Raw genomic sequence first — 57,304 nt, 5'->3', positions numbered from 1 at the left:
GAGTACGACCCCGAGGTGCTGCTCCGGCGCACCCGGGTCTCGGCCGCCCAGCTCCTGGCGGCCGGCCTCGACCCCGACCGCTGCACGCTCTTCGTGCAGAGCCAGGTCTTCGAGCACGCCGAGCTGCAGTGGGTGCTCAGCTGCCTGACCGGCTACGGCGAGGCGTCCCGCATGACGCAGTTCAAGGACAAGTCCGCCAAGCAGGGCGCGGCCGCGGCCAGCGTCGGCCTGTTCACCTACCCGATCCTGCAGGCCGCCGACATCCTGCTGTACACCCCGCAGGTCGGCGAGAAGGACTTCCAGGTCCCGGTCGGCGAGGACCAGCGCCAGCACCTGGAGCTCACCCGCACCCTGGCGGGCCGGTTCAACCACCGCTTCGGGCCCACCTTCGTCGAGCCCAACGCGCACATCCTCAAGTCGGTCGCCAAGATCACCGACCTGCAGGAGCCGGAGAAGAAGATGTCCAAGTCCGCCTCCTCCCCGCAGGGCATCATCAACGTGCTGGACGAGCCGGGGCCGCTGCGCAAGAAGATCATGCGCGCGGTCACCGACACCGGCACCGAGATCAAGTACGACCCGGAGACCAAGCCGGGCGTCTCCAACCTCCTGACCATCCTGTCCGCGCTGAACGGCACCCCCGTCCCCGACCTGGAGGCGCACTTCGCGGGCGCCGGCTACGGGCAGCTGAAGAAGGAGCTGGCCGAGGTCGCGCTGGAGACCTTCGGCCCGATCAGGGAACGCACCCTGGAGCTGATGGACGACCCCGCCGAACTCGACCGGATCCTGGCCAGGGGCGCCGACCGGGCGACCGAGGTCGCGGCGGCGACCATGGCCGCCGTCCGCGAGCGCGCCGGGCTGCTCAGCCGCGGTGGCTGATCTGGTCATCGGGGTCTCGGTCGCCATCCCCGAGCCCCACGCGGGAGCCCTCCAGCGCGCACGCGAGGTCTACGGGGACCCGCTGGCGGCCAAGGTCCCCCCGCACATCACCCTGGTGCCGCCCACCCCGATGACCGACGAGGAGATACCGGTCATCGAGAACCACCTGACCCGGGTCGGCGCGACGACCGCGCCGTTCCGGGTCCGGCTGCGCGGCACCGGGACCTTCCGCCCCGTCACCCCCGTGGTGTTCGTCACCCTCGCCGAGGGCATCGGCCCATGCGGGCTGCTGCAGGAGAAGCTGCGCAGGCCCCCGCTGGACCGGGAGCTCATGTTCCCCTACCACCCGCACGTGACGATCGGCCACCACCTCGACGAGGAGCGGCTCGACCGCATGTTCGACGAGTACTACGACTTCCACGCGCTCTTCGAGGTGCGGGAGTTCTGGCTCTCCGAGCACGGACGGGACGAGGTGTGGCGCCCCGTCCGCGCCTTCCCGCTCCTGGGCGCTACCTGGTGACGGTGGCCTTCACCTTCGCGGTGTTGTTCTTCTTGTAGGGGTCGAGCGCGCCCGGTGCGCTGATCGACAGCCGCAGCACGGGCTTGGCCCCGGCCTTGAGGCCGTTGGTGACCTTGACGCGGTAGGTGAACTTGACCAGCTGGTCGTCCTTGAGGTTCGACCACGTGCACTTGAGCCCGTAGGACGTGCGCTTGCACGCCTTCGTCCCGGCCTTCTGGTGCTTCACGCCCTTGGGCAGGCGGACGTTCACCGTCACCTTGCCGCTGTCGTCGGGACCGCCGTTGCCGACCTGGATCGTGTAGGTGGCGCTCTTGCCGCGGCGGAACTTCTTGTTCGCCTTGCCCTTCACCCCGACGTACGCGACGGGCTTGTCCGCCTTCCTGGCGAAGGCGAGGAGCTGCTTGTAGGTGCCGGGGAAGAGGTTCTGGTCACCGGGGAACAGCGGCTTGTCGTTGCCGTTCCAGAACTGCCAGAAGGTGTACTTCTCGAACCCGCCGGGCATGGCGGGCACCGTCACCTTCTCCTTGTAGTTCGCCACCCACAGCGGGTTGGTGAGGTTGAAGGCCGCGGTGCCGTTCGGCTCCGCCTCCGAGGACGTGCAGTTCTTCCACCACGACTGGTTGGTGTAGATCATCGGGTAGCGGCCGGTGCGGACGAAGTACTGGCGGCTGAAGTCCCGGATCCAGTTGATCATCTGGTCGGGCTTCAGGTTGTAGCAGTCCTGGCGCACGCCCTTGACCTTGGGCAGGTCGGCGTACGGGTCGCGCTCCATGTCGAGCGCGCCCGGCAGGCTCTTGCCGTCCCGGGTCCAGCCGCCGCCGTTGTCGACGAAGAAGTCCGCCTGGGGGGCGCCGCCGGAGCGGTGCGGCGAGGCGAAGTGGTAGGCGCCCTGCAGGATGCCGTTGGCGCGCGCGCCCGCCTGGTTGACCGCGAAGTACTTGTCGACGTAGGCGTTCGGGTCGCCGTCGACGGGGCTGACGCCGCGCGTCGCGCGGATGATGGCGAACCTGGCGCCGTCGTCGGCGATCTCCTTCCAGTCGACGTTCGGCCCCTGCCATTCGCTGACGTCCAGGCCGGGCACCGTCCCCTTGGGCGCGACCGGCGCCGCGTGCGCGGCCGACCCCGGAACTACCGCCCCCAGTACCAGTCCGGTGACGAGCAAAACCCTTCCGGCGGTACGCAACACACCAAACTCCTCAGTCAGCCTTAGGAAGGTGCAAAACAGTAACGCAAGATCACTTCCCGTAAGCCGCCTTGGCCGGAATCACCGGCGAATGATCCGAATCGTAGTAATCGCCGAGTTGTTCGCGGGAAGGACGTCACCCGTGCGGTCCGCTCCGGCCGTCGCGTAGACCTCGGCGCTGCGCCTCGCGTCCGCCGGCACCCGCAGCGTGAAGCTCCGCCACGCCGACTCCCCCGGCATGAGCGTCCCGATCCGCCGCTCACCCCGGCGTGCCTCGCTCCCCGCCGCCAGCCACACGCCCCGCGCCGTCCGCGGCCCCCGGTTGACGACCTGCGCCCGCAGGACGAAGTCCCGCCCGGCCACCACCTCCCGGGGAGGCCGCACCCGCACCGCCAGGTCGGTGCCGGGCCGCACCCGCACCACCGACCTCGCACTGGCCCCGCCCGCCCGCGCGACCAGCAGCTGCCGCCCCCGCGCGTCGGCGTCCACGATCCCCCAGATGGGGACGTCACGGCGGGCGTGCGGCGGCAGCGCGCCCAGCTCGCACACCACCCGTCCCGCGTCCTCCCGGCAGCCCCGCCCCAGCCCGATGACCGACACGCCCTCCGGCTTGCGCACGGTCATCCGCGCCCGCGGCAACCGCGACTCCCCCGGATTGCGCACCTCGATCCGGTAGTCCACGAGCCCTCCCGGCCGCACCGCGCCCCGCGGCCGCGCCTCCACCGAGAGACGCACGCCCGACCGCGCGCTGCCCGCGGCCGAACGCGAGCCGTCACGCGCCGCACGATCCGCTGAGAGACCCACGCCTGACGGCGCGCTGCCCGCGGCCGAACGCGAGCCATGCGCCGCGTGGTCGGCCCGCGCCGATCCCGACAGGATCCCTCCCAGCACCACCGCCGCCAGTCCCGCCCCGACCCGCCCGCCCCACCGCATCCGACACCCTCCACTCCGCGATCACGGCGGGCAGGCTACCGATCACGGCGGGTACCGGCGGGCACGACACTCCGTCTCTTGTCCTTCGTTGGCCCGGCACCGCACAAGAACGGCGAGAATGCTTCCGTGCAGGAAATCGACCCGATGATCCCTTGGCTCTCCCTCGCCCCTGGCGGGCCTTGCGTCCCCGGCCCCCTCGCCGGGCTGAGTTTCGCGGCCAAGGACGTCATCGACGTGGCGGGCCTCCCCACCGGCGCGGGCCACCCCCTCTGGCTCGAAACCCACCCCGTGCCCGACCGGGACGCCGCCGTCGTCACCCGCCTCCGCGAAGCGGGCGCCACCTTCGCCGGCAAGACCCACACCGACGAACTCGCCTACAGCCTCGCCGGCACCAACCACCACTACGGATCGCCCCGCAACCCCGCCGCCCCCGGCCACCTGACCGGCGGCTCCTCCAGCGGCTCCGCCTCCGCCGTCGCCTCCGGCCTGGCCGACATCGGCCTCGGCACCGACACCGCCGGATCCTGCCGCGTCCCCGCCGCCTTCACCGGCCTCTACGGCCTGCGCCCCACCCACTCCCGCGTCCCTCGCACCGGCTGCGTCCCCCTCGCCCCCTCCTTCGACGTCCCGGGCGCGATCACCCGCACCCCCGACGTCCTCCGCCGGGCCGCGGAGGCCCTCCTGGACCCCCGTCCCGAGCACCCCGCCCCGACCTGGCTCCTGCTCCCGGACGACCTGTGGCATCCCGTCCCGGCCCAGCTCAGGGCCGCCCTGCGCCCCTCCCTGGACGCCCTGCGCCGGCTCCTCAGGACCGACCGCACCCCGCTGTTCCGCGGCCCCGACGCCTGGCGCGCCGCCGTCGCCGCCCACACCACCGTCCAGGGCAGCGAGGCCTGGGCCGCACACGGCGACTGGATCACCCGCGAGTCCCCGGAGTTCGGTCCCGGCGTGGCGGCCCGCCTCGACCGCGCCTCGAAGATCACCTCCGCCGAGGCGGCCCGCGCCCGCGCCGCGCTGGCCGATACCGCGGCCCTGCTGCGCGCCCGACTCCGCGACACCGTCCTGGTCGTCCCGACCGCCCCCATGACGCCCCCGCCCCTGACCGCCCCGGGCGACCGCAGCCGCCTCCTGCCCTACGCCTGCCTGGCGCCCATCGCCGGAGCCCCCGCCCTGAGCCTGCCCGCGGGCACCCTGGACGGCCTGCCCGTCGCCCTCTCCCTCATCGGCCCGCCCGACTCCGACGAGCGCCTCCTGGCCCTCGCCGAGGCCCTGCGGGACGCCGCCTGACCCGGGACCGCGCCCCTGACATGGGAAAAGCCCCGGAACACCGTTCCGGGGCCCTGCTGCCGAAGCCGGCTCAGATGAGGCCGAGCTGCTTGACGGCGTCGCGCTCCTCGACGAGCTCGGCGACCGTGGCGTCGATGCGGGCGCGGGAGAACTCGTTGACCTCCAGGCCCTGGACGATCTCCCACTTGCCGTTCTTCGACACGACGGGGAAGGAGGAGATGATGCCCTCGGCCACGCCGTAGGAGCCGTCCGACGGGATGGCGGCCGAGGTCCAGTCGCCCTCGGGGGTGCCGTTGACCCAGTCGTACACGTGGTCGATGGCGGCGTTGGCGGCCGAGGCGGCCGAGGAGGCGCCGCGGGCCTCGATGATGGCGGCGCCGCGCTTGGCCACCGTCGGGATGAAGGTGTCGGCCAGCCATGCCTCGTCGTTCACGACCTCGGCGGCGTTCTTGCCGGCGACCTCGGCGTGGAAGATGTCCGGGTACTGGGTGGCGGAGTGGTTGCCCCAGATCGTCAGCTTCTTGATGTCGGCGACCGTGGTGCCGGTCTTGGCGGCCAGCTGGGACAGCGCCCGGTTGTGGTCGAGGCGGGTCATCGCGGTGAACCGCTCGGCCGGGACGTCCGGGGCCGCGGCCGACGCGATGAGCGCGTTGGTGTTGGCCGGGTTGCCGACGACCAGGACGCGGATGTCGTCGGCCGCGCCGTCGTTGATCGCCTTGCCCTGCGGGCCGAAGATGCCGCCGTTGGCCTCCAGCAGGTCGCCGCGCTCCATGCCCTTGGTGCGCGGGCGGGCGCCCACCAGCAGGGCGACGTTCGCGCCGGCGAACCCGTCGGCGGGGTTGTCGAAGATGTCGATCCCGGCCAGCAGCGGGAACGCGCAGTCGTCCAGCTCCATCGCGGTGCCCTCGGCGGCCTTGACCGCCTGGGGAATCTCCAGCAGCCGCAGCTTCACCGGTACGTCGGCGCCGAGCAGCTGGCCGGACGCGATGCGGAACAGCAGGGCGTAGCCGATCTGGCCGGCCGCGCCGGTGACGGTGACGTTGACAGGGGTGCGTGCCATTTTCGCGTTCACTCCAAGAAGGGCGGGATCTCTCGGTATCGAGATACTGCGCCTCTCAGGCTATCGTCCCGGCACATGCGAGGAGCCGCGCACCCCTGACGAGGTGCGCGGCTCCGGTGACGCCTGGAAGACGGACGCTACTGGCCGATCTTCTTCTGCAGGTTGACGTCGAGGGCGTGGAGGAACTCCTCGGTGGTCAGCCACGGCGTGTCGTTCCCGACGAGCAGGGCCAGGTCCTTGGTCATCTGGCCGGCCTCGACGGTCTCGATGCAGACCTGCTCGAGCTTGTCGGCGAACTCGGTGACCGCGGGGGTGCCGTCCAGCTTGCCGCGGTGGGCCAGGCCGCGGGTCCACGCGAAGATCGAGGCGATCGGGTTGGTGGAGGTGGGCTTGCCCTGCTGGTGCTGGCGGTAGTGCCGGGTCACGGTGCCGTGCGCGGCCTCGGCCTCGACGGTCCTGCCGTCGGGGGTCATCAGCACGGAGGTCATCAGGCCCAGGGAGCCGAAGCCCTGCGCGACGATGTCGGACTGCACGTCGCCGTCGTAGTTCTTGCAGGCCCAGACGAACCCGCCCTCCCACTTGAGCGCCGCGGCGACCATGTCGTCGATCAGGCGGTGCTCGTAGGTCAGGCCGGCCGCGTCGAACTCGGCCTTGAACTCCGCGTCGAAGATCTCCTGGAAGATGTCCTTGAAGCGGCCGTCGTAGGCCTTCAGGATCGTGTTCTTCGTGGACATGTACAGCGGGAACCTGCGGTCCAGGGCGTAGCGCATGGTGGCGCGCGCGAAGTCCCGGATCGAGTCGTCGAAGTTGTACATGCCCATGGCGATGCCGCCGCCGGGGAACTTGGCGACCTCGAACTCCATCGGCTCCGAGCCGTCCTCGGGCACGTAGGAGATCGTCACGGTGCCCGGGCCGGGGACCACGAAGTCGGTGGCGCGGTACTGGTCGCCGTGGGCGTGGCGGCCGATGATGATCGGCTGGGTCCAGCCGGGGACGAGGCGCGGGATCGTCTGCATGACGATCGGCTCGCGGAACACGACGCCACCGAGGATGTTGCGGATCGTTCCATTGGGGGAACGCCACATCTTCTTCAGCCCGAACTCCTCGACGCGCGCTTCGTCGGGAGTGATGGTCGCGCACTTGACGCCGACGCCGTACTGCTTGATGGCGTTGGCGGAGTCGACGGTGACCTGGTCGTCCGTGGCATCGCGGTTCTCGATGCTCAGGTCGTAGTACTTCAGGTCGACGTCGAGGTACGGCAGGATCAGCTGGTCCTTGATGAACTGCCAGATGATCCGGGTCATCTCGTCGCCGTCGAGCTCGACGACCGGTCCCTCTACTTTGATCTTGGGCATGGCTGGTGGCTTCCCTTTCCTCGCCCCTGCGGTCCCTTGTAAGGCTCTTGGGGAGGGTATCGAAGGGGGTGCACAGGTCTAGACCTGCACCCCGGGTTTTCGATAGTTGACAAAGTTCTCACTTACCCGCCAGGGGCGGTCCAGGCAAAAAGCGCCAGACCCAGTCCCAACAAGGCCATGACCGTGATGTCCGTCACCCTTTTGCGGGTGACGAGGAATCCCAGTCTCTCCTCGGGCAGGAAAGCTCGGAAGGCCGCGGCGCACAACATCGACGCGGCCATGATGTAGGCACCCAAGCGGAAGTTCTGCCAGGAGGCGAAAAGCCCTCCCAGTACTCCGACGAGAACGATCGCGTAGGGAACGTGCCCGGCAAGCCGTCCCTTGGCGCGTTCTCCCTGCTCGGTTGTCATCACTCCGTGAGTTTAGCCCTCGCCATGGCAAACCCCGGACCGTTGAAAGTTCTACCCACCAGTAGGTGGGTGTGACCGTGTCAACGCCGGGTAACCCGCACGACAGGGGTCGCTAACTGAGTGGGAGGAACCACAGTGGAGGGGCCGTTCATACGGATCGAGGACAGTGGCGCGGTCATCCCGCTACGTCCCGACGTCACGACGGTCGGCAGAGGAAAGGGGGTGGACATCCGCCTGGAGGACCCGAGCGTCTCCCGGCTGCACGCGGAACTGGTGCGGCGGGGACCCTACGTCTATGTCGTGGACATGGGCCTGTCGCGCAACGGCACCAGGGTCAACGGACGTCCGATCGCCCGCAGGGTCCTCGAAGACGGCGACGTGATCAGCTTCGGGTCCGCCCGGGGCAGGCTGGGGGGCATCCCCCGTGAGGAGGTGGATCCGGAGGTCGAACTGCGCCGGGCCGTGGCGCCCGAGCTCACCCGCCGTGAGATCGACGTGCTGACGGCGCTGTGCCGTCCGGCCCTGTCGGACGCGGCGTTCGTCGCCCCCGCGACGGCCAGGGACATCGCGGCCGAACTGGTCGTGACCGAGGCGGCGGTGAAGCAGCACCTGCTTCGCCTGTACCAGAAGTTCCGTGTCCCGGAGGGCATCAACCGCCGTACCCGTCTGGCCAACGAGGTCATCGCCATGGGCCTGGTCCGCCCCCTGCCGACGGTCAAGGTACCGCCGCAGGCTCAGCGCACCATGCCCCTCACCCAGGAGCCGCGCCGTCCGGGCATCGCCGCGCGGACCCCCGTCACCCGCCGGGCCAGCTGAGGAGGACCCGCACGGGGCAGTGCGGGACAGCAGGGTCCGACGAAGAGCAGTACCGGTCCGGGGGACGGCCCCCGGACCCTCGAAAGCCGGTCAGACGATCCCCGCCTCACCGCGGCCGTCTGACCGGGGCCCAGCCGGCAGAGGGGCCGGCTGGGCGAGCGGCATCCGGCCGGGGGGCGACCCCCGGATCCCCGAAAGGCGACAGCCGGTCCTCGTCCCGACGCGGCCGACTGTCGCCGGATGGAGCACGTCCTAGCGCGCGGAGGCCTCCGCGGACTCCACGACGTTCGACAGGAGCATCGCACGCGTCATGGGCCCCACCCCGCCGGGGTTGGGCGCGACCCAGCCCGCCACCTCCGAGACGGCGAAGGAGACGTCTCCGGCGAGCTTCCCGTCGACCCGGGAGACCCCGACGTCGAGCACGGCCGCACCGGGCTTGACCATGTCGGCGGTGATCAGCCCCGGGACGCCGGCGGCGGCCACGATGATGTCGGCCCGCCGGGTGTGGCGGACGAGGTCGCGGGTGCCGGTGTGGCACAGCGTCACCGTGGAGTTCTCGCTGCGGCGGGTGAGCAGCAGGCCGAGCGGGCGGCCGACGGTCAGGCCGCGGCCGATGACCACGACCTCCGCGCCGTCCAGCGGCACCTCGTAGCGCCGCAGCAGCGCGACGATGCCCTTGGGCGTGCAGGGGAGCGGCGCGTCCTTCATCATCACCAGCCGGCCGAGGTTGACCGGGTGCAGCCCGTCCGCGTCCTTGGCCGGGTCGATGAGCTCCAGCACCCGCTGCTCGTCCAGACCCCTGGGCAGCGGGAGCTGGACGATGTACCCGGTGCAGGCGGGGTCGGCGTTGAGCTCGGCGACCGCCTGCTCGACCTGCTCCTGGGCGGCGTCGGCCGGCAGGTCCCGGCGGATGGAGGTGATGCCGACCTCGGCGCAGTCCCGGTGCTTCATCCCCACGTAGGCCTGGCTGCCCGGGTCGTCGCCGACCAGGACGGTTCCCAGCCCCACCGCGACCCCCCGGTCCCCCAGCGCGGCGACCCGCCGCTGGAGGTCCTTCTTGATCTCGGCCGCCGTGGCCTTGCCGTCCAGAATCCGTGCGCTCATCGACACCGCTCTCTCTCCGCCACTGTCGCCCCCATTGTTCCAGGGCGGGCGGGGAGCGCGGTGCCGGGTGCTCTATACGAGCGCGTGCGGGCGCACGCTGTCGGGGGCGGTGCCGCGCACGTCGGCGAGTTCGTCCCTGATGAACGTCTCGGCCCGTTCCACCGCCTCGTACAGGGCGTCGTCGGGGCGGGTCCAGGTGGTCCAGGCGATGGTGCCGTCGTCGGCGTCGAAGTTCCAGAAGCCGACGACCCTGCCCCGGTCGAAGACGGGCTGGGCGGGCAGGCCGCGCAGGCCGGCGTGCTCGGGGTCGAGCACGGCACCCAGGTCGTGCCGCAGCCGGTGGAGGCCGTCCAGGGCGCTGACCAGGGCGTAGGACGGGGTGCGCGGCGGGGTGTAGTCGCCGAACTCGTCCACGTCCCGGATGAGCAGGTCCCCGTCGACCTGCCGGTGCAGGCCGAGGGGTTCGACGGCGCTTCGCGCGGCGGCCTCGGACAGGCCGCTGAAGCGGCGGAAGTGCTCGAGGGAGGCCGCGCCGATCCAGGCCCAGTACCGCTCGGCCAGGGCCAGCCTGGCGTCCTCGCCCTCGGGTTCGGGGGGCGGGTCCGCCCAGCGCGTGTAGCCGTGCTCGGGCCGGTCGAGCCTGCCCTCCAGCGGGACGCGTCTGATCGCTCCGGCCGTCTGGAGCAGGGCCAGCGCGGCGAGGCGGGTGTGCTCGCCGGCCTCGCCCTCGGGCAGCAGGCCGGCCAGGTCGAGGTCGGACAGGTCGGTCGGGGTGTCGCCGATCGCCTCGTAGAGCACCTCGACGACCTTGTCGAGCAGCCGGTGGTCGACCCCGTGCCGTTCGCTGGCCCGCACCTCGGCGCGGGCGGCCGGTTCACTGGTCCGCAGGCCGAGCCCGTAGTCCTCCTCGGGCAGCACGTAGGCCTGGCCGCGGACGGTGGGGATCTCCCCGATCCTGCCGCCGGCCATCTCCTCGTCGGCCGCCCTGCGGCCGGTTCCGGCACGGCTGAAGAGGGTCAGGTACGGATTGAACCCGCCGGCGGAGCGGGCCCAGCCCGTCCTGGCGAGCACCTCGGCGGGGTCGGCGGCGCCGAGCGAGCCGTCCAGGCCCTGGCGTGCGGCCCAGAAGGCGCGGAGCTTGTCGGAATCCATATCGCCAGTCTCACCGCGCACGGCCGGACCATGAGCGATATGTCCGATTCAGTAGAGGGCTTTGACGCCCCCTGAAGGTGGTGCTCCCGGTTACCGGGCGCCCTCGCGGCGCGCCATCACCCAGTCGGTGAGCTTCCAGCCGCCGTTGGCGGCCAGCATGGCGGCGAACGCCCCCGCGGCCAGGCCGATCAGCTGGCGGCCTTCGGCCAGGGTGCCGGAATTCTCCAGCACGGCACTCATCAGGAACTCCACGGGGACTCCAAGGTAAAAGGCGCTTGGGGCAGAAATCACCGGGAGCCTACCAGTACCTCTCCACAAAAGAGCTCATGATCAGCGGAAACGCCCCCGGACTGACCGGAGGCGCTCCCTACTCGACCACACTAACGGACCGCCCGGCACACGCTCAGCCACCGAGCAACGCGCCGCCGGACGGGCGTGCCCCAGCGGAACGTCCAGCACGCGTCAGCGCGTCCGGTCATGGGGCGGCACGCCGCCAGGCGGGCGTATCTCAACGGAACGTCCAGCACGCCAGCGCACGCCCAGCCACGGGCGGCACGCCGCCAGGCGGGCGTGCCTCAGTGGAAGAAGTGGCGGTTTCCCGTGAAATAGAGGGTGATCCCGGCCTTCTCGCAGGCGGCGATGACCTCGTCGTCGCGGATCGAGCCGCCCGGCTCCACGATCGCCTTCACGCCGCCGGCGATGAGCACCTCGGGGCCGTCGGCGAAGGGGAAGAAGGCGTCCGAGGCCGCCACCGAGCCCGCCGCCCGCTCGCCCGCGCGGTTCACCGCCAGGTGGCAGGAGTCGACGCGGTTGACCTGGCCCATGCCCACTCCGACGGACGCGCCGCCGGAGGCGAGCAGGATCGCGTTGGACTTGACCGAGCGGCAGGCCTTCCAGGCGAACTCCAGGTCGGCCAGGACCTCGGCGGAGGCGGCGGGGCCGGCCTTGAGCTCCCAGTTCGCGGCGCTGTCGCCGGCCTCGGCCACCAGGTCGGCGCCCTGCATCAGCAGGCCGCCGCTGATGGCGCGCAGCTCGGTGCGCGGCTCGCGCGCCAGGTCCTCGGCGACCAGCAGCCGGATGTTCTTCTTGGCCCGCAGGATCTCCAGCGCCCCGTCCTCGAAGCCGGGGGCCACGACGACCTCGGTGAAGACGTCGGCGATCTGCCGTGCCATCTGCACGGTGACCGGGCGGTTGGCCGCGATCACGCCGCCGTACGCCGAGACGGGGTCGCACTCGTGCGCCCTGCGGTGGGCCTCGGCGATGTCGGCGCCGACGGCGATGCCGCACGGGTTGGCGTGCTTGATGATCGCGACGGCGGGCTCGGCGAAGTCGTAGGCGCTGCGGCGCGCGGCGTCGGTGTCGACGTAGTTGTTGTACGACATCTCCTTGCCGTGCAGCTGCTCGGCGGCCGCCAGGCCGCCGGTGCCGTCGGTGTAGAGCGCGGCCCGCTGGTGGGGGTTCTCGCCGTAGCGCAGCACCGCCTGGCGGGTGTGGGTGGAGCCGGTGAACTCCGGCCAGCCGGTCTCGGCGGCGGTCTCGTCCGGGGCGTAGGCGCCGGCGAACCAGGAGGCGACGGCCACGTCGTAGGCGGCGGTGTGCGCGAAGGCCTCACCGGCCAGGCGCCTGCGCTGCTCCAGCGTGAAGCCGCCCTCCGCGGCGGCGGCGAGGACCGCGCCGTAGGCGTCCGGGGAGGTGACGACCGCCACGGACGGGTGGTTCTTGGCAGCGGCGCGCACCATCGTGGGGCCGCCGATGTCGATCTGCTCGACGCACTCGTCCGGCCCGGCGCCGGAGGCGACCGTGGCGGTGAACGGGTAGAGGTTGACGACCACCAGGTCGAACGGCTCGACGTCCAGCTCCGCCAGCTGCCGGACGTGGTCGGGCAGACGCCTGTCGGCCAGGACGCCCGCGTGGACCTTGGGGTGCAGGGTCTTGACCCGCCCGTCCAGGCACTCGGGGAAGCCGGTCAGCTCCTCGACCTTGACCACCGGCACGCCGGCCGCGGCGATGCGCCCCGCGGTCGAGCCGGTCGAGACGATCTCGACGCCGGCCGCGTGCAGGCCCTTCGCCAGTTCCTCCAGCCCCGTCTTGTCGTAGACGCTGACCAGGGCGCGCTTGATTGCGATCCGGCTCACCGGACAGATCCCTTCTCTTCTTCGCCGACCGCCGAGAGGTCAGGCCTCTTCGGGCTCGTCGGTCTTGCAGACCTTGCACTTCAGGGAGACGTGGCGGTCGTCGCGGACGGTCCAGCCGTCGCGGACGAGGCGGCCGACGACGTCGATGAACAACCGGCGCTCGACCTCCTTGATCCGCTCGTGCAGCGAGTCCTCGTCGTCGTGCCAGCGGACGGGAACCGCCTCCTGGGCGATGATCGGCCCGGTGTCCACCCCCGCGTCCACGAAGTGCACGGTGCACCCGGTGACCTTCACCCCGTAGGCGAGGGCGTCGCGGACGGCGTGCGCGCCGGGGAAGGCGGGCAGCAGCGCCGGGTGGGTGTTGACCACGGTGAACCGGTCGAGGAACCGGGGGCCGAGGATCTTCATGAATCCGGCGGAGACCACCAGGTCGGGCCGGTGGGCGGCGACGGCCTCGGTGAGCGCCGCGTCCCAGGAATCCCGGTCCGGATGGTCCACCACTCTTTCCAGGAAAGTGGGTACTCCTGCGGCTTCTGCCCGGACCAATCCCGCTATGTCAGGACGGTCGGCGCCCACAGCAACGACCTGGGCACCATAAGCTGGATCCGCGCATGCCTCGAGCAGCGCCTGGAGATTCGTCCCCGCACCGGAGACGAGAACGACAAGCCGGGCGGTCACCGGAACTCTCCTGAAGGAAGATAATGACGACCCAGGGGCACGCCCTGGAACCTTCGGCGGATGTGTCCGCCGGTCGCAGCCTATCGGCAGAGCCGTTCGCGGTTCACAGCGACCGGCGCCGTGGACCGGCACCGCCGAGAACACCTGGAGGAAATCGGTGAAAGAGCAGAGCCCGGCGGCCACCCTCGACCGGTCCGGACTTCGCGCTCTGTGGCTCGGCCTCGGCGCCCTGCTGTTGACGCCCTTCTTCGCCCCCGCCGGCCTGGTCGCCGGGATCGCCGCCGTGGTGGTGGCGGTCAAGGTGCGCCGCAAGGCCACCGGGCCCACCCCCGGCGCGATCGCGGGCCTGGTCATGGGCCTGGCGGGCGCGCTGTTCTCCGGCCTGATCCTGTCCATGACGGTGTTCCTGTGGAGCGAGCTGAACGGCTACCAGGAGTGCCTGCGCACCGCCAACACCAACACCGACGAGCAGGCGTGCAAGGACTCCTGGCTGCCCAAGATGGAGGACCGGCTCAACATGCCCAAGGGCAGCCTGAGCGAGTACGGCGACCTGCTCTGAGGCGCTGAACCGGGATCGGTCCCGGCGCCTTCAGTCCCGGCGCCGCAGGACGGGTTCGGGATCCACGAACGCGACGGGGTCCGCCGTCCTCGGCGCGGACCCGTCGGGACGGGTCCCGGGTGCCTCCCGCGCGGGCTCGTCCCCCTCGGTCTCGTAGTCGTAGGCGTACTCCTCCCGCCGCTGCTCCCCGCCGTGGGCGTCGGCGTCCTCGACGTCCTCGCGGTCCTTGCGGCGGGTCCGGCGCGAGCGGCGCTCCCGGAACATCCACCAGTTGACCAGCCAGGCCGAGCAGGCCGCGGCCAGGCCCACCTCCAGGGTCGCCAGCAGCCCGATCTGCCACGCCGAGGGCCCCATGGTCGCCATGCGGTGACCGCCCAGCGGCCCGCCGGACAGCGCCGCCAGGACCATCACCGCCCCGCCGGTCAGCACGCCCGACAAGAAGCCCCACAGCGGCGCGGCCTCGTAGACGGCGCTGGGGAAGGAGCGCACGGTCAGCGCGCCGCCGACCGCCCCGGCCAGGAACGGCGCGGCCAGCGCCAGGAGCGAGACCAGCGGAGCGGGGCCGGGTTCGGGCAGCGCGGCCAGCAGCGGGAAGGACGGCAGCGCGCCCAGGAACACCCCGGTCGGCGAGACGCTGGTGCCCGCGCCCACCGAGAAGCCCGGACCGATCGCGAAGGACATGCCCCAGATCACCGCGTTCGGCAGGTAGGCGATCTCCACGAGCACCAGCAGCCCGCCGCCGACGAGGTCGGGGGCGAGCATCCGGTAGACGTCGGCGGCCTCGGCGTGGTGGTAGGCCAGCGAGCCGCCGACCAGGACCGCGCCCGCCGCGGTCAGCACCGCCAGCGCGCCGAGCACGCCGGTCACCACGGACCTGGGGCGGTCGGGCAGCAGCCGCAGCAGCGCGCCCACGCCCGAGCGCACCCGGCCGCGGGACGCCGCGATCGCGCGGGCCGCGCCCAGGCCGCCCGCGGCGAACGCCAGCGAGAAGCACGCCACGAAGGCCTGCCAGGGCGAGGGCTGCAGGCTGGGCGTCCCGGCGATCAGCGCCAGCATCACCGCGAACGTGGCGTAGGGCGCGGCCAGCAGCAGGGCGACCTGGACCACGCCGATCCGCCGCCGGTACCGGTGCTCGGCGGCCCGGATGATCCAGCCGCCGCCCCGGTAGAGCAGCCCGGCGGGCAGCAGGATCAGGCCCAGCGGCAACATCCCCACCCGCCCGACGGACGTGGTGAAGCCCGCGTGGTGGGCCACCAGCCAGAAGTTCACCGCGGTGCGGAACACCCCGGGAAGGCCGGGCCCCAGCGCGGTGCGGGGGGCGGCGATCCAGCCGACGAGCGTGATCGTCATGAGGACGACGAGCCCGAGCCCCACGCACCAGGCCGCGGCGACCATGCCGGTGACGGCCAGCGGGCGGGCGGGCCCGCCGCTGCCCCGCCCGGGGCGTTCGGCGGCCTCCTCGCCGGGCCCGTCCTCCGCGCCCGGCCCCTCCGGCCGGTCCTCCTGCGGGGCGGCGTCGGGTCCGGCGGCCGCCCGCTCCTCGGCCTCCAGGGTCTCCGGCGAGTCGGTGTCCCGGACGATCCGGAGCCTGCGCTTCCCGGAGGGCTGCTCGACTTTGCTCATGCCCGTCATGCTGGCACTCCCGCGCCGCGACCCGCCCCTGCCCGCCCGGCGTGTCGCCGTCGCAACCGGCGAACTCCGATAAACCGGACGAACAACGACCCCGTCGGCTCCGGAAGAGAGAAAGACCGCCTCCCCCGCGAAGGGGGAGGCGGCCCGGGGAAGAGACTCGGGATCAGACGGCCGCAGGGAAGCGAGGATCGGCTGATCCCTCTCGCGGGGGCCTGGGGTCGCCCCCCAGAAAAACACCCGGCCGCGGCGAGGCGCGGACCGGTCGGCCCCGGCGGGGTCCGGGGGTCGCCCCCCGGCCTGCCGCTACAGGTTCTTCATGATCTCGCGCATGAGGCGGGCGGTCTCGCTCGGGGTCTTGCCGACCCGGACGCCGACCTTCTCCAGCGCTTCCTTCTTGGCCTGGGCGGTGCCGGACGAGCCGGAGACGATGGCGCCGGCGTGGCCCATGGTCTTGCCCTCGGGGGCGGTGAAGCCCGCGACGTAGCCCACCACCGGCTTGGTGATGTTCTTCTCGATGTAGGCCGCGGCCCGTTCCTCCGCGTCGCCGCCGATCTCGCCGATCATGACGATCGCGTCGGTCTCGGGGTCGTCCTGGAAGGCCTGCAGGGCGTCGATGTGGGTGGTGCCGATGATCGGGTCACCGCCGATGCCGACGCAGGTCGAGAAGCCGAAGTCGCGCAGCTCGAACATCATCTGGTAGGTCAGGGTGCCGGACTTGGACACCAGGCCGATGCGCCCGCCGGGGGTGATGTCGGCGGGGATGATGCCGGCGTTGGACTTGCCCGGCGAGGCGATGCCGGGGCAGTTCGGGCCGATGATGCGGGTCTTGTTGCCCTTGGCGATGGCGTGGGCCCAGAACTCGGCGGAGTCCTGCACCGGCACGCCCTCGGTGATCACCACGGCGAGCGGGATCTCGGCGTCGATCGCCTCGACCACGGCGTCCTTGGTGAACTTCGGCGGCACGAAGACCACGGACACGTCAGCGCCGGTGGCCTCCATCGCCTCGGCGACGGTGCCGAAGACCTGAAGGTCCTGGCCCTCGAGGGTGATGGTGGTGCCGGCCTTGCGGGCGTTGACGCCGCCGACGACCTTCGCGCCCGAGCGCAGCATGCGGGCGGCGTGCTTGGAGCCCTCGCCGCCGGTGATGCCCTGGACGATGATCTTGCTGTTCTCAGTGAGCCAGATGGCCATTACGCACCTACCGCGGCGAGTTCGGCGGCGCGGCGAGCCGCGTCGTCCATGGTTTCGACCTGCTCGACGCCCTTGAGCGCGGCGTCGTTGAGGATCTGACGGCCAAGCTCGGCGTTGTTGCCGTCGAGCCGGACGACCAGCGGGCGGTCGACGGACTCGCCGCGCGAGGCCAGCAGCTCGTAGGCGGCGACGATGCCGTTGGCGACCGCGTCACAGGCGGTGATGCCGCCGAAGACGTTGACGAAGATCGACTTCACCGCCGGGTCGGAGAGGATGATCTCCAGGCCCGCGGCCATGACCTCGGCCGAGGCGCCGCCGCCGATGTCGAGGAAGTTGGCGGGCTTGGGAGAGCCCGGGAACTCCTCTCCGGCGTAGGCGACGACGTCGAGGGTCGACATGACCAGACCCGCGCCGTTGCCGATGATGCCGACGCTGCCGTCGAGCTTGACGTAGTTGAGGTCCTTGGCCTTGGCCTTGGCCTCCAGGGGGTCGGCCGCGGCCTTGTCCTCGAGGTCGGCCTGGCGCGGCTGGCGGAAGGAGGCGTTCTCGTCCAGCGAGACCTTGCCGTCCAGTGCCCGCACCTGGTCGTCGGCGGTGAGGATCAGCGGGTTGACCTCGACCAGCGTGGCGTCCTCCTTGACGAAGACCTGCCACAGCTTGGCGATGATGTCGGCGGCGCCGTCCACGGCGACCTCGGGCAGCCGGCCCGCGACGGCGATCTCGCGCGCCTTGGCGGCGTCCACGCCGGTCAGCGGGTCGATGGCGATGAGGGCCAGCTTGTCGTGCGGCACGTCCTCGATCTCCACACCGCCTTCGACGGTGCAGATGCTGAGGTAGGTCCGGTTCGCCCGGTCCAGCAGGAAGGAGAAGTAGAACTCCTGCGCGATCGCGCTGCCTTCCTCGACCAGGACCTTGTGGACCGTGTGGCCCTTGATGTCCATGCCGAGGATCTGGTCGGCCAGGGCCTCCGCCTCGTCGGCGGTGTCGGCCAGCTTCACGCCGCCTGCCTTGCCGCGGCCGCCGGTCTTGACCTGGGCCTTGATGACGACCTTCTTGCTGCCGGCCGCGAAGAGCGCTTCGGCGTGGGTCCGGGCCTCGGCCGCGGTCTTGGCGACCTTGCCGGTGGGCACCGGTACGCCGTACTCGGCGAAGAGTTCCTTCGCCTGATGTTCGAACAGGTCCACGAGGAGAAGTCCTTCTGAGGGATCGACGGGTGATGACCGCACGTGCGGTAATCACGGCGGTCCGCTCCGGCAGGCAAGCCTAGCCAACCGGTCTCCGCCGCCGGGCCGGTGGGTGCGATTACTAGCCGGTAGTCAAGGGAACACCGGTCATGACCCAACCTTCTGGCAATGTTTGATGTACTTGTCGTGATATTTGTGCATTCCTGTGAAGTTTGGGGGTCAGCGGGTGCGGAGACGGATACGGCGGACCGCCGCCGTCCTCACCCTCCTGGCCATCGTCGCGACCTGCGGCGCCCAGGATCCCGACGGCAGCGCCGCCCGGTGGGACAGCCCGGGACTCGTCGGCGGCGGGGGCTGGCCCTTCCTCAGCAGCCCGCTCGGCGCCGACGACGGCGAAGGCGCCTCCTACCTGCCGGAGAGCTCGGTGGTGCGGCTCGCCGACGGACTGATCCGGCTGATCCCGCACGGCGCGACGGAGCCCGTCACCGTCTCCCCCGCCGACCCGCGGGTCGCCGCCGCCGTCAAGGGCGACCGGGAATGGCTGGAGCGGGGGAAGATCCCCGGCGCCGCGTCGGGGCACCGGGACATGGCCGCCCGCGCCCTGCTCGACCTGCGGCTGCTCACCGCGCCGTCGGGCGCGTCCACCGCCTCCTGGTACGGCATGTGGAACTACGTCTGGCCGCGTGACGCCGCCTTCCACGCGGCGGCCTTCGCCGCCACCGGGCATCTGGACGAGGCCCGCCAGGTGCTGTCGTTCCTGGCCCGGGTGCAGAGCGACGACGGGCGCTGGGCCACCCGCTACCGCGCCAACGGCAGCGCGGTGACCGACGGGCGCTCCATCCAGCTGGACGAGATCGGCTGGGTGTTGTGGGCGTCCTGGTTCACCGGGCGGTACTCCGACCGGGACGGCGAGGTCCGCAGGGGCCGCGGGCACGCCGCGGACGACGGGATCGGCGGGCTCTGGACCATGGTCGAGCGCGCCGCCGACTGGATCACCGACCACCTGGGGGCCGACGGGCTTCCGCCCGCGTCGTCGGACTACTTCGAGCGCCACCCGTCCACCGAGCAGCTCGGCGACCGCCCCACGCTGGGCGTCTCGGCGCCCCTGCTGGCAGGGCTGCGCGGCGCCGCCGCGATCGCCGGGGACCGCCACCCCCGGCAGGCCGAGCGCTGGGGGGCCGCCGCCGAGCGCCTGGACGAGGCCATCCGGCGCGAGTACGGCGTCCACGGCTACCCGCGCTCGCCCCTGAGGGGCGGCAACATGGACGCCTCTGTGACTTTTCTCGCACCTCCTTTCGCGGCCCCCGACCCCGGTGTCACCAGCGCGCTGGCCGTCGCCGCGGACAGGCTGCGCATCCCCGAGAACGGCGGCCTGCTGCCCGGGGAGAACTGGGCGGGCAGCAAGACCCAGGCGTGGACGCCCGAAGTGGCGATGTTCGCGCTGGCCGAGACCGCCTCGGGGCGGGAGACCGGCTGGCTGGACTGGCTCTCGGAGCACCGCACGCCGCTGGGCGTCCTTCCCGAGCGGGTGGACGCCGAGGGCGAGCCGCACTCCGTGGCACCGCTGGGCTGGACGGCCTCCCTGGTGCTGCTGGCGCTGACCGCGCAGGAGGAGCCGCTGCCGGTCCCGCCCGCCTGAGCCCGGGGCGGGTCAGCCGGTGAGGGCCAGCCGGATGTCGAGGTCGTCGGGGTCGAGCTCCAGCGCGCGGGTGAGATCGGCCACGGCCTCGCGTTCGCGTCCGGCGGCGCGCAGCGCCATCGCCCGATTGAACAGCAGCCCCGGCTCCTCCGACAACCCGACGGCCCGGTCCAGGTCCGCGATGGCCTCTTCGATCTTGCCCAGCTCGTAGGCGAGCATGCCGCGTCCCGCCCAGGCCGCCGCGAGCGACGGCTCGCGCCGCAGCGCCTCCTCGAACGCCGCCCAGGCCCGTGCCACGTCGCCGTCGTCGCTCTCCACCTGGCCCAGCGCGCACAGCAGGTACGGGTTGCCCGGGTCGGCCGCCAGGCCCGCCTCCGCGTCGGCGCGGGCCCGCCCGTACTCGCCCCTGGCCGCCAGCAGCCCGGCCCTGTTGACCAGCGCGTCGACGAAACCGGGGTCGAGCTCCAGCGCGTAGTCCAGGTCGGCCAGCGCGCCCTCGTGGTCGCCCCGGGTGAAGCGCACCTCGGCCCGGTTGTAGTAGGCCTCGGGGAACGGCGGCCCCACTCTCATCGCGGTCTCGTAGTCGGCGAGCGCGTCCTCCTCGCGGCCCAGCCGGACCAGGAGGTTGCCGCGGTCGATGTAGTAGTCCGGGTAACCGGGGTCGGCCCCGATCGCCGCGTCCAGGTCGGCCAGCGCGGCGGCGTGCCGGCCGCGCGCGGCCAGCAGCTGGGCGCGGTTGGCGCGCAGCACCATGCGGTGGACCGGCTGGGCGCCCTCGGGCAGGTCGCGGTCGGCGAGCTCGATCGCCTCCTCCACCAGGGCGAGCGCCTCGCCGGGCAGGCCGCGCCGCGCCTGGATGAGCGCCTTGCCGTTGAGGTCGAAGCCGAGCTTGACCGCGCGGTTCTCCCGGTCGGGCAGCAGCCCGCACAACGCGATCCCGATGTTGACCAGGCCGAGCGCCGCCTCCAGGTCGCGCCGCCCGGGGTCGTGGTGGCGGGTCAGGAGCATCGCGTCGGTGTAGGCGATGGTGGACTGCCGCAGCGGGTCGGTGGTGCGGGCCCGCGCGTACGCCAGCAGCTCGGCGGCCTCCTCCTCCCGTTTCAGCGAACCCAGGCCGATGGCCGTCGCGTGGACGATCGCCCACCAGTCGTCGGTGTCCGGCTCGGCGACCTCCTCGTCGAACAGCGCGCGGCGCCCGAGCTCGACCGCGGCCTCGTGGCAGCCCCGCTCCTGGCACCACTCCACGGCCTCGCGGTGGCGCGCCGCGTCCCCGTCCTCCCACAGGCCGGCCCAGAACTCCGCGCGCCCCCCGGTGCCCGGCGCGTCGCAGGTGACGACCGTGAGCCGCGGCACCCGCCGGACCAGCACGTCGATCACCTCGCGGTCGGCGGGGTCGGCCTCGGCGTAGGAGGTGACGAAGAACGTGCACGGCTCGGTGATCGCGTCGCGCACGAACTCGGCGAAGCCGTTCGCGATCCGCAGCGTGCGCTGCGGCGCGGGGACGAGGATGCGCTCGTCGCGGGACAGCGACTCCGAGAGCGTCGTGCGCAGCACCGGGACGGCCAGGTCGGGGGCGATGGCGCGCAGCTCGATGTCGTGCGCGGCCACCACCGGCAGCGGGGCGCGGGGCACCAGCACCCGCGCCAGCGCGGAGGCCGCCGCGTAGGGGCCGCCCAGCCTCCGGTCCGCTCCCGCCGAGGCGAGGACGGGCGGGATGTCCACGGGCACACGCGGTTCGCCTATCTGCAGGTGTGGCACGGCTCCTCCTCCGGGGCATCCCGGTCCGCCCGACCGCCCGGCCCGGGGCTGACCCCGGGTCGACTGGGCGTGGAGCAGCCGGTCATCGACACGTTGAGCAGCCACTATTCCGGCTTCCGAAGTTTTCCACCGAACTTTTGTCCACAGTCGGACATAAGTCACACAGGCCCGTGACAGGCAACCTTCGGGCCGTCTCGGCTGTCGCCCGGACGCCGCGCGGCGCGGGACCCGGCGGTCAGCGCACCGGGCACTTCCCGCCGCAGGCCGAGGCGTGCTCGGCCAGGGAGCCGGACAGCCACCGGGTGAGGAGGCCGAGCGTGCGGCCGACCAGGGCGCCGGTGCCGGGGACGACGGCGCCGCCCCTGGCCTCCCAGTCGATACGGGTGCCGCCCCCGTCGAGCGGGGTGAGCCGGACGTCCGCCCGGTAGTCCCTGATCGGCATGGGGGTCTCCATCACGTAGGCGTAGTGGGCCGGCGGCTCGTAGGCCACCACCCGCTCGCGCATGGGGAAGATCGCGCGGACCGCGCCCACGCCGTCGGGATCGGGGGCGCCGGACCGGGCCCGGCGCGAGCGCGTCGGGACGCGCATCCAGACGGGCCAGGCCCCGGCCTCGGCCAGATGACGGAACACCTGTTCAGGGGAGGCCGTGGTGACTGCGGAGGCGGACGCGGTACGGGTCATGCGCCGACTGTAAGGTGCCGCTTACTCCCGCGACAAGGGGGCTTGTGTCGGCGCGCCCCCGTAGACTCGATGGACGATGTCGACTGCAACCTCACACCCTCTCCTGGACGGCCTCAACCCGCAGCAGCGCGCCGCCGTGACCCACTCCGGCGGGCCGCTGCTCATCGTGGCCGGAGCCGGGTCCGGCAAGACCAGGGTGCTCACCCACCGGATCGCCTACCTGCTGTCGGAGCGGGGCGTGCATCCCGGCGAGATCCTCGCGATCACCTTCACCAACAAGGCCGCCGGGGAGATGAAGGAACGCGTCGACTCCCTGGTCGGGCCGCGTTCGCGCGCCATGTGGGTGATGACCTTCCACTCCGCCTGCGTGCGCATCCTGCGCCGCGAGGCGCACCGGCTGGGCTTCCCCTCCTCCTTCTCGATCTACGACCAGGCCGACTCCCAGCGGCTGATGGCGCTGGTCTGCCGCGAGCTGGACCTCGACCCCAAGCGCTACCCGCCCAAGTCGTTCTCCGCCCAGGTCTCCAACCTCAAGAACGAGCTCATCGACTACGAGACGTTCAAGACCCGCGCCACCACCCACCTGGACCAGGTGCTCGCCGAGGCCTACGAGATGTACCAGGCCCGGCTCCAGCAGGCCGGCGCGATGGACTTCGACGACCTGATCATGACCACGGTCCACGTCCTGCAGATGTTCCCGGACGTCGCCGAGCACTACCGGCGGCGCTTCCGGCACGTCATGGTCGACGAGTACCAGGACACCAACCACGCGCAGTACGAGCTGGTCCGCGAGCTGACCATGCCGGTGGAGGGCCTGGGCGCGGCCGAGCTGTGCGTGGTCGGCGACGCCGACCAGTCGATCTACGCCTTCCGGGGCGCCACGATCCGCAACATCCTGGAGTTCGAGCGGGACTACCCCGAGGCCGTCACGATCCTGCTGGAGCAGAACTACCGCTCCACCCAGACGATCCTGTCGGCGGCCAACGCGGTGATCGAGCGCAACGGCGACCGCAAGCCCAAGCGCCTGTGGTCCGACCAGGGCGAGGGCGCCAAGATCACCGGCTATGTGGCCGACAACGAGCACGACGAGGCGGCCTTCGTGGCCGCCGAGATCGACAGGCTCGCCGACTCCGCCCAGGTCAGGCCCGGTGACGTCGCGGTCTTCTACCGCACCAACGCCCAGTCCCGGGTCTTCGAGGAGGTCTTCATCCGCGTCGGCCTGCCCTACCGGGTCGTCGGCGGCGTGCGCTTCTACGAGCGCAAGGAGATCCGCGACCTGCTGGCCTACCTGCGGGTGCTGGCCAACCCCGAGGACACCGTCTCGCTGCGCCGCGTCCTGAACGTGCCCAAACGCGGCATCGGCGACCGCGCCGAGGCCTGCGTGGAGGCCCACGCCGCCCGCGAGCGGATCTCGTTCTGGCAGGCGCTGCGCGCGGCGCCGGCGGTGCCGGGCCTGGCCGCCCGGTCGCTCAAGTCGATCAACGACTTCGTCGCCCTGCTGGACGAGCTGCGCGCCATGGTGCCCGCCCACGGGCCCGCGGAGATCGTCCAGGCGGTGCTGGAGCGGTCGGGGTACCTGGCCGAGCTCCAGGCCTCCAAGGACCCGCAGGACGAGACGCGGGTCGAGAACCTCCAGGAGCTGGAGAACGTCGCCCGCGAGTTCGAGGACCTCGCCGCGGCCCGCGCCGAGGAGGAGCCCGAGCCCGGCGACGCCGTCCCGCCCGACCAGCTGACCGCCTTCCTGGAGCGGGTGTCCCTGGTCGCCGACGCCGACCAGATCCCCGACGACGGCGAGGGCCTGGTCACCCTGATGACCCTGCACACCGCCAAGGGCCTGGAGTTCCCCGTCGTCTTCCTCACCGGCCTGGAGGACGGGGTGTTCCCGCACCTGCGCGCCCTGGGCAACCCCAAGGAGCTGGAGGAGGAGCGCCGCCTGGCCTACGTGGGCATCACCCGCGCCCGCGAACGCCTGCACGTCTCCCGTGCCGTGATGCGCAGCTCCTGGGGCGCGCCCCAGATGAACCCGCCGTCCCGCTTCCTGGCGGAGATCCCCGACCCGCTGGTCGTCTGGGAGCGGGTGGCCGCCCCGCGCGGCGCGGCCCCCTCGCTGTCCCCGTCGGCGGGCCGCGCGGCGCGCCCGGCGGGCGGCCGTCCCGCGCCGTCCCTGGCCCCCGGCGACCGCGTCACCCACGACTCGTTCGGGCTCGGCACCGTGGTGGCCGTCGACGGCACCGCGGACAAGGCGGCCGCCTCCATCGACTTCGGCGGCGACTACGGCGTCAAGCGGCTGGTCCTGCGCTACGCCCCCGTCGAGAAGTTGTGAGCCGCTGAGGCCCGCTCCGCGCGGGCCTCAGCCGCAGGTCTCGGCCAGCGAGTCCGGCTGCTCGTCCGCGGGCACCGTGCCCGGCGAGGCGGTGGGCGTGGCGGTGGCCGCGGCCTGCCGCGTCTCCGGGGCCCTCACGGGCTCCGTCGCGGGGGTGGTCACCGGGGCCGGCTTCGCCCTGGCCGGGCGGGCGAGCGCGGCGACGACACGCTCCTTGATCAGGTTCCAGTCCGGGTCGGCGGTGCTGATCAGCGGCGGGACGAACTGGATGCTCTTGATGTCCGAGCCCTTGATCCGCCGCGAGAGGTCCATCACCTCGGGCAGCACGTTCTGCGGCAGGTCGGTGGAGACCGCCCGCTTCGTCGCGCTGGCGATCTTGTGGAAGCGGGTCAGCAGGGTGGTCGGCTCGGCCTGCTGGGACAGGGCGTACAGCAGGCACTTCTGCCGCGACATGCGGTGGTAGTCGTCGCTGTTGGTGCGGGTGCGCCCGAACCACAGCGCCTGCTCGCCGCTGAGGTCCTGCACTCCGGCCGGGATCCGTCCCTCGCTGTTCCTGCCGTAGACCAGTTCCTCGGGCACGTTCATCCGGATGCCGCCGACGGCGTCGACGAGCTCGGCGAAGCCCTTCATGTCGACCATGATGTAGTAGTCGACGCGCAGGCCGAGGACACCGCCCACGGTCTGCTTCAGCAGGAGCGGCCCGCGCTGGCCGTCACGCACCCCGGGCACGATCTCGGGGTGGTCCTCGGCCCACTGGAACACCTCGTTGAGCAGGCCCGGCGTGGTGGCGTCGCCCGCACCGGTGAACCCGTCGGGGAAGGCCAGGCGGGACGCCGCGGTGGGCATGGGGACGTGCTCCAGGTTGCGGGGCAGGCTGAAGAGCGTCGTCGCGCCGCGGCGGACGTCGATGCTGGCCACCGTCATGCTGTCGGTGCGCACCCCGAACCGGTTGGGGCCGGCGTCCGCGCCCAGCAGCAGCACGTTCACCCTGTCCCGGCCGCCGAAGGGCTCGTCGCCGTCCTCGCCGTTCTCGGCGAACACGTCGGTCACGAGGTTCTTGGAGACCCGCACCAGCTCCACGCCGTAGGCCAGCGGCGCGACCACCAGCGCGCACAGCACGACGACCCCGGCGACGGCCCAGCGCCCGCCCTCGGCGACCAGCTGGTAGGAGCGGATGATCACGGCGCACCAGACCATGCCCGCCAGGATCAGGGCGGCGGTCAGCGCGTCCAGCCAGACCGGCTGCACCAGCCAGGAGGCGAGCTCCTCGCGCAGCGGCCAGGCCAGCAGCACCGCGCCCGTCAGCAGCGCCAGTTCGAGGGTCAGCAGAAGCGCGCCCGTCACGCGGCGGCCGGTGCGCCAGTGCGCTGTTCCCCACACCGCCGCGGCGGCCAGCGTGATCAGGAGTGTGCGCTTCATCCTCGAGAACTTACCGTTGACAACAAATCCATAACCATTGAACGAGGCAGTTTTACATATGATGCCGATCTTCCCGGAAATGTTCGCTGAAAGTTCAAGTTTCAGACCAATCGCCGCGCCGCCGCCCACCGGCTCAGCTCGTGCCGGTTGGACAGCTGGAGCTTGCGCAGGACGCTGCTCACATGCGTCTCGACCGTCTTCACCGAGATGAACAGCTCCTTGGCGATCTCCTTGTAGGCGTACCCGCGGGCGATGAGCCGCAACACCTCCCGCTCCCGGGCGGTGAGCTGGTCGAGCTCCGGATCGGCCACCGGCGCGGCCGTCGCGCTGAACGCGTCCAGCACGAAACCGGCCAGCCGCGGCGAGAACACCGCGTCGCCCTCGGCCACCCGGCCGATCGCGTCCGTCAGCTCCGGGCCCGAGATCGTCTTGGTGACGTAGCCGCGGGCCCCGCCCCGCACCACCCCGATCACGTCCTCGGCGGCGTCCGACACCGACAGCGCCAGGAACCGGGTCGGCGAGGGCAGCACCCGCCGCAGCACCTCCACTCCCCCGCCGCCCGGCAGGTGCACGTCCAGCAGCACCACCTCGGGCCGGGTCTCGCCGATCACCGCGACCGCCTCGTCGACGTCGGCGGCCTCCCCCACCACCTCGATCTGCGGCCCCAGCTCGGCCTTGACCCCGGTGCGGAACATCTGGTGGTCATCGACCAGCACGACCCGTGTCACTTCTTCAGCTCCAGCCTGATCTCGGTGCCCTCGCCCGGTGCGCTGCGCACCCGCGCGGTGCCGCCGTGCCGTTCCATACGTCCAATGATCGACCCTCGCACACCCATCCGGTCGGCCGGGATCCCGTCCAGATCGAAACCCTTGCCGCGGTCCCGCACGAAGACCTCCAGCCCCTCCTGCGTGACCTCGGCGTACACCGAGATGGCCGGGGCCTCGGAGTACTTCGCCGCGTTCACCAGCGCCTCCCGCGCCGCCTGGACCATCGCGCTGACCCGTTCGTCCAGCGGGCAGTCGCCGACGCAGACCACCTCGACCGGCACGCCGTGGGTGTCCTCCACCTCCGCCGAGACCTCCTTGACCGCCGCGGCGAACAACTGCGAGGAGTCCGACTTGGGCTGGTACAGCCAGGCCCGCAGCTCCCGCTCCTGGGACCGGGCCAGCCGCGCCACCTCCTTGGGATCGTGCGCGCGGCGCTGGATCAGCGTGAGGGTGTGCAGCACCGAGTCGTGGATGTGGGCGGCCACCTCGGCCCGCTCCTGCGACCTGACCCGCTCGGCCCGCTCGGCGTCCAGCTCCTGCCAGAGCTTCACCAGCCACGGGGTGAGGATCACCGTCACCCCGGTGAGGATGATCGCGGTGGCCAGCAGCACCTGCGGGATCTGCTGCGGGCTGACCTTCTGCACGAAGAACCCGCCGATCCCGCTGACCACCAGCAGCATGCCCAGCAGGCCGCGCCACCACATGCCCCGCGTCAGGGTGCTCCAGCGCTCCCGCTGGCGGCGGTCGGTCTGCTGCCACAGCAGCGCCGCGCCCACCCCGATCACCAGCGCCGGCCACAGGGCCAGCTGGGCCACCCCCGACACCCCGGTCACCACGCTCAGCCCGGCCGCCAGCAGGGCGTACACCACCAGCTGCAGCAGGTCGCGGCGGCCCTTCGGCTCGTCGCGCTCGGGGAGCAGCAGCCAGAAGGCGATATAGGCCGCGTAGCCGTAGGGTCCGGCGGCCAGCAGCGCCACGAACGCCAGCCGCACCGCCAGGGGCTCCAGCCCCAGGTGCCCGGCCAGCCCGGCGCAGACTCCGGCCACCAGCCGGCCGTCCTTGGCCCGGTCGAGCCTGGCGATGCCGTTGGAGGTCATGCTCAGATCGTCACATCCCTCGCGTGTACCCGCATCCGGGACCGCCCCCGATCCCGCTCTCAGGGTCGCCTCAGGGTGACCCCGGATACCGCGGAGGCCCGGCATGCGTGAGCATGGACGCATGACCCCCGACAGGTTGTCCCGAGCCCGGGAAGGACGCATCCTCGGCGGAGTGTGCGCCGGGCTCGGCCGCTACACCGGGATCGACCCGCTGGTCTTCCGGGTCGGCTTCGCGCTGCTGGTGTTCGCGTCCTGGTTCGCCCTGCCACTGTACGGCGTGGCGCTGCTGCTCATGCCCGCGGAGGGCGACGAGCCCGCCCCGCTGGAACGCATGACGGGAAGGCTGTTCACCGGAGCGACCGCGCTGACCCTGCTCGGGGTCCTGCTCTGCGCGGGAGTCCTGCTCAGCCTCACCGGCCGCGGCCTGATCAACGGCCTCGGCGGGGACGCCCTGGCCTCCCTGGCGATCGTCCTGCTGATCGCGTTGACCGCCCAGGCCCGGGGCGTCGACCTCGTCGCGGCGGTCCGCACCCTGCCCGACCGGCTGCGGGGGGAGCCGCTGCCCGCCGTGCAGGCCCGGCAGGCGCCCCCTGCCGCCGTCCCGCCGCAGGACCTCCAGGCCGGATGGATCGACCTGGCCACGCTCCGGCCGTTCCAGCCGGGCCCCGCCGCGAAGGAGGCCCGCGTGCCCTCCGCTCCCGCGGAGCCCTCGGGCGCCACCGACCTGCTCGGCCCCGCGGACAAGACGCGGCCCGCGCCCGCCGGAGGGTGCGTCGAACGCACCGGGAAGCGGCCCCCGGTGCTCGCCGGGGTCACCCTGCTCGCGGCCTCGGCGGCGGGGGCGTCCTCGCTCGCCTTCACCTCCGGCCTGCCCGAGATCGCGTCCATGCAGGTGGCGCTCGCCACCGCGCTGGCCGTCGTGGCGCTCGGCCTCGTCGCCGGGACCTGGGCCGGCGGGACCGGCGGGCTGGTCGCGGTCGGGGCGCTGCTGTCGGTGGCGCTGATCGGCAGCGGCACCGCCGCCGACGTGCGGGACGGCGCCCGCTTCGGCGACGTGTCCTGGCGTCCCGTGGACCCCAACGCCACCCAGCCCTACCGGATCGTCGCGGGCCTGGGCGTGCTCGACCTCACCGCGCTGCCGCTGCAGGACGGCGGGCGCTACCGCGTCTTTGCCGAGGTCGGCATCGGCGGCCTGCGCGTGGTGCTGCCCGCCCTCGCCCAGGTGGAGCTGCGCGTCTCGACGGGGCTCGGCGACGTCACCGTCGACAAGCGGATCACCAGCGGGCCCAGGGCCAGGGTCGAGCGCACGCTCCCCGGCGTCGGCGCCAACCCCCCGGTGCTGGAGCTGCACGTCAAGGGCCGGCTCGGCGACCTGGAGGTGGTCCGTGGCCAGGCGTAGGACCGACCTGGGCTCCCTGGCGGCGGGCGCCCTGTTCCTCGCCGTCGCCGCGTTGTTCCTGTTCACCGCGGTCAGCGGGACCGAGGTCCTGCCGTTCGCCTACCAGGCCGTCGCGTTCGTGGCCGCCTTCGCCCTGGTGCTGCTGCTGCGGCGGCGCTCCCACCGGTCTACACGTACAGGTGCAGGGTGACGGCGTAGGCGCTGCCGGGGTTGACGACCTCGTGCATGCTGTCCCCGGCCTGGATGCGGACCCGGTTGGCGCGCAGCGGGCGGGCCACCGCGCCGTCGCCGCCCACGGCCACCTCGGCCAGCTCGCCCGCGATCACGCTCATGATCTGCGCGGCGCCGCCGTGGCCGTGCGCGGGCAGCCGGTATCCGGGCGGCCAGGTGATCAGCCACAGCCCGTCCTCCAGCTCGACCCGCACCCGCTCGGCGGGGTCGAACCGCACCAGGTGCCACCAGCGGCCGGGCCGCGCGGCGGCCTCCTGGAGGCGGGCGGCGAGCTGCCCGACGGTGGGCGGGGCGCCGGTCTCGCGGACCTGGTCGCGCATGGTGATCTCGGGAAAAGTCTCGGTCTTCAAGACGGAGGATCCTTCGGCTGGTCTCCGGGGCTGCGGCCCGCACGGAGGTGAACGGCTGACTGGCGGAGGCGGTCAGCGGCGACAACACGAAGACAGCGCGCCACCGGCGTGGCTGAGGCTCAGTGCGCGCGCGAACATGCTGAGCACTCTACCTGCTCCCTCTCCGTGCCCGCACGGTTTCCCCCCGTCCCGTTGGCACGGGTGTCCCCACGGGACATAAGGTCACCTTCAGTGTCATTCCTGGAGGTCCCCATGGAGCTCGACCACGAGTTCACCGTCGCGACGGACGCGGACACCGCATGGCCGGTGCTCCTGGACGTGGAGCGCATGCACCCGCTGATGCCGGGCGTCACCTACGAGTCCGGGGCGGACGGGGAGTACCGCGGCAGGCTGAAACTCAAGTTCGGCCCCACCACCATCACCTACCGGGGCACCGTCCGCCTCGCCGTCGTCGACGACCTGACCCGCACCGCCATCCTCGAGGTCTCCGCCCGCGAGGCCCGCGGCCAGGGCACCGTCACCGGCTCCTTCCAGGCCGTCGTCCTGCCCGGCGAGGCCGCCGCCGCCCGCGTCGCCCTCCACACCCGCCTCACCTTCACCGGCGGCCGCGCCGCCTCCCTGGGCGACCACCTCGTCCACGACACCGGCGCCCGGCTCCTCACCCGCTTCGCCGCCAACCTCAACACCCTCCTCACCACCCCGACCCCCGAACCCGCACCCACGAAACCCACCGACCCCCCCATCCCGGCAGAGGCGAAGGCCGCACAGACAGAACTCGCCGAACCCGACACCCTTGCGGAAGCCGTGTCCTCGCCGACGGAGGCCGTCGAGACCGCCGCGCCGGCGGAGGCGAAGGCCGCCGAAGCCACCGCGCTCGCCATGCCGCCGGAACCCGGCGCCGCTGTGGAAACCGTGGCCTCGCCGACGAAAATCACCGAAACCGCCACACCGGTGGAGGCAGAGGCCGCCCCGAGCGCCGAAGCCGCACAGATGGAGCACGCCGAGGCCGCCGCATCCACCATGCCGATGGAACCCGACACCCTTGCGGAAGCCGTGTCCTCGCTGGTGGAGGCCGTCGAGACCGCCGCGCAGGCGGAGGTCGCTTCGGGCGTCGAAGCCGCACAGACAGAACATGCCGAAACCGCCGCATCCGCCATGCCGATGGAACCCGACGCCCTTGCCGAAACCGGGACCTTGCCGGTGGAGGTCGCTTCGGGCGTCGAAGCGGGGCGGGCTGGGCTTGCCGGGGGTGTTGCGCTCGGTGTGCCGGTGGAGGCCGCGGGTCGGGGTGAGGGTGATGCGCTGGAGTTGTACGAGCTGACGGAGCGGGCCGGGCGGCTCAGGCGGGTGTTGCCGCTGGCCGGGGTGCTGGTGCTGGTGGTGCTGGTGGTGCGGCGGCTGGTGCGGCGGCGCTGAGCCCGGGGGTCATCTCAGGTCCAGGTGGTCCAGGACCCGGGCGGCCGCCCGGCCGTCGTCGTGGGGGCAGTACCGCTCGACGAAGGCGCGGTGGCGGTCGCCGGGCGGCTGCGGGCGGGTGAGCGCCTCGATCAACTCCTCGGTATCCGCCGCGACGGGGCCGGGGGCCGGCGCCTCGGGGTCGGCGGACAGCAGGACCGCCGGGCGGCCGGTGCCCGCGAAGTCGACCAGGGCCGGGAAGTGGCCGGTCACCAGCACGTCGGCGGCCAGGCACAGCTCGGTGAGGTCGGGCCAGGCCGACACGTCGCGCGCGGAGGCCGACCGCGGCCGGTCGCCGAAGGGGTGGGGCGCCCGCGACAGCAGCACGTGGTCGCCGCCGAGGGCCGCGGCGACCCGGTCCAGGTCGAGGACGGGCTGGAGCGCCGCCCGCCCGCGTGCGCCGCTCGGGCTCCCGGGCACGTACAGCACGACCCGCGCGTCCTGCGGGACGTCCAGGGCGCGGCGCAGCCGCGCGGCGGCCTCGGGAGCCTCCGGCCGGTGCAGCGGGTCGGTGCGGGGGCGGCCGGTGGTGAGGATCTCGCCCCGGTAGCCGAGCGCCTCCCGCAGCCCGGGTTCGAAACAGGCGCTCTGGGCCAGCAGCAGGTCCCACTGCGCGACGTCGTGCTCGCGCCACGACGGGCCCGCCTCCCGGCGCAGCGCCGCTTCCAGCACGCCGCCTCCAGGCGTCCCGAAGGGCGCTCCGTACCAGCCCTGCACGTACGTCTGGCCCGGGGTCCGGGAGTACCAGGGCTCCTGGACGAAGTTCCCGAAGACGTACCGGGCGCCGGCCAGCGCCTCGAGGTGTTCGCGGCCGCCCGCCTGGACGAGCCGCGCGCCCTCGGGCGCGGGGAAGGAGCCGTCCGCCGACACCCACACGCACTCGACGCCCAGCGAGCGGCTCCGCAGCTCCTCGAAGAGGGCGCGCGGGTCGCCGGAGCACTCCCGCCCCCGGTAGGAGTCGAAGAGCGCGAGGTCGCGGACGGGCTGGGCGCGCCGCTCCCGGTAGACCGTGCGCAGCAGCACGCCGCGGGCGTACCGGCCGCGCTCGTCGCCGTGCGGCCCGGCCTTGGCCCGCAGCTCCAGCGCGTCCATGCGGTAGACCTCGGGCGCGTACTCGTGCGTGCCGCACACGCGCGGCCCGGGCAGCGCGCGCAGGACGTCGCGGGCGACCAGCACCGCGGCCCCGCCCAGGTGGAGCGTCCACCTCCCGCCGCCCAGCGCCGTCTCGCCGAACGGGCGGGGCATGCGCTGCGGCCGCAGCACCGCGGTGAAGTCGCCGTCCCGCCACTCCAGGGGAACCCGGTGCTCCTCGCCGGTCCGCCGGTGCCGCAGCACCAGCTCCGGCGGCCGGTCCTCGCCGCGGTAGGAGCCGGTGAGCTCCAGCCGCCCGTCCCCGGCCCAGGCCACCTGGCGCACCACCGGCCTGGGGCGGCGCACCAGCAGGCGCAGCACCCCGTGCCTGGTCCGGCTCACCGCCAGCTCGCCGCCGGGCACCGGGTGGGTGCCGTCGGGGCAGTCGGACTGGACCCGGAACCCGCCCAGCCGCACCTCCCACGCCCCGGCGGACAGCCCGCCCGCGGCCCGTCCGGCGACCGGCACCTCGACCCGGAAGCGCAGCCCGTTCACCTCGGCCGCCAGGCGCACCCTGGCGTCCTTGCGGGCGAGCACCAGCTGCAGCGGCCCCAGCGGGGTGCGCGTCAGCGTGCCCTCCAGGATCAGCCGCTCGCCTTCGAGCCGGTGCGCGACGAGTGTGGCCTCCTGCGGGCGCACCCGCAGCACGTACTCGCCCCCGTCCTCGCCGGCCTCCACGCGCAGGACGGCGTTCATCCGCTCCAGCCGCACGGCCGTGGGCCACTTCTGCACCGTCGAGCGCGGCGCGGCCGGCGTGCTGCGCAGCCGCACCCCCTGGTTGGTCACCTCCACCTGGAGCCGCCAGTCCGACGGGCGCAGCCGCCCCAGGACCCGCAGCGACGAGGCGGGCACGCGGGCGCGGAAGCCGGAGCGGTCGTAGCACAGGAGGTCCTGCCCGGAGTCGGCGGTGACGTCCGGCCGGTCCACCCGCTCCAGCGGCACCCTGATCCGCCCGAACCTGTCGACCGGCCGCAGCCACAACCGGATCCGCGACTCCTCGGCCTCCAGGTGCCGGATGTAGGCGTGCCCCTCCAGCTCCAGGGTGTCGTCCACCCAGGCGGCGCGGTCGATCCTGGCCACCGCCTCCAGCTCGCGCGTCACGTCGCACAGGCCGTGCGGCACGCTGTCGGCGAAGGGGTAGCGCGCGTGCCAGTGCCTGCCGTCGCGCACCACGGGCACCGTGCGGTGGCCGCCGGCCTTCTGCGCCAGCAGCAGCTCCCGCAGGTCCGCCAGGCGCTCCTGGCGCAGCAGGTGCAGGCGCAGCCGCTGGTAGGCCGTCATCCACCCGGCCGCCTCGGGGCCCAGCTCACCGGCCAGCCGGACGGCCAGCTCCGTCGCCTCGGCCAGCGCCGCGGCGTCCGCGCCGGCCTCCGGCGGGCCCGGCTCGACGGTCAGCGCGCTGAAGAACACCCGCAGCTCGATCTCGAGCAGCACGTGCCGGTCGTAGGCGGGCACCAGCCCCGGCGCCCGCACCCCCAGCTCGTGCCGCACGCACTCGGCGGACCGCAGCCGCTGCAGGAGGTTCGCCGGGTCGTGGCGCTCCTCGGTGATGGAGCCCGGCCGCCTGCGCCAGTGGTAGACGGTGCGGTTCAGCACGTCCACGGCACGGGCGACGGCGTGCGCGGTGAGCACGACCGGCGGGTCCTCGTACAGCCCGGTCGGAAAGGTGAAGCCGTGCTCGTCCCAGAAGGAGCGCCGGTACACCTTGTTCCACGGGGTGCGGTCGCGCACCAGCAGCGGGTGGTCGCCGGCGCGGGTGCGCTCCCTGTGCTCGGTGAAGATGTCGCGGTGCAGCGACGACTGCCACGTCCTGCCCTCCGACATGCGCAGGACGTTGCCCGCGGCGAAGTCCGAGCCGGTGCGCTCCAGGGAGCGCACCAGCAGCCGGTAGGCGTCGGGCGGCACCACGTCGTCCCCGTCGGCGAACGCCAGGTACCTGCCGGTCGCGTGGGCGACGCCGGTGTTGCGGGCGGGTCCCGGCCCGGCGTTCTCCTGCTGGACGAGCCGGAACCGGGGGTCGCGCTCGGCCATCGCCTTGGCGGCGACCGCGCCGTCGTCGGCGGAGCCGTCGTCCACCATGACGACCTCGAGCTCCGGGTAGGTCTGCCCGGCCAGCGAGGCCAGGCAGTCCGGGAGGTAGCCGGCGAGGTCGTGGAACGGGACGATCACGCTGAGCAGAGGCGACGGGGAGCCGCTCCGGAGATGCAACACAGCCTCCTGGGACCTGGAAAACGTGGCCGGTGACCCGCGGTCGGTCAGGAGCGGCTCAGCAGGCGGCGGACCCGCATCGGCCGGGCCAGCAGCCACTCGTCGTCGAGGTCGGCGGGATCCGCTCCCGCGTGCAGGAGGTCCTCGGCCATCACCAGCTCGGCTTCGGTACGCCTGCCGCGCGCGGAGAGGTCCATAGGAGTCTTTGCCATGAACATGCCCTCCAGAATCATCACGTTGGGCAACCATTCTGTACCTCAAAGTGACGACCAGGCGGCACGTTGACGAATTTTCTCGCGGGCCGGGGTTTCAGCCCGCGACCCGGACCCGCCACCCCCGGGCCCGGACGGCCTCCCGCACCACTTTGGCGAGCAGCGCGAACTCCGACGCCCGGGGCGAGGTCGCCCGGTGCGCCAGGCCGATCACCCGCCGGGGCGCCGGCTCGTCGAACCGCCGGACGGTCATCCCCACTCGTGCGGTTTCTGCCGGAACCGCCGACTCTGGAAGCAAAGTCACTCCGAGTCCGCCCGCGACCAGGTGCACCAGCGTGGTGAGGCTGGTGGCGTACGTCGCCGCGGCCGCCCGCGCGCCGACCTCGCGGCAGACCTCCAGCGCCTGGTCGCGCAGGCAGTGCCCCTCGTTCAGCAGCAGCACGTCGAAGTCGCCGAGCGCGTCGCGGGCCACCGGCTCGTCGACCTCGTAGCCGCCGGGCGCGGCCAGCAGGAAGTCCTCCTCGTACAGCGGCAGCTCCGTCAGCCCCGGCGCGGTGACCGGCAGCGCCAGCACCACCACGTCGAGCCGGCCCGCCATCAGCTCGGCCACGCAGTAGGCGGTCTGCTCCTCGCGCACCGCCAGCTCCATCCGGGGGAACTCCTCCCGCAGCGCGGGCAGGACCGTGGGCAGCAGGTACGGCGCCACGGTCGGGATGGCGCCCAGCCGCAGCGGGCCGCCGAGCGGGCCGCTGTCGGCGGCGGCCTCCTCGGACAGCCGGTCGAGCTCGGCCATGACGGTGGCGGCGCGGCGCGCCACCCGCTCGCCGGCCGGGGTGAGCAGCACCTTGCGGGTGGTACGTTCCAGCAGCCGCGTGCCCAGGGAGTCCTCCAGCGCCGCGACGGCGCCGGAGAGGGCCGGCTGGCTCATGCGCAGCGCCGAGGCCGCCTCGCGGAAGTGCAGGTGCTCGGCCACGGCGAGGAAGGCTCTCAGCTGGGCCACGGTCGGGCGGCTGATAAGGAACTCCTATCACGGACATCCCGGGGGGCTGATTTCTCACATGACGATACCTGCGAGATCCTGGATACCGTCCACCCGTCTCAGTTCCTGAGGGAGTGCCCTGTGCTTACGATCGGTGACCAGTTCCCGGCCTACTCGCTGACCGCCTGCGTCTCGCTCGACGCCGACAACGCGTTCGAGACCATCGACGAGAAGTCCTACGAGGGCAAGTGGCGGGTCGTGTTCTTCTGGCCCAAGGACTTCACCTTCGTGTGTCCGACCGAGATCGCCGAGTTCGGCCGCCTCAACGAGGACTTCGCCGACCGCGACGCCCAGGTCCTGGGCGTCTCCACCGACAACGAGTTCGTGCACTACAACTGGCGCAAGAACCACGAGGACCTGCGCGACCTGCCCTTCCCGATGCTCTCGGACCTCAACCGGGACCTGTGCACCGAGCTGGGCATCCTGACCAAGGACGGCGTCGCGCAGCGCGCCACCTTCATCGTCGACCCCGACAACGAGATCCAGTTCGTCATGGTCACCGCCGGTTCCGTGGGCCGCAACGTCAAGGAGGTCCTGCGGGTCCTCGACGCCCTGCAGTCGGACGAGCTGTGCCCCTGCAACTGGAACAAGGGCGAGAACACCCTGGACGCCGGCAAGCTGCTCGCGGACGCCTGATCATGAGCATCGACAGCCTGAAGAGCGCCCTTCCGTCCTACGCCAAGGACATCAAGCTCAACCTGGGCTCGGTGACCGGCACCTCGCAGCTGAGCGAGCAGCAGCTGTGGGGCACGGTGCTCGCCACCGCGCTGGCCACCCGGAGCGCCCAGGTGATCGCGGCCGCCTCCGCCGAGGCCGGCGACTACCTCAGCGCCGAGGCGTTCGAGGCCGCCAAGTCCGCCGCCGCGATCATGGCGATGAACAACGTGTACTACCGCTCGACCCACCTCATCGGTGACGAGACCTACTCCACCCTCCCGGCGAAGCTGCGCATGAGCGTCATCGCCAAGCCAGGTGTGGAGAAGGTCGACTTCGAGCTGTGGTGCCTGGCGGTCTCTGCCGTCAACGGCTGCGGCCGCTGCCTGGAGTCCCACGAGAAGGTCCTCCGCGAGGCGGGCATGTCGCGGGAGCTGGTCCAGGAGGCGCTGCGCATCGCCGCCGTCGTCAACGCCACCGCCGCCGTCCTCGAGGCGGAGAAGGCACTCACGACCGTCTGATCGGTCGATATCCGAAAGGCCCCCGCGGAAGCCTCTTTCCGCGGGGGCCTTCCGCGTGCCCGGCCGGTACGGTTGGCCGATGGACGATCTGCCGGCCCGGCTGTGGCGCGGAATCCGCGGCTCCTACCAGTGGCGGTTGTTGTGGCTGGCGCACGCGAAGTTCAACTGCGGGATCACCGGCGTCGTCCGCGCCCCGGACGGGCGGGTCCTGCTGCTGCGCCACCGGTTGTGGCCCCTCGGCCGGCAGTGGGGGTTCCCCACCGGTTACGCCCGCGCGGGCGAGCGCCACGAGGACACGATCGCCCGCGAGCTGCGGGAGGAGACGGGCCTGTCGGCGGAGGTCGGCCGGCTGCTGAAGGTGACCAGCGGGTACCGGCTGCGGATCGAGGTCGCCTACGACGCCGTCCTGACCGGCGGCCTGGAGGGGCTGCGCCTGGAGCGGCGCGAGATCCTCGAGGCCCGGCTGTTCCCGCCGGACGGGCTGCCCGAGGGCCTGCTCCCGGCCCACCGCGAGCTGCTGGCCCTGGCTCAGGGGCGGTAGCGCTCCCAGGCGTTGCGCATCCGCTCGACCTGCCCCTCGGTGAACTCCGTCATGCACCTGTCGTACCCGTAGTCCATGAAGTTGTGGATCGGGTCGCGCCCCCAGGCGGGGCAGCTGTCGGGCGCGTTCTCCGGGCAGCCGTTGGTGGGCTCCTTCTGGGAGGGGGTGTCGCCGACGAGGTCGCCGGCCGCGCACCCGTCCCGTTCGGGGTAGTCGCGTCCGAAGGTGTGGTAGAGGCCGAGCCAGTGCCCGACCTCGTGCACCGCGGTGTACCCCAGGTCGTAGTCCTTGATCTTCCCGCCGGGCAGGCTGGCGTGGTGGACGACCACCCCGTCCTGCTTGGGGCTCTTCCGGTAGTCCCACGGCATGCTCGCCCAGCCGAGCAGCTCGGTCCCCAGCTCGGCGGTGTAGATGTTGAGCGTGCTGTCGCCGCCCTTGCGCAACTTCTTCTTGAAGGCCGTCTCGTACCGGCGCGGCTGCTTGAACCAGCCCTTGTTCTTCGTCCAGGTGATCTTCTTCAGATAGAAGTTGATCCCGGCGTCGGCCCCGCCCGCGGCGCCCCGGTAGGCGGCGTCCAGGACCTTGATCTGCTCGTTCACCGCCTTCTTGGTGATCTTGCCCTTCCTGCCGTCGTGCAGCACGTGGAAGTGGACCGGGACGTGGATCCGCTTCCTGTCGCCGGTGCCGCGCAGCAGCCTCCCGGTGATCTCCTGCCGGTCCAGCTCCCGCTCGACCTGCTCGGCGACCCGCGGGCTCACCCGGGAGCCCGGCTCGGCCACCCGCGAGCCCGCCCGCACCCGCGCCTGCGAGTGGTCGGCGTGGTCGGCGTGCCCGGCGTGGGCGTGGGGGTCCTGCCCGGTGACGCAGATCTCCGTCCGGTCCGGGGGGAGGGCGACGACCGGCTCGGGCGCCTGCGCGATCCGGGGGACGGAGACGGCCGCCGCGGCCGCCAGTCCGAGCACGGCGTACTTCCCTGCGCGCTTCACGGGGCTCCTCGGGGGATCGGGCGTTCGGGGGAGGCGGGGGGCTCAGGTTCCTACCGGGGGGGAGGTTGATGACGAATGTACAAGAAAGTACCTGGAGAAAACCGGCGGACCTTTAACGTTCCGGGCACCTGGGGAGCAGCGTTCACGCACGGTGGGAGCCCGTAGACTGGGGCCACTCCCTGTCTTCGCCGCGAAAGGCTCTCCCGTGCCCGTGACCGAACAGTCGTTCGACACTGTTCTCGTCGTTGACTTCGGCGCGCAGTATGCGCAGCTGATCGCCCGGCGTGTCCGGGAATGCCACGTGTTCAGCGAGATCGTGCCGTCCACCATGCCCGTCAGCGAGATGCTGGCCAAGAGGCCCAAGGCGATCATCCTGTCCGGCGGGCCCTCCTCGGTGTACGAGCCGGGCGCCCCCGCGGTGCCCGAGGACATGTTCACCTCGGGCGTCCCGGTCCTGGGCATCTGCTACGGCTTCCAGGCGATGGCCCAGACCCTGGGCGGCGTGGTCGAGCGCACCGACGTCGCCGAGTACGGCCGCACCGACCTGGACGTGCTGGGCGGCTCGCTGTTCGAGGGCCTGCCCGTGGCGCAGAAGGTGTGGATGTCGCACGGCACCTACGCCAGCCGCGCCCCCGAGGGCTTCACGGTCACCGCGACCACGGCCGTCACCCCCATCGCCGCCTTCGAGAACCCCGAGGCCGGCCTGTACGGCGTGCAGTTCCACCCCGAGGTGATGCACACCGAGCACGGCAGGACGGTGATGAAGCGCTTCCTGGAGCTGGCGGGGGTCCGCCCCACCTGGACGATGGTCAACATCGCCGAGGAGTCGATCGAGCGGATCCGCCGCCAGGTCGGCGACAAGCACGCCATCTGCGGCCTGTCGGGCGGCGTGGACTCCGCGGTGGCCGCCGCGCTGGTCCAGCGCGCCATCGGCGACCAGCTGACCTGCGTGTACGTCGACCACGGCCTGATGCGCAAGAACGAGTCCGAGCAGGTCGAGAAGGACTTCGTCGCGTCCACCGGCGTGAAGCTGCACGTGGTGGACGCCGAGGAGCGCTTCCTGTCCGCGCTGGCCGGGGTGACCGACCCCGAGGAGAAGCGCAAGATCATCGGCCGGGAGTTCATCCGGGTCTTCGAGGCGGCGGCCCGCGAGATCTCCGCCGCCGAGGACGTGGAGTTCCTGGTCCAGGGCACCCTGTACCCCGACGTGGTGGAGTCCGGCGGCGGCACCGGCGCCGCCAACATCAAGTCCCACCACAACGTCGGCGGCCTGCCCGAGGACCTGAGGTTCTCCCTGATCGAGCCGCTGCGCACGTTGTTCAAGGACGAGGTGCGGGCGCTGGGCGAGCAGCTCGGCCTGCCGCCGGAGATCGTCTGGCGCCAGCCCTTCCCCGGCCCCGGCCTGGGCATCCGCATCATCGGCGAGGTCACCAGGGAGCGGCTGGACCTGCTGCGCGAGGCCGACGCGATCGCCCGCGAGGAGCTGACCCGCGCCGGGCTCGACCGCGACGTGTGGCAGTTCCCGGTCGTGCTGCTGGCCGACGTGCGCTCGGTGGGCGTGCAGGGCGACGGCCGCACCTACGGCCACCCGGTGGTGCTGCGCCCGGTCAGCAGCGAGGACGCGATGACCGCCGACTGGTCGCGCCTGCCCTACGACCTGCTGGAGCGCATCTCCACCCGGATCACCAACGAGGTGCGCGAGGTCAACCGCGTGGTGCTGGACGTCACCAGCAAGCCCCCGGGCACTATCGAGTGGGAGTAGGCGCCTGGCCCAGCACCAGCCGCATCGCCCTGTCGTAGACCCCGGCCGGCATCCGGTCGGGGTCCAGCAGGTGCTGCAGGGCCAGTCCGAGCTCCATCGCCATGGCGAGGATCGCGCGCTCCTGCGCCGGCAGGCCGGGCCCGCCGGCCGGCTCCCCGCCCGGCTCCACGCCGTCCGGTTCCGTTCCGGGCGGCGTGTCGCGTTCCAGCCGCTCGGCCAGCTCGGCGCGCTGGCACTGGTACCAGTCGGCGATCCGCCAGCCCGCCGAGTAGTCGCGCATGCCGTACAGCCAGAACTCCACCAGGAGCTGGCCCAGCAGCCGGTCCTCGTCGTCGTCGCCGTCCCAGCGCCGGCCCAGGCCCTCGCCGTGGGTGGTGCAGCGCTCCAGGAGGGCGAAGAGCAGGTCGGCCTTGCCGGTGAAGTTGGAGTACACCGCGCCCTTGGTGAGTCCGGCCGCGCCGGCGATGTCGTCCAGGGACGCCCCGTGGATGCCGCGTTCGGCCCACAACCGCTGCGCGGCGTCCAGGAGCGCGTTGCGGGTCCGTGTCCGCTTCTCCTGGCGGCCGGCTTTCCCGTTCCGTCGTGTGGAAGCAGCCATGCGTACCCCTCCCTGAGATTCTCCTCTTCCAGATACACCGGACGGCACCGGTCTTTCTCGTCTTTCCGGATGTGGACCGGTCCAAAATAGTGAGCCGTTCCACAATGACCGGGTGGCCATTTTGGGTTACCTGCGGGTATCCAAATCTGGCCGCTCGGTCATATGCTGACCGGCATGGCAACCCAGACGGCTTCCTCCCGCCCCCTGCCCGACGCTGTCATCGCCAGGGTCACCGGCCTGGTGAACTCCTCCGGAGCCGCCACCGTGATCAACGCGCCGTTCACCGGCGACCCCCTGGCCACCCTGCCGCTCTCCACCGCCCAGGACGTGGAGAATGCCTACGCCAAGGCCCGCGCCGCCCAGCGCGAGTGGGCCCGGCGCTCCCCCGCGGCGCGCTCCGAGACCGTCCTGCGCTTCGTCGACGCGTTCATCGCCCGCCGCGACGAGATCCTGGACATCCTGCAGTGGGAGACGGGGAAGGCCCGCCGCCACGCCTTCGAGGAGTTCCTGGACGTCACCCTCGGCCCGCTGTACTACGCCCGCCGCGCCGCCGGGCTGCTGGCGCCCAAGCGCCGCCAGGGCGCCTTCCCGCTGGCCGTGAAGACCTACGAGTACCGCCAGCCCAAGGGCGTGGTCGGCATGATCACCCCGTGGAACTACCCCATCAGCATGGGCGTCGGCGACACCATCCCGGCGCTGCTGGCCGGCAACGCCGTCGTGCACAAGCCCGACACCCAGACCGCGCTGAGCGTGCTGTGGTGCGTCGACCTGATGATCGAGTGCGGGCTGCCCCGCGACCTGTGGCAGGTCGTCCTCGGCGAGCCCGGCGAGATCGGCGACGCCCTCATCGAGGGCGCCGACTACATCGCCTTCACCGGCTCCACCCGCGCCGGACGGCTCATCGCCGAGAAGGCCGCGCCCCGGCTCATCGGCTACTCGCTGGAGCTCGGCGGCAAGAACCCGATGATCGTCCTGGAGGACGCCGACCTGGACAAGGCCGCCCGCGGCGCCGTCCGGGCGTGCTTCAGCAACGCCGGGCAGCTGTGCATCTCCATCGAGCGGCTGCTGGTCCACGAGAAGGTCCACGACGCCTTCCTCGCGAAGTTCGCCGCCGAGACCAAGGCGATGAAGCTCGGCTCGTCCCTGGACTTCGAGCCGCAGATGGGCTCGCTGACCCACCGGCGCCAGCTCGAGGCCGTCACCGCGCACGTCGAGCAGGCCGTCGCGGCCGGGGCGACGGTCGTCGCGGGCGGCAGGGCCCGGCCCGACCTCGGCCCGCTGTTCTACGAGCCGACCATCCTCACCGGGGTCACCACCGAGATGGACCTGTGCGCCGACGAGACGTTCGGGCCCGTCGTCAGCGTCTACCGGTTCGCCACCGAGGAGGAGGCGATCGAGCGGGCCAACGACACCCGCTACGGCCTGAACGCCTCGGTCTGGACGCGCGACCACGCCCGCGGCCGCCGCGTCGGCTCCCGGATCCAGGCCGGCACGGTCAACGTCAACGAGGGCTACGGCGCGGCCATGGCCTCCCACGACGCCCCCATGGGCGGCATGAAGCAGTCCGGTGTCGGCCGCCGCCACGGCGCCGAGGGACTGCTGAAGTACACCGAGGTGCAGACGCTCGCCGCCAGCCGGTTCATGGAGCTGGACGCCCCTCCCGGCGTCCCGTACGCCAGGTACGCCGACCTGCTCACCGCCTCCCTCAAGACGCTCAAGCGCCTTCGGCTCAAGTGAGGGCGGCCCCCATGAACTACGACGTTCTCGTCATCGGCTCGGGGTTCGGCGGCAGCGTCACCGCGCTGCGCCTCACCGAGAAGGGCTACAAGGTCGGCGTCATCGAGGCGGGCCGCCGCTTCGACACCCGCGGCGAGGACACCGTCCACCGGCCGCTGCCCAAGACCAGCTGGCGCCTGTCCTCCTACGTGTGGGCGCCCGCGCTGGGGCTCACCGGCATCCAGCGCCTCCACCTGGTGCGCGGCAGGAAGGGCGGCATGGTCACCGTGCTGGCCGGCGCCGGGGTGGGCGGCGGCTCGCTGGTGTACGCCAACACGCTGTACGTCCCGCCGAAGCCGTTCTTCCAGGACCGGCAGTGGGCGCACATCACCGACTGGGAGGCCGAGCTCTCCCCCTACTACGACCAGGCCAAGCGCATGCTGGGCGTCGTGCAGAACCCGGCGATGACGCCCGCCGACAGGGTCATCAAGCGGGTCGCCGAGCGCATGGGCAAGGCCGACACCTTCCGGCTGACGCCCGTGGGCGTCTTCTTCGGCAAGCACGGCGGAGCCGAGCACGAGGACCCGTACTTCGGCGGCCAGGGCCCCGGGCGCAAGGGCTGCACGCAGTGCGGCGAGTGCATGACGGGCTGCCGCCACGGCGCCAAGAACATGCTCACCGAGAACTACCTCTACCTGGCGGAGAAGGCCGGGGCGCGCATCATGCCGCTGTCCCGGGTCACGGACGTGCGGCCGGTCGAGGGCGGGTACGCCGTCGACATCGTCCGCACCGGGTCCTTCGGACGCAATCGCAGGACGCTCACCGCCGAGCAGGTCGTCTTCTCCGCCGGCACGTACGGCACGCAGAAGCTGCTGCACAAGCTCAAGGCGAAGAAGTCGCTCCCGCACATCTCCGACAACCTCGGGGTGCTGACCCGCACCAACTCCGAGGCGATCCTGGGTGCGGAGCGGTTCTCGGCCGAGGGCGAGGACTACTCCAAGGGCGTGGCCATCACCTCGTCGTTCCACCCGGACGAGCAGACCCACATCGAACCCGTCCGGTACGGCCACGGCTCCAACCTGATGGGCATGGTGCGCTCCCTGCTCATCGACGGCGGCGGCAGGCCCCGCTGGCTGAAGTTCCTCGGCGAGGTCGCCGCCCGCCCGTGGGACCTGGCCCGGCTGCCCAACCTGCGCCGCTGGTCGCAGCGCACGGTCATCGCCCTGGTCATGCAGACCCGCGACAACTCCCTCACCGTCGAGGGCAAGAAGGGCCTGTTCGGCTGGGACCTCCGGGCCCGGCCCGGCCACGGCGAGCCCAACCCGACCTGGATCCCCGTCGGCCACGAGGCCGTGCGGATGATGGCCGAGGAGACCGGCGGCATGCCCGGCGGCAGCTGGGGCGACCTGTTCGACATCCCGCTGACCGCGCACTTCATCGGCGGCTGCGTGATCGGCGACTCCCCGCAGACCGGCGTCATCGACCCCTACCACCGCCTGTACGGCCACCGCGGCCTGCACGTGGTGGACGGCTCGACGATCTCGGCGAACCTGGGCGTCAACCCGTCCCTGACCATCACCGCCCAGGCCGAGCGCGCCATGGCCTTGTGGCCCAACCGCGGCGAGCCCGACGCCCGCCCGGCCCAGCACGAGCCCTACCGCAGGCTCTCCCCCGTCGTCCCGAAGAACCCCGTGGTCCCCGCCACGGCCCCGGCCGCCTACCGGCTGCCGATCGTCGACGTCACCTGACCGGCTCGCCCGCCGCGCCGGTGGTGGGCACGAGGTCCGGGACGCCGCGGCGCAGCGCGTCGGCCTCCTGGTCGTTCTCCGACGTCTGGGAGGCCCGCTCGGCGTGCACCCGCTGGGCGTAGTGCTCCAGCTCCCGTTCGGTCTCCTCCTTGGTCCAGCCGAGGATCGGGGCGACCAGGGCCGCGGCCTCCTCGGCGGCGCCCAGGCCGCGGTCCCAGGTCTCGAAGGAGATCCGGGTGCGCCGCGACAGGATGTCGTTGAGATGCCGCGCGCCCTCGTGGGTGGCGGCGTAGACGACCTCGGCGCGCAGGTAGTCGTCGGCCCCGGCCAGCGGGGCGGCCAGGTCGGGGCGTTCGGCGACCAGCTCCAGCAGGTCCTCGATGAGGGTGCCGTACCGGTGCAGGAGGTGCTCGATGCGCGCCACGTGCAGGCCGGAAGAGGCGGCCAGCCGACGCCGGGAGTTCCACAGCGCCTGGTAGCCCGATCCCCCCACCAGCGTGACGCGGTCGGTGCAGGAGGGCGCGACGCGGCCGTCCAGCCCGTGCGCGACGGCGTCCACGGCGTCCTTGGCCATCACCCGGTACGTCGTGTACTTGCCTCCGGCGATCATCACCAGGCCGGGCACGGGGTGGGCCACGACGTGCTCGCGGGAGAGCTTGGACGTCTCCTCCGACTCCCCCGACAGCAGCGGGCGCAGCCCCGCGTAGACGCCCTCCACGTCGTCGGGGGTGAGCGGGACGTTGAGGAAGGCGTTCACGTGTTCGAGCAGGTAGTCGATGTCGGCCTTGGACGCGGCGGGGTGCGCCTTGTCGAACGTCCAGGTGGTGTCGGTCGTCCCGACGATCCAGTGCCGGCCCCACGGGATGACGAACAGGACGGACTTCTCGGTGCGGATGATGATCCCCGAGGCGCTGTGGATCCTGTCCCGCGGCACCACCAGGTGGATGCCCTTGGACGCCTTGACGTGGATCCGGCCGCGGCCGCCGACGAGGTGCTGGATGTCGTCGGTCCACACCCCGGTGGCGTTGACCACCTGCCGCGCCCTGACCTCGAGCTCCCGGCCGCCCTCCAGGTCGCGGACGCGCACCCCGGTGACCCGCTCGCCCTCGCGGAGGAAGCCCACGCACTCGGTGCGGGAGGCGATCTCCGTCCCGTACGCGGCGGCGGTCCGCAGCGCCGTCATCACGTAGCGCGCGTCGTCGACCTGCGCGTCCCAGTACTGCACCGCCCCGGTGAACGACGTCCTGCGCAGGGAGGGCGCCACCTTCAGCGCCTGGCGGCGGCTCAGGTGCCGGTGCGCGGGCACGCCCCGCGCCGCCCGCATCGAGAACGAGAGCGTGTCGTACAGCGCCACGCCGGCCCCGATGTAGAAGCGCTCCCAGGCCCGGTGGGTCAGCGGGAAGAGGAACGGCACGGGCCGCACCAGGTGCGGCGCGATCACCTGGAGCAGCAGGCCCCGTTCGGTGAGCGCCTCGCGCACCAGGTCGAAGTTGTACTGCTCCAGGTAGCGCAGCCCGCCGTGGATCAGTTTGGAGGAGCGCGAGGAGGTGCCCGAGGCGAAGTCCCTGGCCTCCACGAGCGCGACCTTCAGGCCGCGGGTGGCGGCGTCGAGGGCCACCCCGGCGCCGGTGATGCCGCCGCCGACCACGACGACGTCGAACTCCTCGGCGGCCATCCGCTCCAGCGCGGTCTCGCGCTCCTGCGGCCCCAGCCTCGAGCTGCCCAGTCCGATCATGCCGTTCCCCCGCTCAGGTTCCCGCGGTCTGTCCCTTCCCATGCCGGAAGGGCGCGCAACCCCGCCACTGCCCATCATTACCGATCGGTAACCAAAAGTCCCGCAACGTGCGGGGAACAGGTGCGGTCGGACCGCCCGGCACGTGCCTGCGGGCGTCCGTCCGCCGGCGGCGGGCCTCGGGCGGGGCGGCGTCCGGGACGCCCCCGCCCGCGGGCCGTGCTACCTGTCCTCGACGACCACCTGGACGCGCTGGAAGTCCTTCACCTCGGTGTAGCCGGAGGTCGCCATCGCCCGCCGCAGGGCGCCGATGAGGTTCATCGAGCCGTCCGCCACGTGCGAGGGGCCGAACAGGATCTGCTCCAGGGTGCCGATCGTGCCCAGCGACAACCGCGTGCCGCGCGGCACGTCGCCGTGGTGGGCCTCGCTGCCCCAGTGGTGGCCGCGGCCCGGCGCCTCGGCCGCCCGTGCGATCGGCGAGCCGATCATCACCGCGTCCGCGCCGCAGGCGATGGCCGTGGCGATGTGGCCGGACGAGCGCATGCCGCCGTCGGCGATCACGTGCACGTACCGGCCGCCGGACTCGTCCATGTAGTCGCGGCGGGCCGCCGCGACGTCCGCCACCGCGGTCGCCATGGGGACCGCCACGCCCAGCACGTCGCGGGTGGTGTGGGCCGAGCCGCCGCCGAAGCCGACCAGCACGCCCGCCGCGCCGGTGCGCATCAGGTGCAGGGCCGCCTGGTAGGTGGCGCAGCCGCCGACGATCACCGGCACGTCCAGCTCGTAGATGAACTGCTTGAGGTTCAGCGGCTCGGCGCGGCCCGAGACGTGCTCGGCCGAGACCGTGGTGCCGCGGATGACGAAGAGATCGACCCCGGCGTCCACGACCGCCTTGGAGTAGCGGGCGGTGCGCTGCGGCGACAGGGAGGCCGCCACGGTGACCCCTGCCTCCCGGATCTCCGCGATCCGCCGCCCGATCAGCTCCTCCTTGATCGGCTCCTGGTAGACCTCCTGGAGCCGCCGGGTGGCCTGCTCGTCGGGCAGGTCCGCGATCTCGGCCAGCAGCGGCTCGGGGTCGTCGTAGCGGGTCCACAGGCCCTCGAGGTCGAGCACCCCCAGACCGCCCAGCCGGCCGACCGCGATCGCCGTGGCCGGGCTGACCACGCTGTCCATCGGCGCGACCAGCAGCGGGATCTCGAACCGGTAGGCGTCGATCTGCCAGGCGACGCTGACCTCCTCGGGGTCGCGCGTCCGGCGCGAGGGGACGATGCCGATCTCGTCGAAGGCATACGCCCGGCGCCCGCTCTTGCCGCGTCCGATCTCAACCTCAGCTGCCACCATCAGACCCTTCTGCAACCCTGTGGGTAACGAACCAAGAGAGTCTATCGACCCTGGTAGTTCGGGGCCTCCACGGTCATCTGGATGTCGTGCGGGTGGCTCTCCTTCAGGCCCGCCGAGGTGATCTGCATCATGCGGCCGCCCTCCTGGAGCTCGCCGATGGTGCGGCTGCCGGTGTACCACATGGCCTGCTGCAGGCCGCCGACCAGCTGGTGGGCCACCGCGGCCAGCGGGCCGCGGTAGGGCACCTGCCCCTCGACGCCCTCGGGGATCAGCTTCTCCTCGCTGTTCACGTCGCCCTGGGCGTAGCGGTCCTTGGAGTAGGAGCGGCCGCGCTCGCGGTTGCGCATCGCGCCCAGCGAGCCCATGCCGCGGTAGGTCTTGTACTGCTTGCCGTGCACGAAGACCAGGTCGCCGGGCGACTCCTCGACGCCGGCCAGCAGGGAGCCCAGCATCACGGTCGAGGCGCCGGCCGCGATGGCCTTGCCGATGTCGCCGGAGTACTGCAGGCCGCCGTCGCCGATCACCGGCACGCCGGCGGGGGTGCACGCGCGGGCGGCCTCGTGGATCGCGGTGATCTGCGGCACGCCGACGCCCGCGACCACCCGGGTGGTGCAGATGGAGCCGGGGCCGACGCCGACCTTGACCGCGTCCGCGCCGGCGTCCACCAGCGCCTTGGCACCGGCGTAGGTGGCCACGTTGCCGCCGATCACCTGCACCCGGGAGTTGGCCTTGACCTTGGCGACGGTGTCGACGACGCCCTTGGAGTGGCCGTGCGCGGTGTCCACGATGATTGCGTCCACCCCGGCCTCGATCAGCGCCTGGGCCCGCCGCACCGCGTCCTCGCCGACGCCCACCGCGGCGGCCACGATCAGGCGGCCCTCGGCGTCCTTGGTGGCGTTGGGGTAGCGCTCGGTCTTGGCGAAGTCCTTGACGGTGATCAGGCCGCGCAGCCTGCCCTCGTCGTCGATCAGCGGCAGCTTCTCGATCTTGTTCTTGGCCAGCAGCGCGAACGCCTCCTCGCGGGAGACGTCCTCAGGCGCGGTGACCAGCGGCATCGGGGTCATGACCTCGCGCACCGGTCGGGACATGTCGGTCTCGAAGCGGGTGTCGCGGTTGGTCACGATGCCCAGCAGCACCCCGCGCTCGTCGGTGACCGGCACGCCGGAGATGCGGTACCTCGCGCACAGCTCCTCGACGTCGGCGAGGGTGGCGAACGGCGTGCAGGTCACCGGGTTGGTGATCATGCCGGCCTCGGAGCGCTTGACCGTGTCGACGTACTGGGCCTGGTCCTCGATGGACAGGTTGCGGTGCAGTACTCCGATGCCGCCCTGGCGGGCCATGGCGATGGCCATGCGGTCCTCGGTGACGGTGTCCATCGCCGCCGAGACCAGGGGTATCCGCAGGGTGATACCTCTGGACAGCCGGGTCGTGGTGTCCGCCTCACCCGGCTGGAGGTCGGAGTACCCCGGCAGGAGGAGCACGTCGTCGAAGGTCAGGCCCACGGGGGCGAACTTTCCGGTCTCCGCTGCGGAGTTCATCGCTGGGCCTTCCTCCAGGGGTTGCGGGCTTTGCACACCATGGTAGGGGTAACACCCGGAAGGACCTGCGACTTCCCGCCATCACGCCCGGCGCAGTAGTTTGGAGTCGTGCACGACGAAACTCCGCTCGACCCGTTCGCAGGCGACCCGGACGACCCGGCCGCCGCCCTCGGCGAGCTCGAAGAGATCGCTCCGCTGAGCCCGGCGGAGCGCGAGGACGTGCTCGCCGACCTCACCGACCTGGAGGTCTTCCGCACCCTGCTGGAGCCGCTCGGTGTGCGCGGTCTCACAGTGGAGTGCGAGGACTGCGGCAAGACCCACTACATCGACTGGGAGCTGCTGAGAGGCAACCTGCGCCACCTCCTGGAGGAGGGGCAGCCCCGGGTGCACGAGCCGGCCCTCAACCCCGACCCGGTCGACTACGTCACCTGGGAGTACGCCAGGGGCTACGTCGACGGGGTGATCGACAGCGAGGAGGGCCGGGAGTCCGGCGGGCGCTCCTGACCCCGCTCCGGCGGGGCGGGGCCGCCCTTGACCCCGGCGCCGGCGCTGTGGCCCGACTGGGGACCGCCGTCCGGCTTCCAGCCGGCCGCGACCCCGCCCGTCGCCAGCACCGCCGAGGCCACGCCGACGGCGACCGCCGCCCGCACGCCCAGGGAGCCTCCGCTGCGCCGGGACGCGCCCGGCGCGCACAGGGGCTCCCACGCCTCCGGCGCCACGCGGGGCGCCTCCTCCGCGGCGTCCACGTCCTCCAGCAGGCTCAGCAGCAGCCGCACGGCGGCGTCCTGCTCGCCCGCGGGGTCGGACCTGCGCTCGGCGAGCCGGTCGAACAGGGCGTCGACGGCGCGCAGGGACCGGAGATCAACGGGCTCGCCGTCCCCGGATCCCGTGGTCACCGACTCGACTCCTCCATCGCCACCGCCATCGCACGCAGGCGCGCCAGCGCCCGGTGCTGCGCCACCCGGACGGCGCCCGCGGTCATGCCGAGCACATTACCCGTCTCCTCCGCCGACAGCCCCGCGACCACCCGCAGCAGCACCAGCTCGCGCTGCTGGCCGGGCAGCCGGTGCAGCAGGTCCCTGGCCTGTTCGGCCTCCAGGTACCGCACGACGGTCTCCTCCGGGCCGGGCCGCTCGTCCGGCCCGTCGGGCAGGTCCTCGGTCGGCACCGCGGTGCGGACGGCGCTGCGCAGCGCGTCCGCGATCTTGTGCGCCGCGATGCCGAACACGAACGAGGCGAACGGGCGCCCCATGTCGCGATATCTCGGCAACGCCGAGAGAACCGCGATGCACACTTCCTGCGCCACATCGTCCGCGGCGTGATATTGCCCCGAAACCCGGCCGAGCCGGGCCCGGCAATAACGCACCACCATCGGCCGCACCCGCCCGATGAGCACCTCGGTGGCCCCGGCATCCCCCTGTACCGCGAGACTCGCCAGTTCCCGCAGGTCAGGCTCGCTTTCCCCACTTCGGGACTGGCGCGGCACCAGAAGGTGAGCGCTCTCGGTCCCGGCGATCGCAGCCTCCGTCACATAGAGCACTATGCCCAGGGAAATGATTCATGTCTTCACCGGTGACGACAACAGAATGGTCACATTGCCGGGCCGTGTCCGTTGAAACCATGTTTTGAATACAGAAAACCCCCATGGAAACCGGGTTCCATGGGGGTCCTCCGTCAGCGGGTCAGTGCCCGTGGCCGTGCCCGTGGCCGTGGCCGCCCGCGGCGGGGGCCTCCTCCTCGGGCTTCTCCACGACCAGCGCCTCGGTGGTCAGCAGCATGCCGGCGATCGACGCGGCGTTGGTGACGGCCGAACGGGTCACCTTGACCGGGTCGATGACGCCCTGCGCCTTGAGGTCGCCGTACTCGCCGGTCGCGGCGTTGTAGCCGTGGCCGGTCGGCAGCGCCTGGATCTTGGAGACGACGACGTAGCCCTCCTGGCCGGCGTTCTCGGCGATCCAGCGGGCCGGCTCGACCAGCGAGCGGCGCAGCGCCTCGGCGCCGGTGGCCTCGTCGCCGGTCAGGCCCAGGCCCTCGAACTCCTCCTTGGCCACGTGGGCCAGGGCCGAGCCGCCGCCGGAGACGATGCCCTCCTCGATCGCGGCGCGGGTGGCCGAGATCGCGTCCTCCAGGCGGTGCTTCTTCTCCTTGAGCTCCACCTCGGTGGCCGCGCCGACGCGCAGCACGCAGACGCCGCCGGCCAGCTTGGCCAGCCGCTCCTGCAGCTTCTCGCGGTCCCAGTCGGAGTCGCTGTTGTCGATCTCGACCTTGATCTGGCGGACCCGGTCGGAGATCGCCTGCGCGTCGCCCAGGCCGTCCACGATGGTGGTGGCGTCCTTGGTGACGGTGATGCGGCGGGCGGAGCCCAGCACCTCCAGGCCGACGCTGTCGAGCTTGAGGCCGATGGCCTCGGAGACGACCTGGCCGCCGGTCAGCGTGGCGATGTCGCCCAGCATGGCCTTGCGGCGGTCGCCGAAGCCCGGCGCCTTGACCGCGACGGACAGGAAGGTGCCGCGGATCTTGTTGGCGACCAGCAGGGCCAGCGCCTCGCCCTCGACGTCCTCGGCGATGACCAGCAGCGCCTTCTTGCTCTGCGCGACCTTCTCGGCCAGCGGCAGGAACTCGTTGACGCTGGAGATCTTGCCCTCGACGACGAGCACGTAGGCGTCGTCCAGGACGGCCTCCATGCGCTCGGGGTCGGTCACCATGTGCGGCGACAGGTAGCCCTTGTCGAACTGCAGGCCCTCGGTGAACTCCAGCTCCAGGCCGAAGGTGTTGCTCTCCTCGACGGTGATGACGCCGTCCTTGCCCACCTTGTCGAACGCCTCGGCGATCAGCTCGCCGATCTTGGCGTCCTGGGCGGAGATGGTGCCCACGTGCGCGATGGAGGCCTTGTCGTCCACCTCGGTGGCCGACTTCAGCAGCAGGTCGGAGACGTGCTTGGCGGCCACGTCGATGCCGCGCTTGAGGCTCAGCGGCGAGGCGCCGGCGGCCACGTTGCGCAGGCCCTCGCGGACCAGCGCCTGGGCCAGCACGGTCGCGGTGGTGGTGCCGTCGCCGGCGATGTCGTTGGTCTTGGTGGCGACCTCCTTGACGAGCTGGGCGCCCAGGTTCTCGTAGGGGTCCTCCAGCTCGACCTCACGGGCGATGGTCACGCCGTCGTTCGTGATGGTGGGGGCGCCGAACTTCTTGTCGATGACGACGTTGCGGCCACGCGGGCCGATCGTCACCTTGACGGCGTTGGCGAGCGCGTTGACGCCGCGCTCGAGGGCGCGGCGGGCGCCCTCGTCGAATTCCAGGATCTTGGCCATGGCGACTGTTCCTCGTCATTCCTCGGGTCGGAAGACTCCGCCCCGGCCGCCCAGGGGGCCGCCGGGGCGGAGCGAAAACCGATCGGCGCGCCCGCCGCGCTCAGTGCGGCGGGGCGCCGCCGTGACTACTTCTCGACGACCGCGAGGACGTCGCGGGCGGAGAGCACGAGGTACTCCTCGCCGCTGTACTTCACCTCGGTGCCGCCGTACTTGGAGTACAGGACGACGTCGCCGACGGCCACGTCCATGGGGACGCGGGCGCCCTTGTCGTCGACCCGGCCGGGGCCCACGGCCACGACGGTGCCCTCCTGGGGCTTCTCCTTGGCGGTGTCCGGGATGACCAGGCCGGAGGCGGTGGTGGTCTCTGCCTCGAGGGGCTGGACCACGATGCGGTCCTCGAGCGGCTTGAGAACAACCTTGGTGGCGGTCGACATGTCGAACCTCCCCTTCGATTGTGAAGTGTGCGTGTCTGCTTTAAGGAGGCGACCTCGACCGGCCTGTCGTCGCGGGTGCCAGACCGGGCTCGTCGCATTGGCACTCTCACCAGGAGAGTGCCAGTCGTGAGATTATTCCGTGCCTCCCGGACAGTCAACCGGACTCCCCTCAAGCCTCTACCTTGGGTTTATGGAGATCGCCGATTTCGAGGCCCTGCTCACGCCCGCCGGGCGGGAGGCGCTGGACGCCGCGGCGGCGTCGGACGTCTCGGAGCGGGCCCTGCTGGCGACCGCCTCGCGCCTGCGCTCCCGGTACCCGGCGGAGCTGGTCGGCGCGGCCCTCGGCCAGGTGCGGCTGCGCGCCAGGGCCGCCGCCAAGTTCGGCCCGGACGCGGCGCGCATGTACTTCACGCCGCAGGGCCTGGAGCAGTCCACCAGGGCCTCGGTCGCCGCCCACCGGGCCGCCCGGTTCGCCGAGTTCACCGGGGGCGCGGGGGCGGTGCTGGAGCTGTGCTGCGGCGTCGGCGCCGATCTCGTCTTCCGCGCCCGCGCCGGGGTCGAGGGGACGGGCGTGGACCGCGACCCGCTGACCGTCGCGGTCGCCTCGGCCAACCTGGCGGCCTTCGGCGTCGACGGGCTCGCCCGCGCCCGGGTCGGCGACGCGCTCGACCAGGACCCCGCGGGCTTCGCGGCGGTCTTCGCCGACCCCGGGCGGCGGACGGCGCGCGGCCGCGTGTTCGACCCCAGGGCCTACGAGCCGCCGCTGGACGCGCTGCTCGAAATCGCCTCCCGCGCCCCGGCGGGCTGCGTCAAGGTCGCGCCCGGCATCCCCCACGAGGCCGTCCCCGAGGGCGCGTGCGCCGAGTGGATCTCCGACGAGGGCGAGGTCAAGGAGGCCGCGATCTGGCTGGGCGGCCTCGCGCGGGGGCCCGCGCGCAGGGCCACCCTGCTCCGGGGCGGCCTGACGCACACCCTGGACCCCGATCCCGCGCCGTCCACGCCCCCCGTGCGCCCCTGGGGCCGCTACCTGTACGAGCCGGACGGCGCCGTCATCCGCGCCCACCTCGTCGGCGAGGCCGCGGCGCTGGTCGAGGGCGGCCTGGCCGACCCCCGGATCGCCTACATCACCTCGGACGTGCTGAAGGAGACGCCCTTCACCGCCGCCTACGAGGTCCACGAGGTGATCCCGTTCTCGGTCAAGCGCCTCAAGGCCGCGCTGCGCGCCCACGGCGTCGGTGTGCTGACGCTCAAGAAACGCGGGTTCGCCGCCGACCTCGACCGGCTGCACCGCGACCTCCGCCCGGCCTGCGCGTCCGGTTCGGCCGCCGGCACCGTGGTCCTCACCCGCGTGGGCGACTCCCCCGTCGCCCTTCTGTGCGCCAAACCCAAACGCTGACGCCGAGCTCACCAGGATCGGGCAAACAATGCAGCCATTCCGGCATTGCCGTTACTAGTGTGGGTGAAACAGCAGCCTGACGGGGGGTCGGCGTTGACCGAGGCGATCTTGTTCTGCCCGAAATGCCGTGCTGAAATGACGAGCTACCAGCACGGTGAAATCACCATTGCCCAGTGCGGGTTCTGCAGAGGGGTGTTCGTCACCGAGCAGAGCCTCTTCCGGCTGCTCGACACCAGCGTTTTCGATCTTGAATATCCGCTGGTCGCGCCGCAGTACAACGGGCATTTCTCGGCTCCGTACGAGGGCCGCCACCGCCGGGACTGATCGGACCATCGCCCCAGGGCGCGCAATTTCCATGATTCTCTGAAACTCTCTGCGTTAACCGGCGCGACTCAGCATTTCCATGATCAAGCACTAAAGTATGGTCTTCCAAATCACTGCGCGCCCCGGCGGAATTTCCCGGGGCGGGCACAAGAAGGGGCAACCGGTGGAAACGAATCACAACTTCCTGCAGACGGGGGGTCAGCCGGTCTCGGACCGGATGCGGGAGTTGCTCGCCAGGGCGGCGCAGGACCATGTGTACGAGTCGCGTTCACAAGGTCAGGTCCTGGACGAGATCCGCCAGCGGCTCGAGGGCATGGAGTGGCTGCTGCGGGAGGTGCGGGAACGCGAGCTCGGCGGCCTGGCCGGCCAGCTCGACGGCGTACGGGGCAGGATGGACGAGCTCACCGGCCGGGCGCCGGAATGGGCCGAGGGGCTCGCCGAGCACATCGAGGCGGTCGGCGAGCGGGTCAAGCCGGTGGGCGAGCTGCCCGCCCTGTGGGCGGACGTCGGCGCCGTCGCCGAGAACGTGGACGAGAGCCTCTCCCGGCTCCAGGCCCTCATGGACACCACCCAGCACGCCTCCCAGCGCATGTCCGACATGACCAAGTGGCTGGACAAACTGCAGGGCAGCATGGAGGCGGCGTCCATCCGCTTCAACCGGCTCGACAAGTCCCTCGCCGAGCTCGGCCACCGCTCGGAGAAGCTCGAGCACACCATCACCGGCATCACCGGCCGGGTCGAGCGCTCCCTCGGCGATCTGGCCGAGCGCACCGACCAGGGGCTGTCCGCGCTCGGCGGCCGCGTCGAGGGCCTGACCGGCCGGCTGGACGGGATCGACGGGCGCCTCGAAGGCCTCTCCGGCAAGATCGACGGCTTCGACAGCCGGTTCGACGCGCTCGGCGAGCGGGTGGGCCAGCTCCCCGCCGCGCTGGAGATCAAGGAGGTCCACCGCAGGCTGGCCGAGCTGGCCCAGCGCCCCGCCCCCGACTACGAGGAGCGCTTCGACGAGCTGGAGCGCCAGATCAGCACGGTCACCGACCCGCTCATCGTGGAGCTGCGCTCCCGCCCCGACCGGGGCGAGGTCGAGGACACCATCACCAAGATCGTCGACGCCGCCCACCACGACCTGGCCCGCCGCCTGGACGACACCACCCGTACCGTCCAGGAGGAGGTCAAGCGCCGGGTCGACGGCATACAGGACGACCTGATGCGCCGGGTCGACGACGCCATGCAAGGCGTCGGCAAGCAGGTCGGAAGCGTCCGTGAGGACTTCAACAAACGTTTCGACGGCGCCCACGACGACGTCGCACGCCGCTTCGAGAGCGTCCGCGACGACATCTCCAAGCGTTTCGACGACATCCACGACGACGTCGCCAAACGTGTCGAGAACGTCTTCGACGAGGTCATCAAGCGCTCCGACGCCGTGCACGACGAGGTCTCCAAGCGTTCCGACGCGGTGCACGAAGAGGTCGCCAAGCGCTCGGAGTACGTGCAGACGGAACTCGGAAAGCGCGTCGACAGCGTCCAGGAGGACGTCAGCAAGAAGGTGTCGGCCGTGCACCAGGACGTCCTCAAGCGCCTCGCCACCCTCGAAGAGACGATGCTCGCCCTCGCCGAGGCCCTCCTCCGCCCCCGCCGGGACGGCAAGGAGTAACGGAACCCACCGGACGTGGCCTTGCGGCGGCTGTGCGCACTCAGCGCGCCGTAAGGCCACGTGCGCGACCGGTGAAGTGTTACGTTCGGTCTTCGCAAAATCACTCCTCTGCCCGTTCTCCATCCGTTTACATGGACCCGTGACCACCGCCAACGCCTCTCTGGACGCTCAGATCCCCAGGGCACTTCCCCTTGGCAGGCCGCCCGGCGACGCGACGCTGCGCTGGGTCTGCGAGTGCCTGGGCCCCGGCAGCGCGGTGCAGTCCATCCGGCCCATCACCGGCGGGACGAGCCACACCAACCACGCCCTGCTCGTCGAGACCCGCTCCGGCACCGTGCACCGGCTGGTGCTGCGCCGCTGGACCGACTGGGACTCCGACTTCCCGCCCGAACGCGAGATAGCCGCCCTGGCCCTGCTGGCCGGCTGCGAGATCCCCACCCCCCAGCTCATCGCCGCCGACCCCTCCGGAGGCCGCTGTGACGCCCCTGCGCTGCTCATCACCCGGCTGCCGGGTCACCAGCCGCGGCCCATGCCCGAGGACCTCTCCGAGTACCTCATCCAGCTCGCCGCGGCGCTGGTGACCCTGCACGACGTCAAGGGCGGCACCACGATGCCGCCCTACACGCCCCACAACCGGCTGCAGATCCGCCAGCCGCCCTTCCACGCCCGCAACCCCGGGATCTGGGACAAGGCCCTGGAGGTCGCCACAGACCCCCAGCCGGAGTTCACCCCGCACTTCATCCACCGCGACTACCACCCCGACAACTCGTTGTGGGCCTGCGGGAGGCTGTGCGGGATCGTCGACTGGGACCGTGCCTCCTACGGGCCCATCGGCGTCGACGTCGCCCACATGCGCTGCAGCCTCCTGCTGCGGTACGGACACGAGGCCGCCGACGCGTTCGGCGCCGCCTTCGAGCAGGTGCGCGGCAACTACGACCACCACCCGTACTGGGACCTGCGGTGCGTGGTCGACCTGCTGCCCGCGGAGGAACACGGACGGCTCCTGGCGCCGGCCGGGATCGAACGCCTCGAAAGCCTCCTCGAGAAGTGCCTGACCGAACTGGGCGTCCTGCACTGACGTCCCCGCGGCCCGGAGGACACCGCTCCTCCGGGCCGCTCCCAGCAGCCGCACCCGGCCCGGGAAACGACGAGAAAACACTCCTGGAAATGCGGAAAGGCCCCGGACGATGTCCGGGGCCTTTCCTGATGTTGATTGCGGCGGTGACCTACTCTCCCACACAGTCTCCCGTGCAGTACCATCGGCGC

At 72.1% G+C, this 57,304-nt stretch carries 52 protein-coding genes (1 of these 52 cut by a window edge); 21 read left to right on the top strand and 31 right to left on the bottom strand.

The annotated features are described in order from the left end of the window. Both trpS and C2865_RS37075 read left to right on the top strand, forming a co-directional pair. Window positions 1-876: the 3' portion of a tryptophan--tRNA ligase gene (trpS, locus tag C2865_RS37080; RefSeq protein ID WP_106403448.1), read on the top strand. The gene continues 159 nt to the left of window position 1, outside the view; the window shows 876 of its 1,035 coding nt (coding positions 160-1,035); its start codon lies beyond the left edge, outside the window; the stop codon is at window positions 874-876. Then, a complete protein-coding gene (locus C2865_RS37075; protein WP_232836022.1) occupies window positions 869-1,396 on the top strand; it encodes a 2'-5' RNA ligase family protein in 528 nt (175 codons plus the stop codon). The genes trpS and C2865_RS37075 overlap by 8 nt, the downstream gene beginning before the upstream one ends. Here C2865_RS37075 and C2865_RS37070 read toward each other — a convergent pair. Then, entirely contained in the window at window positions 1,386-2,582 is a 1,197-nt protein-coding gene (locus C2865_RS37070) for a GH25 family lysozyme (protein ID WP_198653869.1), read from the bottom strand. The genes C2865_RS37075 and C2865_RS37070 overlap by 11 nt on opposite strands. 78 nt (window positions 2,583-2,660) lie before the next feature. After that, the gene (locus C2865_RS37065; RefSeq protein ID WP_106403446.1) at window positions 2,661-3,512 is read right to left on the bottom strand and encodes a hypothetical protein; all 852 of its coding nucleotides are present in this window, start codon (window positions 3,510-3,512) and stop codon (window positions 2,661-2,663) included. A 126-nt stretch (window positions 3,513-3,638) separates the two neighbouring features. Here C2865_RS37065 and C2865_RS37060 point away from each other — a divergent pair, with 126 nt between their 5' ends. Next, window positions 3,639-4,799, top strand: coding sequence for an amidase family protein (locus C2865_RS37060; RefSeq protein ID WP_198653868.1), 1,161 nt, complete (start codon window positions 3,639-3,641; stop codon window positions 4,797-4,799). 70 nt (window positions 4,800-4,869) lie between these two features. Here C2865_RS37060 and C2865_RS37055 read toward each other — a convergent pair whose 3' ends face one another. The 3 genes from C2865_RS37055 to C2865_RS37045 form a co-directional block, all read right to left on the bottom strand. After that, window positions 4,870-5,859: a malate dehydrogenase gene (locus C2865_RS37055; protein ID WP_106403444.1), complete on the bottom strand. Its 990-nt coding sequence runs from the start codon at window positions 5,857-5,859 to the stop codon at window positions 4,870-4,872. 137 nt (window positions 5,860-5,996) lie between these two features. Next, window positions 5,997-7,214 (bottom strand): NADP-dependent isocitrate dehydrogenase, encoded by a 1,218-nt coding sequence (locus tag C2865_RS37050; RefSeq protein WP_106403443.1) that lies wholly within the window; start codon window positions 7,212-7,214, stop codon window positions 5,997-5,999. 122 nt (window positions 7,215-7,336) lie between these two features. Continuing rightward, on the bottom strand, window positions 7,337-7,624 hold the full coding sequence (locus tag C2865_RS37045; RefSeq protein ID WP_106403442.1) for a DUF3017 domain-containing protein: 288 nt from the start codon (window positions 7,622-7,624) through the stop codon (window positions 7,337-7,339). Between the two features lie 135 nt (window positions 7,625-7,759). Between C2865_RS37045 and C2865_RS37040 the strand changes: the two genes are divergently transcribed. Continuing rightward, window positions 7,760-8,440, top strand: a complete 681-nt coding sequence (locus tag C2865_RS37040) for an FHA domain-containing protein (RefSeq protein WP_106403441.1) — start codon at window positions 7,760-7,762, stop codon at window positions 8,438-8,440. 252 nt (window positions 8,441-8,692) lie between these two features. Here the strand turns inward: C2865_RS37040 and C2865_RS37035 are convergent, their stop codons facing one another. From C2865_RS37035 to purN, 5 genes are all read right to left on the bottom strand, one after another. After that, window positions 8,693-9,544, bottom strand: coding sequence for a bifunctional methylenetetrahydrofolate dehydrogenase/methenyltetrahydrofolate cyclohydrolase (locus C2865_RS37035; protein WP_106403534.1), 852 nt, complete (start codon window positions 9,542-9,544; stop codon window positions 8,693-8,695). Window positions 9,545-9,616: 72 nt separating this feature from the next. Continuing rightward, window positions 9,617-10,696, bottom strand: coding sequence for a DNA glycosylase AlkZ-like family protein (locus tag C2865_RS37030; RefSeq protein WP_106403440.1), 1,080 nt, complete (start codon window positions 10,694-10,696; stop codon window positions 9,617-9,619). A 90-nt stretch (window positions 10,697-10,786) separates the two neighbouring features. Then, on the bottom strand, window positions 10,787-10,936 hold the full coding sequence (locus C2865_RS39800; RefSeq protein WP_157964073.1) for a hypothetical protein: 150 nt from the start codon (window positions 10,934-10,936) through the stop codon (window positions 10,787-10,789). A gap of 335 nt (window positions 10,937-11,271) precedes the next feature. Next, a complete protein-coding gene (gene purH, locus C2865_RS37025; protein ID WP_106403439.1) occupies window positions 11,272-12,831 on the bottom strand; it encodes a bifunctional phosphoribosylaminoimidazolecarboxamide formyltransferase/IMP cyclohydrolase in 1,560 nt (519 codons plus the stop codon). Window positions 12,832-12,870: 39 nt separating this feature from the next. After that, on the bottom strand, window positions 12,871-13,509 hold the full coding sequence (gene purN / locus C2865_RS37020) for a phosphoribosylglycinamide formyltransferase (RefSeq protein ID WP_106403438.1): 639 nt from the start codon (window positions 13,507-13,509) through the stop codon (window positions 12,871-12,873). Between the two features lie 157 nt (window positions 13,510-13,666). Here purN and C2865_RS37015 point away from each other — a divergent pair, with 157 nt between their 5' ends. Continuing rightward, window positions 13,667-14,068, top strand: a complete 402-nt coding sequence (locus C2865_RS37015) for a hypothetical protein (RefSeq protein ID WP_106403437.1) — start codon at window positions 13,667-13,669, stop codon at window positions 14,066-14,068. Window positions 14,069-14,098: 30 nt separating this feature from the next. On the opposite strand, the gene C2865_RS37010 is transcribed toward C2865_RS37015, so the two are convergent. From C2865_RS37010 to sucC, 3 genes are all read right to left on the bottom strand, one after another. Beyond that, complete coding sequence (locus C2865_RS37010; RefSeq protein ID WP_157964072.1) at window positions 14,099-15,691, bottom strand: cell division protein PerM; 1,593 nt, start codon at window positions 15,689-15,691, stop codon at window positions 14,099-14,101. A gap of 312 nt (window positions 15,692-16,003) precedes the next feature. Further along, window positions 16,004-16,891 (bottom strand): succinate--CoA ligase subunit alpha, encoded by an 888-nt coding sequence (sucD, locus tag C2865_RS37005; RefSeq protein WP_106403435.1) that lies wholly within the window; start codon window positions 16,889-16,891, stop codon window positions 16,004-16,006. Further along, window positions 16,891-18,075, bottom strand: a complete 1,185-nt coding sequence (gene sucC / locus C2865_RS37000) for an ADP-forming succinate--CoA ligase subunit beta (RefSeq protein ID WP_106403434.1) — start codon at window positions 18,073-18,075, stop codon at window positions 16,891-16,893. The genes sucD and sucC overlap by 1 nt, the downstream gene beginning before the upstream one ends. Before the next feature lie 226 nt (window positions 18,076-18,301). Here sucC and C2865_RS36995 point away from each other — a divergent pair, with 226 nt between their 5' ends. Further along, entirely contained in the window at window positions 18,302-19,714 is a 1,413-nt protein-coding gene (locus C2865_RS36995; RefSeq protein ID WP_106403433.1) for a glycoside hydrolase family 15 protein, read from the top strand. A 12-nt stretch (window positions 19,715-19,726) separates the two neighbouring features. On the opposite strand, the gene C2865_RS36990 is transcribed toward C2865_RS36995, so the two are convergent. Together C2865_RS36990 and C2865_RS36985 are read right to left on the bottom strand one after the other, a co-directional pair. Next, window positions 19,727-21,472, bottom strand: coding sequence for a tetratricopeptide repeat protein (locus C2865_RS36990; RefSeq protein ID WP_106403432.1), 1,746 nt, complete (start codon window positions 21,470-21,472; stop codon window positions 19,727-19,729). Window positions 21,473-21,707: 235 nt separating this feature from the next. Next, on the bottom strand, window positions 21,708-22,154 hold the full coding sequence (locus tag C2865_RS36985; RefSeq protein ID WP_106403431.1) for an SRPBCC family protein: 447 nt from the start codon (window positions 22,152-22,154) through the stop codon (window positions 21,708-21,710). Window positions 22,155-22,230: 76 nt separating this feature from the next. Between C2865_RS36985 and pcrA the strand changes: the two genes are divergently transcribed. After that, window positions 22,231-24,477, top strand: coding sequence for a DNA helicase PcrA (gene pcrA / locus C2865_RS36980; protein ID WP_106403430.1), 2,247 nt, complete (start codon window positions 22,231-22,233; stop codon window positions 24,475-24,477). 27 nt (window positions 24,478-24,504) lie between these two features. Here pcrA and C2865_RS36975 read toward each other — a convergent pair whose 3' ends face one another. The 3 genes from C2865_RS36975 to C2865_RS36965 form a co-directional block, all read right to left on the bottom strand. Continuing rightward, window positions 24,505-25,896: an LCP family protein gene (locus C2865_RS36975; protein ID WP_106403429.1), complete on the bottom strand. Its 1,392-nt coding sequence runs from the start codon at window positions 25,894-25,896 to the stop codon at window positions 24,505-24,507. 101 nt (window positions 25,897-25,997) lie between these two features. Beyond that, entirely contained in the window at window positions 25,998-26,591 is a 594-nt protein-coding gene (locus C2865_RS36970) for a LuxR C-terminal-related transcriptional regulator (protein ID WP_408608350.1), read from the bottom strand. Between the two features lie 29 nt (window positions 26,592-26,620). Next, entirely contained in the window at window positions 26,621-27,760 is a 1,140-nt protein-coding gene (locus C2865_RS36965; RefSeq protein WP_106403427.1) for an ATP-binding protein, read from the bottom strand. 103 nt (window positions 27,761-27,863) lie between these two features. Between C2865_RS36965 and C2865_RS36960 the strand changes: the two genes are divergently transcribed. Next, on the top strand, window positions 27,864-29,159 hold the full coding sequence (locus C2865_RS36960; protein ID WP_106403426.1) for a PspC domain-containing protein: 1,296 nt from the start codon (window positions 27,864-27,866) through the stop codon (window positions 29,157-29,159). Further along, on the top strand, window positions 29,146-29,349 hold the full coding sequence (locus C2865_RS36955) for a hypothetical protein (RefSeq protein ID WP_106403425.1): 204 nt from the start codon (window positions 29,146-29,148) through the stop codon (window positions 29,347-29,349). Before C2865_RS36960 ends, C2865_RS36955 begins: the two co-directional genes overlap by 14 nt. Here C2865_RS36955 and C2865_RS36950 read toward each other — a convergent pair. Continuing rightward, window positions 29,327-29,740 (bottom strand): cupin domain-containing protein, encoded by a 414-nt coding sequence (locus C2865_RS36950; protein WP_232836021.1) that lies wholly within the window; start codon window positions 29,738-29,740, stop codon window positions 29,327-29,329. The two genes, C2865_RS36955 and C2865_RS36950, sit on opposite strands and share 23 nt — an antisense overlap. A 231-nt stretch (window positions 29,741-29,971) precedes the next feature. Here C2865_RS36950 and C2865_RS36945 point away from each other — a divergent pair, with 231 nt between their 5' ends. Continuing rightward, complete coding sequence (locus C2865_RS36945) at window positions 29,972-31,156, top strand: SRPBCC domain-containing protein (RefSeq protein WP_157964070.1); 1,185 nt, start codon at window positions 29,972-29,974, stop codon at window positions 31,154-31,156. A gap of 9 nt (window positions 31,157-31,165) precedes the next feature. Here C2865_RS36945 and C2865_RS36940 read toward each other — a convergent pair whose 3' ends face one another. The 3 genes from C2865_RS36940 to C2865_RS36935 all read right to left on the bottom strand — a co-directional run bounded on the left by C2865_RS36940 (window position 31,166) and on the right by C2865_RS36935 (window position 35,746). Further along, window positions 31,166-34,534: a bifunctional glycosyltransferase/CDP-glycerol:glycerophosphate glycerophosphotransferase gene (locus C2865_RS36940; RefSeq protein ID WP_198653867.1), complete on the bottom strand. Its 3,369-nt coding sequence runs from the start codon at window positions 34,532-34,534 to the stop codon at window positions 31,166-31,168. A 47-nt stretch (window positions 34,535-34,581) separates the two neighbouring features. After that, window positions 34,582-34,746, bottom strand: coding sequence for a hypothetical protein (locus C2865_RS40385; protein WP_198653866.1), 165 nt, complete (start codon window positions 34,744-34,746; stop codon window positions 34,582-34,584). 97 nt (window positions 34,747-34,843) lie between these two features. Next, window positions 34,844-35,746: a LysR substrate-binding domain-containing protein gene (locus C2865_RS36935; RefSeq protein WP_232836020.1), complete on the bottom strand. Its 903-nt coding sequence runs from the start codon at window positions 35,744-35,746 to the stop codon at window positions 34,844-34,846. Between the two features lie 120 nt (window positions 35,747-35,866). Between C2865_RS36935 and C2865_RS36930 the strand changes: the two genes are divergently transcribed. The 3 genes from C2865_RS36930 (at window position 35,867) to C2865_RS36920 (ending at window position 37,501) form a co-directional block, all read left to right on the top strand. Beyond that, window positions 35,867-36,421, top strand: coding sequence for a peroxiredoxin (locus tag C2865_RS36930; RefSeq protein ID WP_106403421.1), 555 nt, complete (start codon window positions 35,867-35,869; stop codon window positions 36,419-36,421). A gap of 2 nt (window positions 36,422-36,423) precedes the next feature. Then, window positions 36,424-36,960, top strand: a complete 537-nt coding sequence (locus C2865_RS36925) for an alkylhydroperoxidase, AhpD family (protein WP_106403420.1) — start codon at window positions 36,424-36,426, stop codon at window positions 36,958-36,960. A gap of 79 nt (window positions 36,961-37,039) precedes the next feature. Next, window positions 37,040-37,501: an NUDIX hydrolase gene (locus tag C2865_RS36920; RefSeq protein ID WP_106403532.1), complete on the top strand. Its 462-nt coding sequence runs from the start codon at window positions 37,040-37,042 to the stop codon at window positions 37,499-37,501. Here the strand turns inward: C2865_RS36920 and C2865_RS36915 are convergent. Continuing rightward, the gene (locus C2865_RS36915) at window positions 37,489-38,487 is read right to left on the bottom strand and encodes a zinc metalloprotease (RefSeq protein WP_106403419.1); all 999 of its coding nucleotides are present in this window, start codon (window positions 38,485-38,487) and stop codon (window positions 37,489-37,491) included. The genes C2865_RS36920 and C2865_RS36915 overlap by 13 nt on opposite strands. Before the next feature lie 205 nt (window positions 38,488-38,692). On the opposite strand from C2865_RS36915, the gene guaA reads away from it, so the two are divergent. Then, window positions 38,693-40,249 carry a glutamine-hydrolyzing GMP synthase gene (gene guaA / locus C2865_RS36910; RefSeq protein WP_106403418.1) on the top strand — a complete coding sequence of 519 codons (1,557 nt, stop codon included), beginning with the start codon at window positions 38,693-38,695 and terminating at the stop codon, window positions 40,247-40,249. On the opposite strand, the gene C2865_RS36905 is transcribed toward guaA, so the two are convergent. Then, complete coding sequence (locus tag C2865_RS36905) at window positions 40,233-40,847, bottom strand: TetR/AcrR family transcriptional regulator (RefSeq protein WP_106403417.1); 615 nt, start codon at window positions 40,845-40,847, stop codon at window positions 40,233-40,235. The genes guaA and C2865_RS36905 overlap by 17 nt on opposite strands. A gap of 174 nt (window positions 40,848-41,021) precedes the next feature. On the opposite strand from C2865_RS36905, the gene C2865_RS36900 reads away from it, so the two are divergent. Next, window positions 41,022-42,584, top strand: a complete 1,563-nt coding sequence (locus tag C2865_RS36900; RefSeq protein WP_106403531.1) for a succinic semialdehyde dehydrogenase — start codon at window positions 41,022-41,024, stop codon at window positions 42,582-42,584. Between the two features lie 11 nt (window positions 42,585-42,595). Further along, window positions 42,596-44,311 (top strand): GMC family oxidoreductase N-terminal domain-containing protein, encoded by a 1,716-nt coding sequence (locus C2865_RS36895; RefSeq protein WP_106403416.1) that lies wholly within the window; start codon window positions 42,596-42,598, stop codon window positions 44,309-44,311. On the opposite strand, the gene glpD is transcribed toward C2865_RS36895, so the two are convergent. The 3 genes from glpD to guaB all read right to left on the bottom strand — a co-directional run bounded on the left by glpD (window position 44,304) and on the right by guaB (window position 48,922). After that, complete coding sequence (gene glpD / locus C2865_RS36890; RefSeq protein ID WP_106403415.1) at window positions 44,304-46,046, bottom strand: glycerol-3-phosphate dehydrogenase; 1,743 nt, start codon at window positions 46,044-46,046, stop codon at window positions 44,304-44,306. The genes C2865_RS36895 and glpD overlap by 8 nt on opposite strands. A gap of 219 nt (window positions 46,047-46,265) precedes the next feature. Next, window positions 46,266-47,381, bottom strand: a complete 1,116-nt coding sequence (locus tag C2865_RS36885) for a GuaB3 family IMP dehydrogenase-related protein (RefSeq protein WP_232836019.1) — start codon at window positions 47,379-47,381, stop codon at window positions 46,266-46,268. A gap of 44 nt (window positions 47,382-47,425) precedes the next feature. Beyond that, entirely contained in the window at window positions 47,426-48,922 is a 1,497-nt protein-coding gene (gene guaB / locus C2865_RS36880; RefSeq protein ID WP_106403413.1) for an IMP dehydrogenase, read from the bottom strand. Window positions 48,923-49,030: 108 nt separating this feature from the next. Here guaB and C2865_RS36875 point away from each other — a divergent pair, with 108 nt between their 5' ends. After that, complete coding sequence (locus C2865_RS36875; RefSeq protein WP_106403412.1) at window positions 49,031-49,426, top strand: DUF5319 domain-containing protein; 396 nt, start codon at window positions 49,031-49,033, stop codon at window positions 49,424-49,426. On the opposite strand, the gene C2865_RS36870 is transcribed toward C2865_RS36875, so the two are convergent. The 4 genes from C2865_RS36870 to groES form a co-directional block, all read right to left on the bottom strand. Then, window positions 49,369-49,818 (bottom strand): hypothetical protein, encoded by a 450-nt coding sequence (locus C2865_RS36870; protein WP_106403411.1) that lies wholly within the window; start codon window positions 49,816-49,818, stop codon window positions 49,369-49,371. The genes C2865_RS36875 and C2865_RS36870 overlap by 58 nt on opposite strands. After that, window positions 49,815-50,411 carry a sigma-70 family RNA polymerase sigma factor gene (locus C2865_RS36865; RefSeq protein ID WP_232836033.1) on the bottom strand — a complete coding sequence of 199 codons (597 nt, stop codon included), beginning with the start codon at window positions 50,409-50,411 and terminating at the stop codon, window positions 49,815-49,817. Before C2865_RS36865 ends, C2865_RS36870 begins: the two co-directional genes overlap by 4 nt. 193 nt (window positions 50,412-50,604) lie before the next feature. Further along, window positions 50,605-52,230 (bottom strand): chaperonin GroEL, encoded by a 1,626-nt coding sequence (gene groL, locus C2865_RS36860; protein ID WP_106403410.1) that lies wholly within the window; start codon window positions 52,228-52,230, stop codon window positions 50,605-50,607. Between the two features lie 125 nt (window positions 52,231-52,355). Next, window positions 52,356-52,664 (bottom strand): co-chaperone GroES, encoded by a 309-nt coding sequence (groES, locus tag C2865_RS36855; RefSeq protein ID WP_106403409.1) that lies wholly within the window; start codon window positions 52,662-52,664, stop codon window positions 52,356-52,358. A 190-nt stretch (window positions 52,665-52,854) separates the two neighbouring features. Here groES and C2865_RS36850 point away from each other — a divergent pair, with 190 nt between their 5' ends. The 4 genes from C2865_RS36850 to C2865_RS36835 all read left to right on the top strand — a co-directional run bounded on the left by C2865_RS36850 (window position 52,855) and on the right by C2865_RS36835 (window position 57,116). Next, a complete protein-coding gene (locus C2865_RS36850) occupies window positions 52,855-54,060 on the top strand; it encodes a class I SAM-dependent methyltransferase (RefSeq protein WP_106403408.1) in 1,206 nt (401 codons plus the stop codon). Window positions 54,061-54,153: 93 nt separating this feature from the next. Further along, window positions 54,154-54,384 carry a TFIIB-type zinc ribbon-containing protein gene (locus C2865_RS36845; protein WP_157964069.1) on the top strand — a complete coding sequence of 77 codons (231 nt, stop codon included), beginning with the start codon at window positions 54,154-54,156 and terminating at the stop codon, window positions 54,382-54,384. Window positions 54,385-54,547: 163 nt separating this feature from the next. After that, a complete protein-coding gene (locus C2865_RS36840) occupies window positions 54,548-56,038 on the top strand; it encodes a coiled-coil domain-containing protein (protein WP_157964068.1) in 1,491 nt (496 codons plus the stop codon). A 139-nt stretch (window positions 56,039-56,177) separates the two neighbouring features. Next, entirely contained in the window at window positions 56,178-57,116 is a 939-nt protein-coding gene (locus C2865_RS36835) for an aminoglycoside phosphotransferase family protein (protein WP_232836018.1), read from the top strand. Window positions 57,117-57,304: the final 188 nt, after the last annotated feature.

The sequence above is a fragment of the Actinocorallia populi genome, from assembly GCF_002995495.1.
GTDB lineage: Bacteria > Actinomycetota > Actinomycetes > Streptosporangiales > Streptosporangiaceae > Actinocorallia > Actinocorallia populi.
The sequence above is the reverse complement of the archived record's forward strand: the minus strand, read 5'-3'. Positions and strand labels throughout refer to the sequence as shown.

Coding starts and splice junctions, on each gene's coding strand:
- C2865_RS37065 (WP_106403446.1), bottom strand. CDS start 3,512: ATGCGGTGGGGCGGGCGGGTCGGGGCGGGACTGGCGGCGGTGGTGCTG.
- C2865_RS37055 (WP_106403444.1), bottom strand. CDS start 5,859: ATGGCACGCACCCCTGTCAACGTCACCGTCACCGGCGCGGCCGGCCAG.
- C2865_RS37050 (WP_106403443.1), bottom strand. CDS start 7,214: ATGCCCAAGATCAAAGTAGAGGGACCGGTCGTCGAGCTCGACGGCGAC.
- C2865_RS37045 (WP_106403442.1), bottom strand. CDS start 7,624: ATGACAACCGAGCAGGGAGAACGCGCCAAGGGACGGCTTGCCGGGCAC.
- C2865_RS37035 (WP_106403534.1), bottom strand. CDS start 9,544: ATGAGCGCACGGATTCTGGACGGCAAGGCCACGGCGGCCGAGATCAAG.
- C2865_RS37030 (WP_106403440.1), bottom strand. CDS start 10,696: ATGGATTCCGACAAGCTCCGCGCCTTCTGGGCCGCACGCCAGGGCCTG.
- C2865_RS39800 (WP_157964073.1), bottom strand. CDS start 10,936: ATGAGTGCCGTGCTGGAGAATTCCGGCACCCTGGCCGAAGGCCGCCAG.
- C2865_RS37010 (WP_157964072.1), bottom strand. CDS start 15,691: ATGAGCAAAGTCGAGCAGCCCTCCGGGAAGCGCAGGCTCCGGATCGTC.
- sucD (WP_106403435.1), bottom strand. CDS start 16,891: ATGGCCATCTGGCTCACTGAGAACAGCAAGATCATCGTCCAGGGCATC.
- C2865_RS36985 (WP_106403431.1), bottom strand. CDS start 22,154: ATGACCCGTACCGCGTCCGCCTCCGCAGTCACCACGGCCTCCCCTGAA.
- pcrA (WP_106403430.1), top strand. CDS start 22,231: ATGTCGACTGCAACCTCACACCCTCTCCTGGACGGCCTCAACCCGCAG.
- C2865_RS36975 (WP_106403429.1), bottom strand. CDS start 25,896: ATGAAGCGCACACTCCTGATCACGCTGGCCGCCGCGGCGGTGTGGGGA.
- C2865_RS36970 (WP_408608350.1), bottom strand. CDS start 26,591: ATGTTCCGCACCGGGGTCAAGGCCGAGCTGGGGCCGCAGATCGAGGTG.
- C2865_RS36965 (WP_106403427.1), bottom strand. CDS start 27,760: ATGACCTCCAACGGCATCGCCAGGCTCGACCGGGCCAAGGACGGCCGG.
- C2865_RS36960 (WP_106403426.1), top strand. CDS start 27,864: ATGCGTGAGCATGGACGCATGACCCCCGACAGGTTGTCCCGAGCCCGG.
- C2865_RS40385 (WP_198653866.1), bottom strand. CDS start 34,746: ATGGCAAAGACTCCTATGGACCTCTCCGCGCGCGGCAGGCGTACCGAA.
- C2865_RS36925 (WP_106403420.1), top strand. CDS start 36,424: ATGAGCATCGACAGCCTGAAGAGCGCCCTTCCGTCCTACGCCAAGGAC.
- C2865_RS36920 (WP_106403532.1), top strand. CDS start 37,040: ATGGACGATCTGCCGGCCCGGCTGTGGCGCGGAATCCGCGGCTCCTAC.
- C2865_RS36905 (WP_106403417.1), bottom strand. CDS start 40,847: ATGGCTGCTTCCACACGACGGAACGGGAAAGCCGGCCGCCAGGAGAAG.
- C2865_RS36900 (WP_106403531.1), top strand. CDS start 41,022: ATGGCAACCCAGACGGCTTCCTCCCGCCCCCTGCCCGACGCTGTCATC.
- C2865_RS36895 (WP_106403416.1), top strand. CDS start 42,596: ATGAACTACGACGTTCTCGTCATCGGCTCGGGGTTCGGCGGCAGCGTC.
- glpD (WP_106403415.1), bottom strand. CDS start 46,046: ATGATCGGACTGGGCAGCTCGAGGCTGGGGCCGCAGGAGCGCGAGACC.
- guaB (WP_106403413.1), bottom strand. CDS start 48,922: ATGAACTCCGCAGCGGAGACCGGAAAGTTCGCCCCCGTGGGCCTGACC.
- groL (WP_106403410.1), bottom strand. CDS start 52,230: ATGGCCAAGATCCTGGAATTCGACGAGGGCGCCCGCCGCGCCCTCGAG.
- groES (WP_106403409.1), bottom strand. CDS start 52,664: ATGTCGACCGCCACCAAGGTTGTTCTCAAGCCGCTCGAGGACCGCATC.
- C2865_RS36850 (WP_106403408.1), top strand. CDS start 52,855: ATGGAGATCGCCGATTTCGAGGCCCTGCTCACGCCCGCCGGGCGGGAG.